The sequence below is a fragment of the Pseudokineococcus sp. 5B2Z-1 genome (genome assembly GCF_037482305.1).
Lineage (GTDB): Bacteria > Actinomycetota > Actinomycetes > Actinomycetales > Quadrisphaeraceae > Pseudokineococcus.
Map to the genome: position 1 here is coordinate 344,376 of NZ_JBBHZG010000003.1, position 51,307 is coordinate 395,682.

Consider the following 51,307-nt stretch of genomic DNA (forward strand, 5'->3'; position numbering starts at 1 on the left):
TTGGCCGCGCTGCGCGCCTTGTGCGGCGTGCCCGGGGTCAGCAGGTCCGACGCCGGGAGGCTGTAGGTGACGTCCCCGCCGAGGAGCAGCTGCTCGACGCGCTGCGGCAGCTGGCCGACGGGCGGCGCCTCCAGCTCCTCCGGAGCCGCGGGCGCGGGCGCCGGGGCGGTGCGCCCGCCCGAACGGGCCGCGGGACGGGCGGCCGGCGGGGTCGCTGCCGGCGCATCGTCGTCGGGCGCCGGGGCGGGGCGCCGGCGCCGGGGACCGCCACCCGCCGGGTCGCCGTCCGCACCGGGCTCGGCGCCGGCCGCGGAGCCGCGCGACCAGCCCGGGGGCTCGGCCTCCGCGCCCGCCTCGCCGTCGGGAGCGGCGCCGCGGCTGCGGGCGCGCAGGCGCTCGGCCGCGCGCCGGGCGCGGCTGGCGCCCGCCGCCTCGTCGTCCTCCCCGGCGGCTCGGTCCGCGCCCTCGCCGGCGACCTCGCCGGAGCCGTCGTCGGCGGCGGGGCGGCGCCCGCGGCGCCGTCCGGCGGCGGGCACGTCCTCGTCGTCGCGCGCGCGGTCGGCCGGCTCCTCGTCCTCCGCCGCCCCCCGGCGGCGCCCGGGCAGGCGGTCGAGGAGGTCGCGGAGGCGGTCGGGGACCGCGTGCACCGGGGTCGCGGTGAGCACGAGGACGCCGAAGACGCCGAGCAGGACCAGCAGGGGGACGGCGACGACGGGCGACGCGCCCGCCGCGAGCGGCACCGCGGCCGCGTAGCCGAGCGCCCCTCCCCCGGCCTGCAGCGACTCCGCCGTGGCGGGGGCCTGCGCCCCGACGGCGGCGAGGTGCACGAGGCCGCAGGCGGCGAGGAGCAGCGCGAGGGCGCCGATCCACGACCGGCCGCGGGCGGCGGGGCTGTCGGGGTGGCGCATGAGGCGCACGGCGGAGGCGAGCAGGAGCACGGGCACGAGGAGGCCGACCAGGCCGAAGAGCCCGGCGACGACGACGTGCACCCCCGTGCCGAGGGTGCCGGTGATGCCCCACCACTCCCGGGCGGCGACGAGGATGCCGAGCCCGAGGAGGGCGAACGCCAGGCCGTCGCGGCGGTGCGCCGGGTCGAGGTCGCGGGCGCCGTCGCCGACGCGCCGGACGGCGCCCCCGACGACGTGCGCGGTCCCCGTCCAGGCGCCGTGGGCGGCGCGGCCGGCGAGGGACGCCCCGGTCCGCGGCGCGGGCGAGGAGCCCCCGCGACCGCCGCGGCGGTCGGGTCCCGAGGACCGGGGGGAGCCGCCTCGGGTGCCGCTGCCGCTGCTGCGCGTGGAGCCCGAGCGGCGCGCCGTGGTGGTGCCGCGCGTCGCCATGGGCGCACCGTAGCCCGGCGGGCCGCCCGGGCGACCGAGCCCGGGCGGCGCGGCGCCTCCGTCGCCGGGGCGCGGGGCCCGCGCCTCAGGCGCTGACGACCACCGGCACGATCATCGGGCGGCGGCGCAGCCGCCCCGAGGCGAAGCGCCCGACGACGCGCCGCACGACCTGCTGCAGCTGGTGGGTGTCCGTGGTGCCGTTGGCGACGGCCTGCTCGAGCGCCTGCACCACCTGCTCGCGCACCTGGTCGAAGACGACCGACTCCTCGGCCACGCCGCGCGCGTGGATCTCCGGCCCGGCGACGACGGCCCCGGAGGAGGAGTCGACGGCGACGAAGACGGAGATGAAGCCCTCGTCGCCGAGGATGCGGCGGTCCTTGAGGTCCGCGTCTGTGATGGCGCCCACCGACGAGCCGTCGACGTAGACGTAGCCGCACGGCACGGCGCCGGCGACGCGGGCCACGCCGTCCAGGAGGTCGACGACCACGCCGTCCTCGGCGATGACCACGCGCTCGCGCGGCACGCCGGTGGCGACGGCGAGGTCGGCGTTGGCGTGCAGGTGCCGGTGCTCGCCGTGGATCGGCATGACGTTCTTCGGCCGCACGATGTTGTAGCAGTACAGGAGCTCGCCGGCGCTGGCGTGGCCGGAGACGTGCACCCGCGCGTTGCCCGAGTGGACGACCTTCGCGCCGAGGCGCGTGAGGCCGTTGATGACGCGGAACACCGCGTTCTCGTTGCCGGGGATGAGCGAGGAGGCGAGGACCACCGTGTCGCCGCGCCCGACCCGCACGGAGTGGTCGTTGTTGGCCATCCGCGACAGCGCCGCCATCGGCTCGCCCTGGCTGCCGGTGCACATGAGGACGGTGCGCGCGTCGGGGAGGGAGTCGACCTCCTTGACGTCGACGAGCACGCCGTCCGGCACCGTGAGGTAGCCGAGCTCCGCCGCGATCCCCATGTTACGGACCATCGAGCGGCCGACGAGGGCGACGCGGCGGCCGGAGCGGGCGGCGGCGTCGAGCACCATCTGCACGCGGTGCACGTGCGAGGCGAAGGACGCCACGATGATGCGGCGCTCGGCGGTGCGGAAGACGCGGTCGAGCGAGGGCTCGATCTCGCGCTCGGACATCGTGAAGCCCGGCACCTCGGCGTTGGTGGAGTCGACGCAGAAGAGGTCCACGCCCTCCTCCCCGAGCCGGGCGAAGGCGCGCAGGTCGGTGATGCGCCGGTCCAGCGGCAGCTGGTCCATCTTGAAGTCGCCCGTCATGAGCACCGAGCCCGCGGCCGTGCGGACCATGACCGCCAGGGCGTCGGGGATCGAGTGGTTGACGGCGACGTACTCGGTGGCGAAGGGGCCGAGCTGCTCGGTCTGCCCCTCGCGCACCGTGAGCGTGTACGGGCGGATCCGGTGCTCGCGCAGCTTGGCCTCGATGAGGGCCAGCGTCAGCGTCGAGCCCACGAGGGGGATGTCGGGCCGCAGGCGCAGCAGGTAGGGCACCGCGCCGATGTGGTCCTCGTGGCCGTGCGTGAGGACGACCGCCACGACGTCGTCGAGGCGGTCGGCGATGGAGGAGAAGTCCGGGAGGATGAGGTCGACGCCCGGCTGGTGGTCCTCGGGGAAGAGGACGCCGCAGTCGACGACGAGCAGCTTGCCGTCGATCTCGAGGACGGTCATGTTGCGCCCGACCTCGCCGAGGCCGCCGAGCGCGGTCAGGCGGAGCGCGCCGTCGGCGAGCGGGGGCGGCGGGGCGAGCTCGGGGTGGGGGTGGCTCACAGGAGTCCTGCTTCCGTCAGGGCCCCGCGCAGGTGCTCCAGCTGCTCGCCGGTGAGGGCGACCAGGGGCAGCCGCACGGTGCGGTGGGGGGTGGCACCGAGCAGCTGCGCGACGGCCGAGGCCGAGGCGGCGCCCTGGGTGCGCGTCATCATGGCGTCGACGACCGGCAGCAGCCGGACGTGCAGCGCTCGAGCGGTCGGGAGGTCCCCGGCGTCGACGGCGTCGACCATCTGCCGGTAGGCGCCCGCCGCCGCGTGGGCGACCACGCTGACGACGCCCGCGGCGCCCTGCGCGAGGTGCGCGAGGTTGAGGGCGTCCTCGCCGGAGTACCAGGCGAGGTCGGTGCTCGCCATGACCTGGGAGGCGGCGAGCAGGTCGTTCTTGGAGTCCTTCACGGCGACGACGCGGGGGTGCTCGGCGAGCGCCCGCAGCGTCGTCACCTCGACCGGCGTCGCCGTGCGGCCGGGGATGTCGTAGACCATCACCGGCAGGGCGGTCGCGTCCGCGACGGCGCGGAAGTGGGCCAGCAGGCCCTCCTGCGGCGGCTTGGAGTAGTACGGCGTGACGACGAGGAGGCCGTGGGCACCGGCGGCCTCGGCGGCCCGGGCCGCCTCGACGCTGCCCGCCGTGTCGTTGGACCCGGCGCCCGTGAGGACGTGGGCGCGGTCGCCGACCGCCTCGAGGACGGCGCGCACCACGCGCGCCTTCTCCTCCGGGGACGTCGTGGGCGACTCCCCCGTCGTCCCGTTGAGGACGAGGCCGTCGCAGCCGGCGTCGACCAGCGAGGTGGCGAGGCGGGCGGCGCCGTCGAGGTCGAGGGCCCCGTCGGCGTCGAGGGGCGTGGCCATGGCGGTCAGCACGGCGCCGAAGGGTCGCGGGGGCGTCCTCGGGGCGTCGGGCGGGGTCGTCATCGGCACGGGGGCACGCTACCGACCGCGGGGGTCCCGGCGCCGCACCCTCCCGGCGCGCCGGTCGGGCGCCGCCGGGCTCTGGGTCGGCGAGGGCTCCGACGCCGGCGCGGCCGGGCCGTGGGCGGACGAGGCGTCAGCCGACGGGGCCTGCGGGGCCGGGGCGTCGGGTGCCAGGCCCCCCGGGGCCCCGGCGCCGGCCGGCAGGTCGACGTCGCGGCCGTGCTCGGCGGCCTCGCGGCGGCGCGCCATGGCGTCCTTGGTCACCTGGGCGTAGACGTCGACGTACTCCTGGCCGGACAGCGCCATGATCGCCCGCATCACGTCGTCGGTCGCCGCGCGCAGGACGAAGCGGTCGTCCGCCCCGCCGGCGTAGCGGGAGAGGTCGACCGGGGGGCCGAAGCGCAGCCCGACGCGCCGGACCGACGGCACGAGGCGCCCGACGGGCTGGACGACGTCGGTGCCGATCATCGCCACGGGCACGACCGGGACGCCGCTCTCGAGGGCCAGGCGCGCGGCGCCGGTGCGGCCGCGGTGCAGCCGTCCGTCGGGGCTGCGGGTCCCCTCGGGGTAGATGCCGAGGAGCTCGCCGCGCCGCAGGACGGCGAGGCCGGTCCGCAGCGACGCGAGCCCGGCGGCGCCGCCCGAGCGGTCGACCGGCAGCTGGCCGACGCCCCGGAAGAAGCCGGCGGTGAGCCGGCCCCGCACGCCCCGGCCGGTGAAGTAGTCGTCCTTCGCGAGGAAGGTGACGCGCCGGTCGAGCACGAGCGGCAGGAAGATGGAGTCGCTGAAGGACAGGTGGTTGCTGACGAGCAGCGCCCCACCGTGGTCGGGCACGTGGTGGCGCCCCTCGACCCACGGCCGGTACAGCGTGAGCAGCAGGGGCCCGAGCACCATCCGCTTGAGCAGCCAGTAGAGCACCGCGGCCTCCCTCGCCCGACGGCGCCGGTCGGCGCCCTCCCTGACTGGCGCCTGCCGGCACCCTCCCCTGCTGGCGCCTGCCGGCACCCCTCCCTGTCGGCGCCTGCCGGCACCCGAGGGCCCGCAGGACTCTAGGCGCTCCGCCGGCCGCCGCGGCGCGCGCGACCGGGTCCGCCGTCCCCCGGCCGGTCCCCGGCAGCGCACCCCGCCGGACCGACGCAGGGCGCTGCCAGGACCCGGGCCGCGTGCGACCATCACGGCGTGCCCCTGCGCGACCCCCGGACCGGACGACGCCGCGGCCGCCTGCCCGCCCCCTCCCCGCTCGTCGTCGCGGGTGCGCAGCCGTGGGAGGGCCCGCCCGCGGCGCACCGCCCCCGGGTCGGGGCGCTGCTCCTGCACGGCTTCACCGGGAGCCCGGCCTCCGTGCGGCCCTGGGGCGAGGCCCTCGCCGCCGCCGGGCTGCACGTGGCCGTGCCCCGCCTGCCGGGGCACGGCACGAGCGTCGCGGAGCTCGACCGGACGACGTGGCGCGACTGGTACGCCCTCGCCCGCGCCGACCTGCTGGGCCTGCGCGAGCGGTGCGACGTCGTCGTCGTGGGCGGCCTGTCCATGGGCGGCGCCCTCGCCCTGCGCCTCGCCGTCCACGAGGCCGCCTCCGTCGACGCGCTGGCGCTCGTCAACCCCGCCGTCCTGCTCGGGGACCCGCGCCTCGCCGCGCTGCCGCTGCTGCGCCTGCTGCGCCGCGACGTGCCGGGGGTCGCCGACGACATCGTCCTCGAGGGCCGCACCGAGGTGGGCTACGACCGCGTCCCCCTGCGCGCGCTGTCCTCCTTCGTCGGCCTCATGGCCGGCGTGCGCGAGGAGCTGCCCCGCGTCGAGCAGCCCCTGCTCGTCGCGTCCTCGGCGCACGACCGCGTCGTGCCCCCGCGCAGCGCCGCCCTCGTGCGCACCGCCACCTCCTCGCGCGACGTCCGCGACGTCCGCCTCCCGCGCAGCGGCCACGTGGCGACGCTCGACCACGACGCGCCCCTGGTCGTCGCCGAGACCCTGCGGCTGGCCCGCGACGTCGCCGGGTCCACCGGGGCCGCCTCCACCGGGGCGGTGGCGTGACCGGGCGCCCCGGGGACGACGCGGGCGGGCGCGGCGAGGACCCGGTCGACGTCGACGCCGCCTGGGCCGACATCGTCGCCCGCTGGGGCGAGCCGGCGGCCGAGCCCGCGGACCCGCGCGGAGGGCCGGAGGTCGACGGCGACGGCGGGGTCGACGACGGGGCCGGTGCCGCCCGGCTCGACCCGCCGCGCGGCGAGCCCCGCCCCGACCGGCCCCGCCCTGACCGGCCCGGCCCCGACCGGCCCGGCCCGGCCGGGCCCCGGCCCGAGACCGGGGACGCGGCCGACGCCGGTCCCGGTCCGGCGCCCGCGGGGCCCCGGGCGTCCCCGGGCCCGGCGGCGCGCGGGTGGGACGACGTGCCCCTGCGCGGGCCGGGCGAGGACGACCCGTGGCGGTCGGCCCCGGCGGGCTCGGGCGACGGGGACGGCGAGGAGCACTTCACCCCGCCGGAGCCGGTGCCGGGGCCGCCGACCCCGCTCGTCACGCGCCTCGCGTGGGCGGGCGCGGTGGCCGGGCCCGCGGTGCTCCTGCTGTGCGCCCTGGTGTGGCGGGACGCCCCGGCCCTCGTCGTCGCGGCCGCCGTGGTCGCCTTCGTGGGCGGCTTCGGCGTCCTCGTGGCGCGCCTGCCGCGCTCCCACGACGACGACGACGGCGCGGTGGTCTGACCCCTCCCCCGGGCGCCCCCTCACCCGCCGGGCGCCGGGGTCCGCACCGCGTCAGGTGCCGGGCCCGTCAGGCGACGGGCACCTCCAGGTCGGCGAGGAGCGGCGCGTGGTCGCTCGCCCCCGCCGCGTCGAGCACCTGCGCCGAGCGCACGCGCGCGCCGCGCACGAGGAGGGCGTCGATGCGGGCCCGGGAGCCCGCCCGGCGGGCGGCGGGGAAGGTGCCGCCCGGCCCGGTGCCCGCGGCGGCGAAGGCGTCCCGGCCGCCGGGCAGCAGCGCCGACCAGGACGGCCCGCCGGGGTGCTCGTTGAGGTCGGCCCCCACCACCGCGGGGCCGGCGCCGCCCTCGGCGGCCAGCCGGGCCGCGTGGTCGGCGCGCTCGCCCTCGTCGAGGCCGAGGTGGGCCGCCCGGAGCAGCAGGCGCGGGCCCCCGGCGGCGCTGACCAGGGCGGAGGCGCTGCCGCGCACGGGGGTCGTCAGCCCGCGGACCGGGAGGGCGAGGACCGCGGCGGCGTGGACGTGCAGGCGGGCGGCGACGAGGACGAGGCTCCCGGCGGCGGGCCGGCCGGCCGCCGCCACGAGCAGGCCGCTGCGGCGCGCCAGGGCGGCCGACCGCGGCACCGCGCGCGGGCCGCGGGGCCCCTCCTGCAGGAGGACGGCGTCGCAGGCGGCGGCCCGTAGCACCTCGGCGACGGCGTCGGTCCCCGCGCGCAGCCCGTGGACGTTCCACGTCAGGACGCGCAGCACGCCCGGGGCGCCCGTCCTCGTCGTCCCCGGCCCCGCCGTCATCCCCAGCCCCGCGAGAGGTCGGCGGCGCCGACCAGCCCCGCGTCGGGGCCGAGACGGGCGCGCACGATGCGGGCCTCCGGGCGGTGGCCGCGGCCGGTGAGCGTGCGCCGGAACTCCTCGCGCGCCGGCCCGAGCAGCAGCTCGCCGGCGTCGCTCACGCCCCCGCCGATGACGAAGGTGCCCGGGTCCAGCGCGGCGGCGAGGTTGGCGATGCCCGTGCCGAGCCAGCGCCCCGTGTCCTCGACGACCTCGACCGCGGCCGGGTCGCCCGCCAGCGCCGCGGCGGTGACGACGGGCCCCCGGACGGCCTCCGGGTCGCCGCCCGCCCCGGCGAGGAGGGCGTGGGCGAAGGGGGAGCCGCCGCGCGCGAGCTCGCGGCCGTCGCGACCGATGGAGTTGCCGGACGCGTACTGCTCCCAGCACCCCCGGCCCCCGCACTCGCAGCGCCGCCCGCCCGGCACCAGCACCATGTGCCCGAACTCGCCGGCGATGCCGTGGCGACCGCGCTGGAGGCGCCCGTCGTTGACGACGGCGCCGCCGATGCCCGTCCCCAGCGTGATGACGACGAGCCGCGGCTCGCCGCGCCCCGCGCCGAAGCGGTACTCGGCCCACGCCGCGGCGTTGGCGTCGTTCTCGACGAGCGTCCGGCGTCCCACGCGGCGCCCGAGCCGGGCGCGGACGCGCATCTCGACGGCCTCGCGCAGGGGCTCGTCCCGCCACGCGAGGTGGGGGGAGAACACGACGGTCGACCGGGTGGCGTCCACGAAGCCCGCGGCGCCGATGCCGACCGACACGACGTCGTGGTGGGCCGACAGCTCGGCCACGAGCTCGGCGATGAGGTCCTCGACCGCCTGCGGGCTGCGCGTCGGGGTGTCCCGGCGCGCCCGCGCGACGACGCGGCCCTGGGCGTCCACGACGCCCGCCGCGACCTTCGTCCCGCCGATGTCGATGCCGATCGCCAGGCCGTCGCCGATCATGGCGCGCCGCGCCTGGCGCCGCAGGCGCTCGCCCGCCTGGAGCCGGCGCAGGCGGCGGACCTCGTCGACCTCGGCGCGCCCGCCGAAGAGCGGCTGGCGGGCCCGCGCCGCGCGCCGGCGCTCCGCCGGCGTCGGGACGGCCTCGCCCCGGCGCGGGCGCGGGCCGTCCCCGGCGCCGGTGCTCACGCGCGGTCGGCGAGGTGCGCGACGCCGACCATCCCCGCGTCGTTGCCGAGCTCGGCCCGGTCGATGCGGGGCAGGTCGCGGTGCTGGGAGGCCGTGAGGGCGCCCGCGAAGGCGCGGCGCATGGGGTCCAGCAGCAGCGCGCCGGCCGAGCTGACGCCGCCGCCGACGAGGATGGTCCCCGGGTCCAGCACGGCCGCGAGGCTGGCGGCGCCCTCGCCGAGCCAGCGGCCCAGGGTGGCCACGAGCTCGACGGAGGCCTCGTCGCCCTCCTCGGCCGCCGCGGTGACGTGCGGCCCGGTGACCTCGGCCGGGTCGCCGCCCGCGAGCTCCAGCAGCCGGCCCGCGCGGGCCGGGTCGGTGGCGGCCAGCGAGCGGGCCCACCGCACGAGCGCCTGCCCGGAGCCGTACTGCTCCCAGCAGCCCGTCCGCCCGCACCCGCACTGCTGGCCGTCGGGGACGACGCGCAGGTGCCCGACCTCGGCGGCCATGCCGCCGGTGCCGCGCACGAGCTCGCCGTCCAGGACGATGCCGCCGCCGAGGCCCGTGCCCACGGTCAGCAGCACCATGTCGCGGGCGCTGCGGCCCCCGCCGTGGACGAACTCGCCCCACGCGGCGGCGTTGGCGTCGTTCTCCACCACCACGGGCAGGTCGACGCGCTTCTCGACCTCCTCGCGCAGCGGCTCGTGCCGCCACGCCAGGTTGGGCGCGAAGACCACGGTCGAGCGCGACGCGTCGATGTAGCCGGCGGCCGCGACGCCGACGCCGGTGACGTCGTGCTCGGCGCGCAGCTCCGCGACGGCGTCCGCGACGGCGTCCTCGATGGCCTCCGGGTCCGTGGCCGGCGTCGTCCTGCGCGTCCTCGCGAGGACGGCGCCGCTCTCGTCCACGACGCCCGCGGCGATCTTCGTGCCGCCGATGTCCACGCCGATCGTGCTCATGGGTCTCCCGTCTGGCAGGTGAGCGGCCGGCCCCGGCTGCGGGGCGCACCGGTGCCCGGACGGGGTCGGTGCCGCCCGGGGAGGCTAGCGGCCCGCGGGCGGCGGCCCGGCCGGCGGCGGAGCACCCGGTCGGGCGAGGCCGCCACCCTCGCAGGGCCCTACGCTGGGAGCCACCGGCCCGCGGCGGCGCCGGGACCGGCGCCGCCGGGCCCGAGGCCCGGGCCCCGATCGTCGAGGAGCCGTCCGTGCGCGAGTCCAGCCGACCCCCGCTCGTCGATGTGGACCACGACCGGAGCCCGGCGCAGCTCGTCCTCTACGCCCCCCCCTACTCCCCCCCCCCCCCCCCCCCGGGCCCGAGGCCCGGGCCCCGATCGTCGAGGAGCCGTCCGTGCGCGAGTCCAGCCGACCCCCGCTCGTCGAGGTGGACCACGACCGGAGCCTGGCGCAGCTCGTCGTGGACGCCGCGCGCGAGGCCCCCGACGCCGTGTCCTTCCGCCGGCCCGACGGGTCGGGCGGCTGGACCGACGTCACCGCGGCCGCCTTCCGCGCCGACGTGGAGGGGGTGGCCCGCGGCCTCGTCGCCGCCGGCGTCGAGCCCGGCGACCGCGTCGGCCTGCTGTCGCGCACCCGCTACGAGTGGACCCTCGTCGACTTCGCGATCTGGACCGCGGGCGCCGTCACCGTGCCCGTCTACGAGACCTCCTCGCGCGACCAGGTGGCCTGGGTCCTCGAGGACTCCGGCGCGCGGTGCGTCGTCGTGGAGACGGCGGTGCACGCCGGCCTCGTCCAGCGCGCCCGGCCGGAGGGTGACGACGGGCCGACCTGGGCCGTCGAGGACGGCGGTCTCGACGATCTGCGGCGGCTGGGGCGCGACGTCGACGCCGCGGAGCTCGACCGCCGCCGCGCCGCCCTCACGTGCGACTCCCCCGCCACCCTCATCTACACGTCGGGGACGACCGGGCGCCCGCGCGGCTGCGTCCTGAGCCACGGCAACTTCCTCGTGCTCGCCGAGAACGGCGCCGCCCTGCTGCGCGACCTCGTGCGGCGCGAGGACGCCTCGACCCTGCTCTTCCTCCCCCTCGCGCACGTCCTGGCCCGCTACATCCAGGTCCTCGCCGTCGTGTCGCGCACGCCGCTCGGGCACACGTCCGACCCCAAGCACCTGGCCGACGACCTGGCGTCCTTCCGGCCGACCTTCGTGCTCTCGGTGCCGCGCGTGTTCGAGAAGATCTACAACGGGGCGGAGGCCAAGGCCGACGCCGCCGGGCGCGGCGACCTCTTCCGCCGGGCCGCCGGCGTCGCCGAGCGCTGGAGCCGCGCCCAGGACGCGGGCGGCCCGGGCCTGCGCCTGCGCCTGCAGCACGCCCTCTTCGACCGCCTCGTCTACGGGCGCGTCCGGGCGGCCATGGGCGGCCGGCTCGACTTCGCCGTGTCGGGGGGCGCGCCGCTCGGCGAGCGGCTCGGCCACTTCTTCCGCGGCGTCGGCGTCACGGTGCTCGAGGGCTACGGCCTCACGGAGTCCACCGCCCCCACCGCGGTCGGCGTGCCCGACGAGCTCCGCATCGGCACGGTCGGGCGCCCGCTGCCCGGGACGTCCGTGCGGGTCGGGGACGACGGCGAGGTCCAGCTCAAGGGCCCCCACATCACGAGGGGGTACTGGCGCGACGAGGAGGCCACGCGGGCGGCCTTCGTCGACGGCTGGTTCCGCACCGGGGACCTGGGCCACCTCGACGACGACGGCTACCTGCGCATCACCGGCCGGTCGAAGGAGATCATCGTCACCGCCGCGGGCAAGAACGTCGCGCCGGCCGTGCTCGAGGACCGGCTGCGCGCCGCGCCCCTCGTGGGTCAGTGCATGGTCGTCGGCGACGGGCGCCCCTTCGTCGGGGCCCTGCTCACCCTGGACCCGGACATGCTGCCGCTGTGGCTGCGCAACCACGGCCTGCCGGAGGGGACGACGCCGGCCGAGGCGGCCGCGATGCCGGAGGTGCGGGCCGAGCTGCAGCGCGCCGTCGACAGCGCGAACGAGGCCGTCTCCCGCGCGGAGTCCATCCGCCGCTTCGCGGTGCTGCCGGCCGACCTCACGGAGGAGAGCGGCCACCTCACGCCCTCGCTCAAGCTCAAGCGCGCGGCCGTGCTGCGCGACCACGCCGACCGCGTGGAGGAGATCTACGCGTCCTGACCCCGCGCCCGCCGGGCCCACCGGCGCGACCCGGTCCGCCGTCCCCGCCCGGCCGGGGGCAGGCGCAGCGCCGGGTCGGGCCCGTCCGGGACGGGGGCCGACGGGTCGAGCAGCGCGCGCAGCCGCTCCACCTGGCCCTCCCAGGACCAGGCGGCGGACACCCACCGCCGCCCCTCGGCCCCCCAGGTGCGGGCGCGCGCCGGGTCGCGCAGGAGCCCGACGAGGGCCTCCGCCACGGCCGCGCCGTCGCGCCCGTCCACGACGACGCCCGTGCGTCCGGGCAGGACGGCGTCGGGTGCGCCGCCGGAGTCCCCCACCACCACCGGCAGCCCGCTGGCCGCCGCCTCGAGGTAGCAGATGCCGAGGGCCTCCGGCTCGAGGCCGAGCAGGCGCGTGCGGGTGGGGACGGCGAAGACGTCGCCCGCGGCGTAGTGGTCGGCGGTCCGCGTCCACGGCACGCGGCCGGCGAGGACGACGGAGGAGCCCACGCCCAGCCGGCGCACGAGGCGCTCGACGCGGCGTCGTCCCGGCCCGTCGCCGACGAGCAGGAGGACGGCGTCCGGCTCCCGGGCGAGCACGGCGGGCAGGGCCCGGACGAGCACGTCCTGCCCCTTGCGCGCCACCATGCGCGACACGCAGACGACGACGGGCCGCCCCTCGAGCCCGAGCTCGCGGCGCACCCGACCGCCCCCGGCCCCGGGGTGGAAGACCTCGGCGTCGACGCCCGGCACCAGCCGCTGCAGGCGCGACCGCCCCCGGGCGGACAGGGGCCGCGCCACCCGGGCCGCGCACCACGGGCCCAGGGCCGTGAGCACGTCGACCCGGTCCCCGACGGCCCGCAGCGCGGTCCGGGCCACCGGCAGGCTGGCCCACCAGGTCTCGTGGCCGTGCGTCGTCGCCACGACGCGGCGCACCCCCGCGCGGCGCAGCGCCGGGGCCATGAGCGCCAGCGGCGCCGCCGCCCCGAACCACACGCGGTCGCAGCCGTGCTCCCGCGCCGTCAGGGCCACCCGGGCCACCACCGCCGGCGTCGGCACGAGCAGCCGCGCGGGGTCGCGGACGACGGGGAAGGCGAGGCCCGCGTCGTGCTCGCGGTCACCGGGCTGGCGCGCGGTGTGGACGACCACCTCGCCCGGGGGCAGCCGCGAGGCCACCGCGAGGACGAAGGACTCGATGCCGCCCGTGCGGGGCGGGAAGTCGTTCGTCACGACGAGGGTCCGGCCCGCCACCTCAGCCACCGTCCCCGGGCGCCGCCGCAGCGTCGGGCGCGCCGGCGCCGGCGAGGGCGGCCACGTCCTCGCGCCACTGGGCCGTGAGGACGTCGAGGTCGACGCCGAGGACCCGGGGGACGGCGTCGGCGAGGGGCAGAGGGGCGACCCGCAGCCCGTCGCCCTCCTCCGCGCCCGGGTCCTCCGCGCCCGCGGCGCGACCGCTCGCGGCGCGCACGAGCTCGAGCAGGGCCTCTCGCCCGTGGCGGAGGTCGACGGTGCGGACGGCCAGCCAGGCGGCGGAGTAGGCCGGCGCCACCGCACCGACCGCCGGGTCGAAGTCCGCGGCGGACGGCAGCGCCACCGGTCCACGACCGGCCCGCACCTCGGCGAGCAGGTCGGCGGCCGCCACGTCGGGCCCCAGGCCCGCGCCCTCGTAGGCCACGAGCTCGGCGAAGCCCTCGGAGAGCCACGGCGGCGGGTCGGCCGCGGCGCCGGCGCGGACGGCGACGTGGGTGGTCTCGTGCGTCAGCACCACCTCGCGGCCGAGCTCGCCCAGGACGTCGAGCGCCGCGGGGTTGACGAGCACCCGGTCCGCGGCGCCGGCCGCCCCCGGCGCCCCGGAGGAGCGGTCGGCGCCCGTCGTGAGCGCCGCCACCTGGTCGAGCCCGGCGGCGTCCTCGCGCCCGAGCAGGCGCACGAGCTGGTCGGCGTCGTCCGGCACGACGACGACGGTCGTGCGGGGCCACGCGGTGCCCCAGACGGCGTCGACGCGCTCCGCGGCGGCGTCCCCGAGGGCGGCCTGCTGCTCGAGGACCGGCCGCGGGGCCGTGCCGACCACGAGGGTGCGGCTCCCCCGCACGACGTCGACGGCGCCGAGGTCCCACACGTCGGGCCGTGACGGCCCGTCGGCGTCGTCGGCGAGGAGCCAGGCGCCTCCCCTCTCGACGACGGTGAAGGAGCGCTGCCGCTGCTGGTCGACGACGTCGACCCCCTCCACGCGGTAGCGCAGGCGGACGTCGGCCACCCAGGCGGACCCGCCGAGCTCGGCCCGGCGGTCCTCCGCCAGCCGTGGTCCCTCCCCGACGACCTCGTAGGACCAGGCCGCCAGCGGCACCCGGGCCAGACCGACGACGGTGCGCTCCTGCCGCTCGCGGAAGGCCGCGGCACCCGGGTCCACGAGGGCCAGGACCCCGTCGACGTCGTGGTCGAGGACCGCGGCCGCGCGGGCGTCGAGCAGGCGCTGCAGCGCGGTGCTGCGCTCGTCCGCCCGCGCCGCCCCCGCGGGCGCCCCCACGGACGACGCCGCGGACGACCCCGCACCGGCGACGGGCCGCTCGGCCGCCGGGCCGTGGCAGCCGGCGAGGAGCAGGGCGGCGGCGGCCGCGGCGGCACCGGCCTTCCCCGCCAGCGACCTCCCCGCCCGCGACCTCCCCGCCCGCGACCTCTCCGGCCCCGGACGGCGCCGGCCGTCCCGGTCGCGCCCCGTCGGGACGCGCCGGCCGGGGAGCACCGCCCGCGGGGCGAGGGCCTCAGCCGGCCCGGGTCGCTCCGCCACGGCGGGCATCGTAGGCGCGCCCCGGGGGCCCCACGGGCACCAGGCGCAGCGGCGGGACGAGCCCGGACGAGGCGAGGACGCCCAGCGCGGCGCGCTCGGCGTCGTCGAGCTCGCCCACCGGGCCCGGCGCGCCGGGGCCGCGCCCGGCGGGCGCGACCCCGTCGCGGACCCGCGGCACGCCGAGCAGCACGCCCACCACGCAGTCCGAGCAGGCCGGGCCGCGGGCGGCGCAGCCGTCGCAGTCGACGATCATCGGTGACCCCTCCCTCAGGCAGCGGCCGAGGAGCTCCCCGACCGGCGCGCCGGACGTTAGGGGCGCCCCCCGACAACGCCTCCGACGACGCTCTCGACGACGCCCTGGCACCACCCGGGCGACGGCCCCCTCGACCGCCCCGCACCACGCCCCCGGGCGCTCGCAGGGCTGCGCCGCGGGGGGCGGGGGGCGTGCTGCCGGGGGCGCTGTCGGGGGGCGCCCCTACCGTCCGCCGCATGCCCGCCGCACCACCCGTCGCACCGGCCGCCGCACCCCCGGGGCCCTCGGCGCCGCGCCCCCTGCGCTCCCCTGTGCAGACGTCGCTGGACGACCTCGGCACCCCGCTGCACGACGTCACCTTCGTCGTCGTCGACCTCGAGACGACCGGGGGCTCGGCGCGCACGTGCGCCATCACGGAGATCGGCGCGGTCAAGGTCCGCGGCGGCGAGGTCCTCGGCGAGCTGTCCACGCTCGTCGACCCGGGCGGTCCCGTGCCGCCGCTCATCACCGTCCTCACGGGCATCACCGACGCCATGGTCGCCGCGGCCCCGCCCGTGGACCAGGTGCTCGCCGCCTTCTGGGAGTTCGTGGGCGACGCCGTCCTCGTCGCCCACAACGCGCCCTTCGACACGGGCTTCCTCCGCGCGGCCGGGGCGCGCTCGGGCCGGCCGTGGCCCGGCAACGAGGTCGTCTGCACGGTGAACCTCTCGAGGGCCGTCCTGGGGCGGGACGAGGTGCGCGACCACAAGCTCGGCACGCTCGCGGCGCACCTCGGGTCGGCCACCACGCCCACCCACCGGGCGCTGGACGACGCCCGCGCCACGGTCGACGTCCTCCACGCCCTCCTCGGACGGCTCGGCGGCGTGGGCGTGCGCACCCTGGAGGACCTGCGCGACCAGCTGCGCGCGGGCGCCCGCCTGCAGCCGGCCCGCCGCTCGCGGCGCCACCTCGCGGAGGGGCTGCCCTCGGCGCCCGGGGTGTACCTGTTCCTCGACGGCCTCGGCGAGGTCCTCTACGTCGGCACCTCGCGCGACATCCGGCGCCGCGTGCGCTCCTACTTCACCGCCGGCGAGACGCGCGCCCGCATGGACCAGATGGTGGCCCGCGCCGCCCGCGTCGTCCCCGTCGTCTGCCCCACGCCGCTCGAGGCGGCGGTCCGCGAGCTGCGGCTCATCGCCGAGCACCGACCGGCCTACAACCGGCGGTCGACGCGGCCCGAGCGCGGCCGGTGGCTCAAGCTCACCGACGAGGCCTTCCCCCGGCTGTCGGTGGTGCGCCGGGTCGCCGACGACGGCGCCGCCTACCTCGGCCCCGTGCGCAGCGCCCGCACCGCCGAGCTCGCCGTCGAGGCGCTGCACGAGGCGCACCCGCTGCGTCGCTGCACCGCCCGCCTGCCCGCACGCCCGGCGCCCGGGGCCAGCGCCTGCGCGCTCGCGGACCTGGGCCGCTGCGGCGCCCCCTGCACGGGGGCGCAGGGGCGGGAGGACTACGCGCGCGTCGTCGCACGGGTCCGCGCCGCGATGGACGGCGACGCCCGCGCGGTCGCCGGCGCGGGCCTGCGCCGCGCCGCGGAGGCCGCGGCCGACGAGCGCTTCGAGGAGGCCACGACCCACCGCGACCGCCTGCTCGCCTACCTCGCGGCGTCCGGCGCCCGGGCGAGGATCGAGCCCCTCGCCGCGGCGCCCGAGCTCGTGGCCGCCCGTCGCCGCCCCGCCGACGCGGGCGGCGGCTGGGAGGTCGTGCTCGTCCGGCACGGGCGGCTCGCCGGCACGGCCGTCGCCCCCGCGGGCACCGACCCGATGCCGGTCGTGGCGTCCCTGCGGTCGGCCGGCGAGGTGGTCGAGCCGCCGGCCCTCCCCGCGCCCGCCGCCCTCGTCGCCGAGACCGAGCTCGTGGCCCGGTGGCTCGAGCAGGACGGCGTGCGCCTCGTGGAGCTCGAGGGCACCTGGGCCAGCCCGCTGCACGGGGCGGCCGGGCTCGTGCGCCGGCTGCGGCTGCCCGCGTCGACGGACGAGCTCGACCACCTCCTCGACGACGCCCCCGCCCCCACCACGTGGGGGGCGGTCGACGCCCGCGCGCTCGACGACCCTCGACCTCAGGTCGAGGTCGAGGTCGAGACCTGTCGAGCCTCGCGACCGACCTCGTGGCCTGCTGGCGGCGCCGTCGCGGCGCGCCGCTCCCCCGAGGAGGGGCAGGCTGGAGGACGACGCCCCGCCGCACCGCCCGCCGAGGTGCCGCCGGGCGCCACCTCGACCACCCGGGGCGGCCCGACCGCCCCAGCCCCGACCACCACCTGGAGAGCCCGTGATCACCGCCATCGTCCTCGTCGACACCGCCGCCGACCGCATCCCCGAGGCGGCGGCCGAGATCGCCGAGCTCCCCGACGTCACGGAGGTCTACTCCGTCACGGGCGACGTCGACCTCGTCGTCGTCGTGCGCGCGCGCCGTCACGAGGACCTCGCGGACGCCATCGCCGACCGCATCAGCAAGGTGCCCGGCGTCGTGCGGACGCGGACGAACATCGCCTTCCGCACCTACTCCCGCCACGACCTCGAGCAGGCCTTCGACCTCGGCCTCGACGGGTAGCGCCGCGCGCCGCCGTCAGGAGCGGGACGCGAGCACCCAGCGCTCGAGGAGGTCGGCCGCCGCGCCGGAGTCCACGGCCGCCGCCGCGCGCTCGAGCCCCGTGGCGAGCCGGGCCCGCAGGTCGCCGCCCCCGCCCTCGGCGGCCACGAGGGCCGCCGCCGCGTTGAGCAGGACGGCGTCGCGCACGGGACCGCGCCGGCCGGCCAGGAGGTCGCGCACGACGGCGGCGTTCTCGGCGGGCCCGCCCCCGCGGAGGTCCTCCGGCCGGGCCCGGTCCAGCCCGAGGTCGACGGCGTCCACCTGCTCGTGGGCGACCTCGTGGGCGCCCGCCGCGTCGTCGGCGCCCCGACGGGCCCACCACACCGAGGAGGGCGCCGTCGTCGTCAGCTCGTCCAGCCCGTCGCCGCCGCGCACGACGAGGGCGTCGCAGCCCCGGCCCGCGAGGACGCCGGCCACGAGCGGCGCCATCCGCGCGTCGGCGACGCCGACGGCGCCGGCGGCCGGGCGCGCGGGGTTGGTGAGCGGCCCGAGGAGGTTGAAGGCCGTCGGGACGCCCAGCTCGCGCCGGACCGGGGCCGCGTGGCGCATGGAGGGGTGGAAGACGGGGGCGAAGCAGAAGGTGATGCCGACCTCGACGGCGAGCTCGCCGACGCGCGCCGGCGGCACGTCGAGGGCGACGCCGAGCTCCTCCAGGACGTCCGCCGTCCCGCAGGCCGACGACGCGGCGCGGTTGCCGTGCTTGACGACGCGCTCACCGGCGCCCGCGGCGACGAGCGCCGCCATCGTGGAGAGGTTGACCGTGCTCGCGAGGTCGCCGCCGGTGCCCACGACGTCGAGGCAGCGCCCCGGCACGCTCAGGGGCACCGCGGCCGCCAGCATCGCGTCGGCCAGGCCCGTGAGCTCCGCGACCGACTCCCCCTTGGCGCGCAGGGCCACGAGGAAGCCCGCCAGCGGGACGCCGGGCGCGGAGCCGGCCATGACCTCGCCCATGGCCCAGGCGGTGTCCCGGGCGGACAGGTCCTCGCCGCCGAGCAGGCGGGCGGTCAGGTCGCGCCACGCGGGCGTACCGGTGTCGGGGTCCACGTCGTCCTCGCCGCCGTCCGGGCAGGTGGTCCGGCCTCCTGCAGCGAGGCCGGGGCGCGCCCTCAGGAGGGGCCGCACCGCGGTCCGAGCCTAGCCGCGGAGCACCGGCGCGCCGACACGCGCGCACCCCCCGCGTGCCGCGCACCGGCGTCGTCCATACTCACTCCCGTGAGCAGCGAGACCGCAGTCCCCACGGCCGTGGGCCACGCGACCGTCAACCGGCCGAACATGACCTCGGTCGGCACGATCGTGTGGCTGTCCAGCGAGCTGATGTTCTTCGCCGGGCTCTTCGCCATGTACTTCACGATCCGGGCCGCGGCCCCGGGCCTGTGGGCGGAGGACGCCCCCCTGCTGGACGGGCAGTTCGCCGCCATCAACACGGGGATCCTCGTGTCGAGCTCGGTCACCTGCCAGCTGGGCGTCTTCGCCGCCGAGCGCTTCCAGCCGCACCGCCTCGGCGGGCACCTCAACGTCGCCCGCTGGGGCATGGTCGAGTGGTACGTCGTGACCTTCGTCATGGGGTCGATGTTCATCGCCGGCCAGGTGTGGGAGTACGCGACCCTCGTCAGCGAGGGCATCACGATCTCGAGCTCGGCGTACGGCTCGGTCTTCTACCTGGCGACCGGCTTCCACGGGCTCCACGTGACGGGCGGGCTCATCGCCTTCTGCGTGATCATCGCCCGGGCCTTCGCCGCCCGTCGCTTCGGCCACCACGAGGCCACCGCCGCCATCGTGACGTCGTACTACTGGCACTTCGTCGACGTCGTCTGGGTCGGCCTCTTCTTCGTCATCTACATCATCCGGTGAGCGCCGTGGCACCGAAGACGCAGCAGAGGTCGACGCAGGCCAGGTCGACGACGCACCATCGGGCCACCGGCACGACGGCCCCGCACCGCACCCCGAGCGTGAGGAACCCCTAGACGTGAGAACCCTCGCCGCCCGCCGGCGCCACCCCGCCGCCACGGCGCTGCTGCTGCTCATGGCGCTGCTGGTGACGGGCGCCGCCTACACGGCCCTGGCTCCGGACCGCGCGGACGCCACCGCCGCCCCGACCGTCGAGGGCGCCACGGGCGACGTCGACCGCGGGCAGGAGCTGTTCCTCGCCAACTGCGCGACGTGCCACGGCCTGCAGGCCCAGGGGGGCACCGCCGGCCCCAGCCTCATCGGCGTGGGCGCCGCCGCCGTCGACTTCCAGGTGGCCACCGGGCGCATGCCGCTGGCCCAGCAGGCGCCCCAGGCGCCGCAGAAGCCGCGGGTGTTCGACGACCAGGACGTCGCCGACCTCGCCGCCTACGTCGCCTCCCTGGCGCCGGGCCCCGCCATCCCGGAGCCGTCGAGCGTGGTGGCGCTCGAGGACCCGGAGGACATCGCCACGGGCGGCGAGCTCTTCCGGATCAACTGCGCCATGTGCCACAACGTCGTCGGCGCCGGAGGCGCCCTGACGCAGGGCAAGTACGCCCCGAGCCTCGAGGGCGTCGAGAACCGGCACATCTACGAGGCGATGCAGACGGGTCCGCAGTCGATGCCGGTCTTCAACGACGACAACATCTCGCCCGAGGAGAAGCAGCAGATCATCAGCTACCTCGACAACGTCAACCGGACGGCCTCCCCCGGCGGCTGGTCGCTCGGGTCCATCGGCCCGGTCACCGAGGGCCTCTTCGTCTGGGTCGGCGCGATGGTCCTCCTCATCGGCTGCGCGGTCTGGCTGGGGGCGAAGTCCTCGTGAGCGACATCCAGCTCCCCAACTCGGGGAAGTCCCCGGCGGACGAGCCGGACGCCGGCCGCACCCCGGTCCGCTTCCGCAACCCGGGCCTCCCGGCGCACCGCCACCGCCAGGCGGACGTCGACCCCCGCGCCGCCAAGCGCGCCGAGCGCCAGGTCCTCGCGATGCTGGGCCTGTCGGCGGTGGGCTCGATCTTCTTCATCGTCGCCTACTTCGCCTTCCCGCTGGACGGCACCTTCGCGACGCTGCAGGTCAGCAACATCTCCCTCGGCCTGGGCCTCGGGGCGGGCATCTTCTTCATCGGCACGGCGGCGGTGCACCTCGCCAAGACGCTCATGCCCGACACCGAGATGTTCGACGAGCGCCACCCCCAGCGCGGCACCGAGGCCGAGCGCACCGACGCGGCCGCGATCATGGTGCAGGGCGGCCAGGAGTCCGGTCTCGGGCGCCGGCCGTTCATCCTCGGCGGCCTCGTCGGCGCCGCGGCCCTGGCTCCCCTCCCGGCCGTCGTCCTCCTCCGCGACCTCGGCCCGGCCCCCGGCGACGCGCTGGCGCACACGCTGTGGGACGAGGGCGTGCGGCTGTCGCTCGACCCCTCGGCGGAGCCGATCCTCGCCTCGGACGTGACGATCGGGTCGGTCTTCCACGTCATCCCGGAGAACCTCTACGAGAGCGAGCACTTCCTCGACGAGAAGGCGAAGGCCGCGGTCCTCCTCATGCGCGTGGACCCCGACGTCGTCGACTACCGGGAGGACCGCGCCGGCTGGGACGTCGACGGGATCTACGCCTACTCGAAGATCTGCACCCACGTGGGCTGCCCCGTCGCCCTGTACGAGCAGCAGACGCACCACCTCCTCTGCCCCTGCCACCAGTCCACGTTCGACCTGACGCAGCACTGCAAGGTCATCTTCGGACCGGCCAAGCGCGCCCTGCCCCAGCTCCCCATCTCGGTGGACGACGAGGGCTACCTCGTGGCGCAGAGCGACTTCCTCGAACCCCCCGGACCGAGCTACTGGGAGCGCGGATGAGCACCACCGGCACCAACGCGTACACGCCCACCAGCCGCACCGCCCGCCTGTCCGCCGGCGCAGCTGACTACCTCGACGAGCGCATCGGCGCCGCCCGTCTCGTCAAGGGCTTCGCCCGCAAGGTCTTCCCGGACCACTGGTCCTTCATGCTGGGCGAGGTCGCCCTCTACAGCTTCATCATCCTGCTCATCTCCGGCACGTTCCTCACGCTCTTCTACGTGCCGAGCATGACGCTGGTGGAGTACGAGGGCTCCTACGCGCCGATGTACGGCGTGACGATGTCGGAGGCGTACGCCTCCTCGCTCAACCTGTCCTTCGACATCCGCGGCGGCCTGCTCATGCGGCAGGTGCACCACTGGTCGGCCCTGATCTTCGTCGCCGCCATCGTCGTGCACATGCTCCGCGTCTTCTTCACGGGCGCCTTCCGCAAGCCCCGCGAGTTCAACTGGGTGCTCGGCGTCATCCTGGCCGTGCTGGCCCTGGCCGAGGGCTTCACGGGCTACTCGCTTCCCGACGACCTGCTCTCCGGCAACGGCCTGCGGATCATCGAGGGCGTCATCCTCGCCATCCCGGTGGTCGGGACGTACATCGTCTTCTTCCTGTTCGGCGGCGAGTTCCCGGGCGAGTCGATCATCCCGCGGCTCTACATCCTCCACGTCTTCGTCCTGCCGGGGCTGATCCTGGCGGTCATCGCGCTGCACCTGGCGCTGGTCGTGGCGCACAAGCACACGCAGTACCCGGGCCCGGGCCGCACGAACGACAACGTCGTGGGCTTCCCCCTGCTGCCGGTCTACGCGGCCAAGGCGGGCGGCTTCTTCTTCATCGTGTTCGGCGTCATCATCCTCATCTCGGGGCTGGTGTCGATCAACGCGATCTGGAACTACGGCCCGTACGACCCGTCACCCATCTCGGCGGGCACGCAGCCGGACTGGTACATCGGGTTCGTCGACGGGCTGCTGCGCCTCATGCCCGGGCAGCCGGAGTTCACGATCGCCGGCTTCACGCTGTCGCTGAACATCTTCCTGCCGTCCCTCGTCGTGCCGGGGCTCATGGTCGTGGCGCTCATCTCCTACCCCTTCCTCGAGCAGTGGGTGACGGGCGACAAGCGTGAGCACCACCTCCTCGACCGCCCCCGCAACGCCCCGGTCCGCACCGGCATCGGCGTCATGGCGATCGTGTCCTACTGCGTCATGTGGGCCGCGGCCGGCAACGACCTCATGGCCATCGCCTTCCGGATGTCGATCAACGACCTCACGTGGCTGCTGCGGTTCGCGTTCTTCGTCCTCCCCCCCGTGGCGTTCGTCGTGACGAAGCGCATCTGCCTCTCCCTGCAGCGCAAGGACCGCGAGCTGGCCCTGCACGGCCACGAGACCGGCCGTGTCGTCCGCACCGCGGACGGCGAGTACTTCGAGGTGCACGAGCCGCTCAGCGAGACCGAGCGCTGGGTCCTCGTGCAGCACGAGGCCTACCGCCCGCTCGCCATCCCGCCGAAGAAGCGCGAGGACGGCCGCAAGGTGCCCGCCCACGAGCGCCTGCGTGCCAACCTCTCGAACTTCTTCTTCGAGGACCGCGTCGAGCCGGTGACGCCGCGCGAGCTCGAGGCGGCCCGCCACCACGGCGAGCACGAGGCCATCGAGCAGCCGGAGGGCCGCGAGGCCGAGCGGCGCGAGCTGGGCTCCAGCGTCTGACCAGTTCGCGGGTCTGAGCGACACCGACCCATGACGACGAGAGCGCCCCTCCCCTGCGGGAGGGGCGCTCTCGTCGTCTCCGGCGGGGCTGGTGGGTCCCGGGGCGGGACGAGGGACCTCGCGCTTCGTCGCGGCCGCTCCGCGTCTCGACCCGGTGTCGGACGGGCTGGGCGTGACACGACGTCGACGCCCGACTCCCGCTCCGAGCTCGCGCCGAGCCCCTCGGTACCGCGACGTCGTGGGCAGGCCTTCGCCGGCCACCACGCGGCCGCGCTGCAGGCGGAGGAGGGAGGACCGGACGAGCCCGGGACGAGCGCGCGCACGGCCCCGGCCGCGGCCGCGGCCAGGACGGGGTCTCCGGCACGTGACCCCGGTCGGGCGCGCCGCTGCCCGCGGGTGGCCACGGCCGGGGACGGTGGGCGCTCGGCTCACCGGTCCACACGTCGGTCGACCGCTGCCGACCGGCGGAGAGGCCGGATCCGGCCCAGGTGCTCGCTGCTCCTCAGAAGGGTCGTGGCGTCCAGCACCCGTTCGCCCGGGCCGCGGCCCGGGCGCTGGGCCTGCGCCTGGGCTGGGCTGGGTGTCGACCAGGCGCTCGGCGCCTCCCAGGCGGCCTGCGGGCGACCGCCGCGGCGCTGGAGGCCTGGTGCCCCGCGGGGAAGCGTGGTCGCCGTCGGCCCCCTCTCGGCGCGCAGGGTGGCGCACCCGAGGGGGCGGAGCGGACGCAGGGGTGGCAGGGTCCCCGGGCGTCCTCCCGGGTCAGCGATGGCGCTGGCTCCCCCACCACGCCTCCCGAGACCACCGCACCCTCTGAGACCACCGCGCCTCCTGAGACCACCTGGGCCGCGCGGCGCCGGCCGGGACCGGCCTGCCGCCCACCGGTCGTCCGTGCGCGCCGCAGAGCGAGGCCGCGCCAGCTCCCGAACGAGGGCGACCGAGAGACCCGAGATCACCCGAGAGGGCCGGAGACGGTCCGAGCGGGCCGACGCGGGCACGAGCGGGCCGACGCGGGCACGAGCAGGCCTGCGCGGGCACGAGAGGCCAGCACGGTGCTGCCCGCGACCGGTCGCGGGTCCTGCCGATGACGCGGCTGCCCTCACGGCCCGCGACGTCGTCACCGCCGCCGGAGAGACCGTGAGCGCGCTCCGGCCCACAGGAGGTCCGCCGACGCGTGCCGACGGGCCCCGAGCGGGCGCCGAGCAGCTCCGGTAGGACCAGGACACCAGCAGCGAAGCGGAGGGCTCCCCGGCCCCTCCACGCCGCTCTGCGCTGCCGGTCGACCACGTCGCCGCAGTGGGGCCCGCGGCCTCCCGCGCCCGGCGACCAGGTCTCCCGTGCCTGATGACCAGACCTCCGGTGAGCGGGCGGCGGCTGCGCTCGCCACCGGCCGCGGGGCCGCTGCCCTCCGCTCACCGAGCCGTCGCGACGACGACGACGCCCCACCGCAGGTGCGGTGGGGCGTCGTCGTCGGTCCCGAGCGCTCTCGGGGAGGCCGTGCGGGTCAGTGGGCGAAGCGCCCGCGGTAGTGCTCGAAGGCGAAGCCGACGAGGGAGAGCGCGGCCATGGCCGCACCGATGTACGCCACCCACCAGGCCACGGCCACGCCGAAGAAGATGACGAACGCCGACAGGGCCAGCGGCAGGGGCCACCAGGACCACGGGCTGAAGAAGCCCTGGTCGCCGGCCGCCTCGCTGATGTGCGCCTGCGGGTCGTCCTCCGGACGGGGGTCGATGCGCCGGGCGGTCAGCCACAGGTAGCCGCCGACCATGGCGGCGAGGCCACCCGTGAGGAAGAGCCCCGTCGTGCCGACGGCCTCCCACCGCGACCACAGGCCGTAGATGATCCCGACGGGGACGAAGACGAAGACGCCGCTGAAGAAGAGCTTGGTCTCGATGCTCATGCGTTGTTCTTCCCCTTCGGCTCACCGGCGAGGTCGGCCTCGCCGTACAGGCGGTCGAGGGTGTTGCGGTCGGGCGTCGTCGCCGTGGCAGCGGCGACCTCCGGGTGGTGGAGGTCGAACGCCGGCGACTCCGAGCGGATCCTCGGGATGGCGACGAAGTTGTGCCGCGGCGGCGGGCACGAGGTCGCCCACTCGAGCGACCGGGCGTAGCCCCAGGGGTCGTCGACGACGACGCGGGGAGCGGTCCGCCACGTCTTGTAGACGTTGTAGGCGAACGGCAGCATCGAGGCGCCGAGGATGAACGAGAAGATCGTCGACACCTGGTTCATGCCGGTGAAGCCGTCGGTCGCCAGGTAGTCGGCGTAGCGGCGCGGCATCCCGATGACACCCAGCCAGTGCTGGATGAGGAAGGTGCCGTGGAAGCCGACGAAGAGCAGCCAGAAGTGGATCTTGCCGAGCTTCTCGTCGAGCATCGTCCCGGTGAACTTCGGCCACCAGAAGTAGAAGCCGGCGAACATCGCGAAGACGACGGTGCCGAAGACGACGTAGTGGAAGTGCGCCACCACGAAGTAGCTGTCGGACAGGTGGAAGGTCAGCGGCGGGCTCGAGAGGATGACGCCCGTCAGACCGCCGAAGAGGAAGGTCACGAGGAAGCCGATCGACCACAGCATCGGCGTCTCGAAGGTGATGGACCCGCGCCACATGGTGCCGATCCAGTTGAAGAACTTCACCCCGGTGGGCACCGCGATGAGCATCGTCATGAAGGCGAAGAAGGGCAGCAGCACCGCGCCGGTGACGTACATGTGGTGGGCCCACACCGTCACGGACAGGCCGGCGATGGAGATCGTCGCGAAGACGAGGCCCTTGTACCCGAAGATCGGCTTCCGGCTGAAGACCGGGAAGATCTCCGTGACGATGCCGAAGAACGGCAGCGCGATGATGTAGACCTCAGGGTGCCCGAAGAACCAGAACAGGTGCTGCCAGAGGATGGCGCCGCCGTTCTCGGCCTCGAAGACCTGCGCGCCCAGCCGGCGGTCGGCGCCCAGCGCCAGCAGTGCCGAGGCCAGGGGCGGGAACGCCATGATGACGAGCACCGACGTCAGCAGGATGTTCCAGGTGAACAGCGGCATCCGGAACATCGTCATGCCGGGGGCGCGCATGCAGATGATCGTCGTGATGAAGTTGACGCCACCGAGGATGGTGCCGAAGCCCTGCAGCGCGAGGCCGAAGACCCACAGGTCCCCGCCGACGCCGGGTGAGTAGACCTGGCTGCTCAGCGGTGCGTAGGCGAACCACCCGAAGGAGGCCGCGCCGCCCGGCACGAAGAAGCCGAGGAAGACCATGAACCCGCCGAAGGCGAACAGCCAGAACGAGAACATGTTGAGGCGCGGGAAGGCGACGTCGGGGGCACCGATCTGCAGCGGCGTGATGACGTTGCCGAAGCCGATGAAGAGCGGCGTCGCGAACATCAGCAGCATGATCGTGCCGTGCATCGTGAAGAGCTGGTTGTACTGCTCCTTGTTCTGCACGATCTGGATGCCCGGCTCGAAGAGCTCGGCGCGGATGACCAGTGCCATCACGCCCGCGACCAGGAACCAGAAGAACGAGGTCGCCAGGTACAGGTAGCCGATGGTCTTGTGGTCGGTGGAGGTGATCCAGGACACGACCGCGCGGCCGAGCGTGCGCTCGGAGACCCGGCCCAGCGACTGGCGGGTGCTGGTGGTCGTGGCCTCCCCCGCACCGGCCGCCTCGTAGTAGGTGGTCATCGCTCGCCCTCCGCGGCGTCGACGGGCTCGACCGAGCCGTCGGCAGTGGTCTTGTCCAGGTCGCTGCCGAGCTGGCCGGTCTGGCCCGCCGCCCGCAGCCGCTCCATCTGCGCGTCGAACTCGTCCTGCTCGACGACCGCGACGCGGAACAGCATCTCCGAGTGGTACTGCCCGCAGAGCTCGGCGCACTTGCCCTCGAACACCCCGGTCTGCTGCGGCGTCAGGGCGATGACGTTCTCCCGGCCCGGGATCATGTCCTTCTTGTAGAGGAAGCCCGGCACCCAGAACGAGTGGATGACGTCGCGCGAGGTGAGGGTGAACTCGACCGTCTGGTCGACGGGCAGGTACAGCGTCGGGATCTCGCTGATCGGGTTGCCCTGCTCGTCGAGGTCGACCTGCGTCGAGGTCTCGTAGACGTCCTCGTCGGCGTAGTTGAAGTCCCAGGCCCACTGCTTGCCGACGACGCCGATGTTGACGTCCGGGTTCTCCGGCAGCGCCTCGATCTCGGTCTGGTCCCGGTAGGTGTAGTAGAAGAGGACGCCCACCATCATGAGCGGGACGACCGTGTAGAGGATCTCCAGCGGCACGTTGTAGCGCAGCTGCGCCGGCAGGCCGACCTCGTCCTTGCGGCGGCGGTAGGCGACCACCACCCACAGCGTGAGGCCCCAGACGAGCACGCCGACGGCGAGCGCGGCGATCCAGGAGCCGTTCCACAGCGTGATGATGCGGCCGGTCTCGTCGGTGGTGTCCCGCGTGCTGGGGAGCCACCCGGTGGAGAGCTCCTGGGCGGAGCACCCCGCCGTGAGCAGGGCCGTCGCGGCGGTCCCGCCGAGCAGGGCGAGCGCCCTGCGGCGAGGGCTTTTCGTGGCGGTCGGGCGCACTGTCGGCCTTCCGGGTCCGTCGGCGCCGCGCCCTCGGGGCACGGCGTCGAGCAGCGGGGTGTTGACGGCTCGAAGGCTACCCCCCGCCCCCCCGACGGGTGAGGCGGGCTCGCGCCCGCGGCGCGCCCCCGCCCCGCGGGGCCGTCGACGCCCCGGCCCGGGCTCCGGCTCGAGCCCCGCCCGGGGGCAGGTCAGCCGCGGCTCAGGCCCCGCCCTCGGGACCGCTCGCCCCGCCGCCGTCGCCCGTGAGGCCGGGCGGGGGCGGCAGCTCCACGGCGCGCGCCAGCCGGGCCAGGTAGGCGGCGCGGGGGATCTCCACGACGCCGAGGGACGCGAGGTGGTCGGTGCGCCACTGGACGTCGAGCAGGCGGCCCTCGCCGCCGGCGCCGTCGTCGCGCAGGAGCTCGACGAGCGCCGCGAGCGCGGCCTTCGAGGCGTCGGTCGCCCGCGAGAACATCGACTCCCCGGCGAAGAGCCCGCCGACGACGACGCCGTAGAGGCCTCCCACCAGCGCGCCGGAGGGGTCGCGGACCTCGACGCTGCGGGCGTGGCCCAGCCGGTGCAGGCGCAGGTACGCCTCGCGCACCTCGGCCGTGATCCAGCGGCCGGGGCGCGAGGGGTCGGCGCACCCGTCCACGACGTCGGCGAAGGCCCCGTCGACCGACGTGGTGAACGAGCGCCGCGACCGGCGCAGGGAGCGGGTCTCGCGGAAACCGTCGAGCGGGAGGACGCCGCGGGGGTCGGGCGACCACCAGCCGATCGGGCGGCGACCGCCGCCGCCGAGCCCCATGGGGAACAGGCCCAGGGCGTAGGCGTCGAGCAGGGTGGCGGGCTCGAGGTCGGCCCCCGTCGCCACGAGGTCCTCCCCCGGCTCCGCGCCGGCGAGGGCCGCCGCCAGGGAGGGCCCCCAGCCCGAGCGCAGCCGCGGACCGCCCGTGCCCGGGGCCGGACCTCTCGTTGCTGGCCCGCCCGCTGCCGGCCCGGGCGCCGCGGGACCCGTGCCCGCCCGGGGGCGTCCCGGCCGGGGCGTCCCGGCCGGTCGGGGGCTCACGTCCGGCCCCGGGCGCGACGAGGGCCGCCGCCCCGGGGAGGGACGGCGGCCCTGGTCGCACCGCCGGCGCCGGCGGGTGCCCTCACGTGCGCGACGGCGCCGGGACGCGGGGGCGCCGCGTCAGCTGAAGGAGTCGCCGCAGGCGCAGGAGCTGCCGGCGTTGGGGTTGTCGATCGTGAACCCCTGCTTCTCGATCGTGTCGGCGAAGTCGATCGTCGCGCCGTCGAGGTAGGGCACGCTCATGCGGTCCACGACGACCTCGACGCCGTCGTAGTCGCGGACGGCGTCGCCGTCGAGGGTGCGCTCGTCGAAGTAGAGCTGGTAGATGAGACCGGAGCAGCCGCCCGGCTGCACGGCCACGCGCAGGCGCAGGTCGTCGCGGCCCTCCTGGTCGAGGAGGCTGCGCACCTTCTCGACGGCGGGCGTGCTCAGCTCGACGCCGTGGGTCTTCGCGGGCGCCGTGGCGGGCTCGGTCGGCGTCGTGGTCTCCGAGGTCTGCGTGCTCATGTGTGCCTCCGCACTGCGGGCGCCGCGGCGCCGGGGTGTCGAGCTCTCGGGAGAGCGGGTACGTGGGCGCCAACGGCGCCGGTCGCCGGTCTGTTCCGACGACCCGAGGGTAGACGCCGCCGCGCGGCGCCGGGAGGAGCGGCGCCCGACGCCGTGGGCGGGGTGCCGCTACGCCTGGCCGGCGAGGCGGGCGAGCAGGAGGGCCTCGGCCGTGCAGGCGCCCTCGAGCACGCGCAGCGACAGCGACTCGTCGACGCCGTGGGCCCGCGTGTCCGGGTCCTCCACGCCCGTCACGAGGACCGTGGCGCCGGGCAGGACGTCGAGCAGCTCCGCGACCACCGGGATCGAGCCCCCCATCCCCTGGTGGGCCACCGTCGCGCCGTCCCAGGCCGTCGTGAGGGCCCAGTCCGCCGCCGCGAGGACGGCGGCGTCGCCGGCGCTCGCGCCGTCGAAGGGGCGGCCGGAGCCGAGCCGCCGCACCTCGAGGTGCGCGCCGAAGGGCGTGGTGGCCTCCAGGTGGGCGGTGACGAGCCGCTCGGCCTCGTCGACGTCCTGGCCGGGCGCCAGGCGGACCGACAGCTTGGCCCGCGCCGACGCGGCCAGCGTGTTGCTCGCGTCCGCCATCGACGTGGCGTCCGTCGCCACGACCGTGGCGGACGGCCGCGACCACGTCCGCGACAGCAGGCTCCCGCGGCCGACCAGCGCGACGCCCTCGAGCACCCCGGCGTCGGCGCGCAGCTCCTCCTCCGTCCGGGGCAGGTCGGCCGCCTCGCCGCGCACGAGCCCCTCGACGGCGAGGTCGCCCTCGTCGTCCCAGAGCCGGGCCAGCAGCACCGTCAGCGCCGTCGTCGCGTCCGGCACCAGGCCGCCGTAGAGGCCCGAGTGCAGCGGGTGGTCGAGCGTCCGCACGCCCACCTCGAGCTCGAGCAGGCCCCGCAGGCTCGTCGTCAGCGAGGGCCGGTCGACCGACCAGTTGTCGGAGTCGGCCACCACGACGACGTCGGCGGCGAGCCGGTCCCCGTGGGTCGCGAGCAGGTCGGGCAGCGAGGGCGACCCCGACTCCTCCTCCCCCTCGACGAGCACGACGACGCCGAGCCCCTCCTGCGGCCCCCAGCCCGGCAGCAGGGCGCGCAGCGCCGTCACGTGCGCCATGACGCCGGCCTTGTCGTCGGCGGTGCCGCGGCCGTAGAGCCGGCCGTCCCGCTCGACCGGCTCGAAGGCCGGCGACGTCCAGGCCGCGGCGGGCCCGGGCGGCTGGACGTCGTGGTGGGCGTAGAGGAGGACCGTGGGCGCCCCGGCGGGGGCGGGGCGGCGGGCCAGGACGGCCGGTGCGCCCGGTGAGCCGTCGGCGCACCGCGCCCGCAGCACCTCCACCTCCGGCATCCCGGCGCCCCGCAGGAGGTCGGCGACGGCGGCGGCGCTCTCGTCCAGCGCCGCGGCGGCGTCCGGCCAGGAGGACACGCCGGGGACGCGCACGAGCGCCTCGAGGTCCGCCCGCGCCGCGGGCAGCAGCCCCCGCACGCGCTCGCGCAGCGCCGGCACCCGCGGGTCGGCCTCCGGCGCGCGCCCGTCGTCGCTCCCCCCGGTCGGGCGGGTCGGGTCGACCGGGCTGGTCGGCGGCGTCGGGCGGGTCTCGTGCGCGCGGGGGTCGGCCATGCGGCGACGCTACCGAGGAGGTCCGACGCCGCCCCCCGGGCTCGGGGCCCGCCCCGGGCAGCGGTGCCGGGGGCCACCACGGCGAGCACCTATCCTCGGCCCGTGCTCGGACGCCGGAAGACCTCGCCGCCCCCCGTGGAGGAGACCGCCCCGCCCGCGGTCGGCAAGGGGCGCCCGACGCCGCGGCGCCACGAGGCCGAGGCGGCGCGCCGCCGCCCCCTCGTCGTCACCGACCGCAGGGCCGCCGCGAAGGCCTCCCGCGAGCGCCTGCGCAGCGAGCGCCTGCGCACGCGCTCGGCGATGGAGACGGGCGACGAGCGCTACCTGCCCGCCCGCGACAAGGGCCCGGCCCGCCGCTACACCCGCGACCTCGTCGACGCCCGCCGCAACGTCGGGGAGTACCTCCTCTTCGCGGCCCTGGGCCTCGTCGTCCTGCAGTTCGCGCTGCAGTCGGTCAACACGCTGTGGGGGCTGTACTCGACGCTCGCCCTGTGGTTCGTCGTCCTCGCGGTGGTCGTCGACTCCTTCCTCCTCAACCGGCACCTCAAGAAGCGCCTCGCGGCGCGCTTCGGCGACGACCTCCCGGCGGGCACGGTGCGCTACGGCGTCCTGCGCGCGCTGCAGATCCGCCGCAGCCGGCTGCCCAAGCCGCAGGTCCGCCACGGCGAGCAGCCGCGCTGAGGGCGGCGCCGTGAGCCGCTCCCCCGGCCGGCGTCCCGGGCCCTCCCCCGTCCGGCGTCCCGGACGGCGGGTGGCCCGCACCGGCGCCGGCGCGGCCGCGGCGCTCTACGCCGCCAACTGCGCCCTCGGGACGGCCGTGGGGCTGCGCCTGGTCGACACCTCACGGGTGCACTGGGTCCACCACGCCCTCTACGGGGTCGTGGTGGCCGGTGCGGCGGGAGCCGTCGCGCTCGGAGCGGCGGCCGGCAGCCGCACCGCCCCCCTGCTCGCCCCGGCGCTCGTGCCCCTCGCCGTCCTCCCCCGGGTGCGGGCGCCCTCGCGCGGGCACGTCCTGCTGGCGGCCTCGGCCGCGCCCGCCTACCTGCTCGCCCTGCGCGCGGCCGCCTCCGAGCGCGCCGCGGACCGGACCCCGACCACCCCCCGGAGGCGCTGACCGTGGAGTTCCTCGACGTCGTCCGCAACCGCCGCACGACCAACGGCCACTTCCTGCCCGACCCCGTCTCGGAGGAGCACCAGCGGCTGCTCGTGACGGTCGCGGGCACCGCGCCGTCGCACTTCAACAGCCAGCCCTGGCGCTTCGTCCTCGTCGAGGAGCGCGAGGTCATCGAGCGCGTCGCCGACATCAGCGCGAGCTCGATGGCGCGGATGCTCTCGAACGGCACCTTCTTCGAGCGGTACAAGCCCTACTTCCGCTTCTCCGAGGAGGAGATGGAGCGGCGGCGCGACGGGATGCTCATCGACCAGCTGCCGGCGGTCCTGCGCCCCTTCACGCGCTCGGTCTTCACCGGCGCGGGCCAGGCGATGATGAACCGGCTCCGCGTCCCGCGGACCCTTGCCGAGCAGAACCGCCAGCTCGTCGCCGGGTCCCCGCTGCTGCTCGCCGTGCTGCTCGACAAGGAGGAGTACCGCCCGGGCGAGCTCTCCGGCTTCTACTCGGTCTTCGGCATGGGCGCCGCGGTGGAGAACATCTGGCTGACGACGGTGCAGCTCGGCATGGGCATCCAGTTCGTCTCCTTCCCCATGGAGGTGCCCGAGGCCTGGGCCGAGATCCAGCAGATGCTGGCGGTGCCGGACGACCTCGAGCTCATGGCCGTGTACCGCCTCGGCTACGTGCCCGAGGAGGCGCGCCGCCCGCGCATCGACTGGTCGAGCCGCCAGCGCAAGCGGCTCTCGCAGTACGTCTACCGCGGCACCTGCCGGACGCCCCTCAGCGACGAGCCGGGGGACTGATCGCCCGGGGGGCCTACCGCTCCCCGCTGCCTCCGGCTCCGTCCCCCGGCCGGGCCCGGGGGCGCAGCACGGCCGTGGAGCGGACGGCGCGATTCTCCAGCCCCCCGACGACGGGCACGTCGTGGCGCGCCACCTCGTCGAAGGCCGCGCGGGGCAGGTGGGCGCGGCCGGGGTCGCCGACGAGGACGTCGGCGCCGCCCTCGCGCAGGCGCCGCAGCACCGGCAGCAGCCGCAGCGCCGTCGAGCGCTCGTAGAAGAGGTCGCCGACGAGGACCACCTCCGCCCCGCCCAGCGGACCGGTCGGGCCGGCGTCCGCCAGGGCGTCGGCGAGCAGCACCTCGACGTGGACTCCGTTCAGCGCGGCGGACCACCGGGCGGCGGCCACCGCCGCCGGGTCGACGTCGAGCGCCCGCACGTCGCCGGCGCCGGCGAGGGCCGCCGCCACGGCCACGAGGCCCGACCCGCAGGCGACGTCGACGACCCGCCGCCCGGCCACGAGGCCGGGCCGGTCCAGCACCGTGCGCGCCAGGGCCTGGCCGCCCGCCCACGGGCTGGCCCAGAAGGGCGGTGGCTGCGGGGCGCCGGCGCGGTCCTCCGCGCGCTGCCACACCGCCATGACGTCGGCGGCGACGGGCAGCACGACCTCCGGCACGAGCGGCACGGGCGCCGGGGCGGCCTCCGCGCGCACGACCTCCTCCGGCGTCACCCGGTCATCCTCGCCCGCCTCGGCCGGACCGGTCGCCGAGCGCCCACGGATGACCGGGAGCCACGAGAGGGCACAGGGCGCACGGGCCGGGGCGGGGGCGGCACGAGAGGTCGCCCGGAGGTGCCAGGCTGCACCGCGTGAGCAGCGCCACGCACGTGCCCGAGACGTCCCGGCACGAGGAGGAGCTCGAGGCCGACGACGCGTGGCACACGCTGCGGCGCTGCGGCCCGGCCCTCGCCGTGGAGTCCTTCCGCCGCTTCCGGTACGCCGACGGCTTCTCCCACTCGCGCGCCCTCGGGCTGCAGATCTGCCTCGCCGCCCTGCCGCTCGTCGTGGCGCTCGTCGGGCTGGCCGGGTCCGTCAGCGGCGAGGTGGCGCAGGTCCTGCGCGCCGTCGTCATCGCCCTCACGCCCGGCGTCTCGCAGGAGCTCGTGACCGCGACGCTGGACGAGCAGCCCTCCTCGGGCGGCGCGCGGCTGGCGCTGTGGATCGGCCTCGTCTCCGCCCTCGCCGTGCTGACGACGGCGATGGCCCAGGTCGAGCGCGGCGCCAACCGCATCTACGGCGTCGAGCGCGACCGCCCCTTCGTGCGCCGGTACGCGCGCGCGGCGGTCATGGCCGTCGTCGCCGGGCTGCCGGCGCTCGCGGGCTTCGTCCTGCTCGTCGGCTCCGGGCCGGCCGGCGACGCCGTGCACGAGATCTACGGGCGCGACGACGACGTCGTGCAGGCGGTGGCCGTGCCGGTGGGCGCGCTGCTGCTCGTGGCCTCGGTGACGGCGATGTTCCGCCACGGGCCCCGCCGGGTGCAGCCCGGCTGGTCCTGGCTGGCGCTGGGGGGCCTCGTCGTCCTCGCCCTCTGGTCGGCGCTGACGGCGGGCGTCGTCGAGTACGTCGAGCTGTCGTCGAGCTTCACGACCGTGTACGGGCCGCTGGCCGTCGTCGTCGCGCTCCTGCTGTGGGGGCAGCTGACGTCCGTCGCGATCTACCTCGGCCTCGCGGTCGCGGCCCAGCTCGAGGCGGTGCGCGCCGGGGTCGAGCGGGGGGCTCGCCAGGACGTGGCCTGACGGCGCCTACCGTGGCCGAGGGCCTCACTCGACGAGGAGCCCGTCGACGAGGAGCCCACCGACGAGGAGCCCACCGACGAGGAGCGCTGAGGACACTGGCACGACGCACCACCGCAGGAGCCGCCGCCGTCGCCGCCCTGCTCGCCGTCGCGCCCGCGGCGTCGGCCACGGCACCGGCACCGGCACCGGCACCGGCACCGGAGGCCGTCGCCTACTGGGGCTCCTTCCTCGTCGAGGACGGCGCCTGGGCCTTCGCCCCCGTGGGCCCCAGCGCCCGGACCGCCGAGGACGGCGCCGTCGAGGGCTGGCGCTTCGCGACCGCGCCGGCCGACGCCCGGCCGCGGCCGCCGCGCGGCCGACCGACCTTCGCCGAGCTCTGCCAGGACGTCGCGCCCGTCGAGGGGCAGGTGCGCGTGGGCGTCGTCGTCGACTACGGCCGGCCCGTCGACGCGCCGCCGGGGGCGGAGGAGGAGCCCCCCGCCGCGCGCGGCGCCTGCGCCCAGGTGCCGGAGGGCTCCTCCGGCGAGGTCGTCCTCGACGACGTCGCCGCCCTGCGCGCCGAGTCGGGCGTGCTGTGCGCCCTCGACTCCTACCCCGCCGACGTCTGCCAGCCCGCGGTCCCGCTGCCCGACGCGGCGCGCGCGGCCGACGGACCGGTCGACGTGGCCCTCGGCGCCCCCGCCCCGCAGGCCGCCGGAGGGGCCGACGGGGCCACCGCGGACGCCCCGGCGCCGGACTCCCTCCTCGCCGGACCGGCCGGCCTCGCCGGAGCCGTCGCGGTGGCGCTGGCGCTCTCCGCCGGCCTGTCCGCGGGTGCGGCTCGAGCGCTGCGGCGACGGCGGCGCCGCGCTCGCTGACGGGACCGCCGGCGCACCCGCGCCGGGCGCGGCGGGGCAGCGCAGCCTCACCTCGGCTGCGCGGCGACCGGTCCGGGCGCAGCATCTCCCCCGTGGACGCAGCGGCGGAGCGAGCGGTGGACGAGGTCGACGAGCGGGCGCCGGGCGAGGGGGCCGTCCCCGCCGGGGACCGGGCGCCGGCGACCCACGAGGGCGAGCCGCACGGACGGGGCCCCGGGCGTCTGGGCTGGCTGCGCGCCGGGGTCCTGGGCGCGAACGACGGCATCGTCTCGACCGCCGGCCTCGTCGTGGGCGTCGCCGGGGCCACGGTCGACCGCGGCCCGCTGCTCACCGCCGGACTCGCCGGTCTCGTCGCCGGCGCGGTGTCGATGGCCCTCGGCGAGTACGTCAGCGTGAGCACGCAGCGCGACAGCGAGGCCGCGCTCATCGCGAAGGAGCGGCACGAGCTGGCCACCCAGCCCGAGGAGGAGCTGGCGGAGCTGGCGTCGCTGTACGAGGCGAAGGGCCTGACGGCGGCGACGGCGCGGCAGGTCGCCGAGGAGCTGACGGCGCACGACGCCGTCGCGGCCCACGTGGACGTCGAGCTGGGCCTCGACGAGGAGGAGCTCAGCCGGCCGTGGCAGGCGGCCGGCGCCTCCGCCGTCGCGTTCACGACCGGCGCCCTGCTGCCGCTCCTCGCCGTGCTGCTGCCCCCGCCCGAGCTGCGGGTGCCGGTCACCGTCCTCGCCGTCCTCGCGGCGCTGGCCCTCACCGGCGCCGTCAGCGCCCGCCTGGGCGCCTCGCCGGTGCGGCCCGCCGTCGTGCGCCTGCTCGTGGGCGGCGCCCTCGCGATGGCGGCGACCTTCGCCGTCGGCAGCCTCGTCGGCGGGGCCGCGGGGCTCTGACCCGGGGCCCCACCGGGGCCGGGCGTGCGGGGGCTGGGGCGGCCTCGTCAGGCGCGGGTGCGGTCGGGCACGAAGGGCGGGCGCACGACGCGGCAGGCGAGGGCGCGGCCCCGCACGTCCACGGCCACGAGGTCGTCCCGCTCGACGGCGGCGTCGAGCAGCGCCAGGGCGACGCCCGCCCCCAGGGTCGGGGAGAAGGTGCCCGACGTCGTGGTGCCGACGCGGCGGCCGTCCGGGTCCTCGACCGCGAGCCCGGCGCGGAGCACGCCGCGGCCCTGCGCGAGGAGCCCCCACGAGCGGCGGGCGGGGCCGGCCTCCCGCTCGGCGAGGAGGGCCTCGCGCCCCCAGAAGGCGGGCTTGCCCCACCCGACCGCCCAGCCGACGCGCGCCTGCACGGGCGTGATGTCGCGCGTCAGCTCGTGGCCGTGGAGCGCGTACCCCATCTCGGTGCGCAGCGTGTCGCGGGCGCCGAGGCCGCAGGCCCGCCCGTCGCGGGCGCGGACCTGCTCGAGGGCGGCGTCCCACAGCTCGCCCGCGTCCTCCCACCGCGGCAGCAGCTCGTAGCCGCGCTCCCCCGTGTAGCCGGTCCGGCAGACGACGACGGGCCGGCCGCGCCACGAGGCGTCGACCCAGCCCATGTAGTCGGCGCCCACGGGCAGGCCCAGGGCGTGCAGGACGCCGTCGGCCTCCGGGCCCTGGACGGCGAGGACGGCGTGGTCGCGGTGCTCGTCGAGGACCTCGACGCCCTCCGGGGCGGCCTCCCGAAGGCGCTGCGCCACCTCGCCGGCGTTGGCCGCGTTCGGCACGGTGAAGACCTCGTCGTCGCCGCGCAGGTAGGCGATGAGGTCGTCGACCACCCCGCCGTCCTCGTCGCAGCAGAGGCTGTACTGCGCGCGGCCGGGGGCGATGCGCCCCAGGTCGTTGGTGAGGCAGGAGTCCACGAAGGCCGCCGCGCCGCGCCCGCGCACCCTCACCTTGCCGAGGTGGCTGACGTCGAAGAGACCCACGGCCTCGCGGACGGCCCGGTGCTCGGCGACGACACCGCCGCCGGCGTGCTCCAGGGGCATGGACCAGCCGCCGAAGTCGGCCATCTTCGCCCCCGCGGCGACGTGGCGGTCGTGCAGCGGGCCCCGCAGGGCCCCGCCCGGGGCGAGGTCGTCGGCGGCCTCCTCGCGCACCGCCGGGGCCTCGGCCTCCGCGGCGGCGGCCGCCTGCGGCGTCCCCGCCCGGCCGGCGTCGCGGGGGTCGTCGTGCGTGGGCCCTGCTCCCGTGGTCACCCGGGCGACCCTAGCCAGGGGGACCGGTGGCGGCGGTCCCCGCCGCCCGTGGTCCGCGCCGGTCGCGGGTCCGGGACGCGTGGGTAGCCTGCCCAGATGACTTCCGTGAACCTCGTGAACAAGGACGTGGCGTCGGCGCCGGCCGACGCCGTCGTCCTCGCCGTCGCCGCCACCGACGACGGCCCCCGCCTCCTCGCCGACCTGCCGCGCGCCCTGCGGTGGCTCCCCGGGGCCCTGGGCTCCCTCGGCGTCACGGGCGCGGCGGACGAGGTCGTCAAGGTGCCCTCGGCCGGGGGCGCCACCGCCGGCGTGCTGGTCCTCGCCGGCGTCGGCCGCACCACGGGCGACCGCCCGGGCCGCGAGGCGCTGCGCCGCGCCGCCGGCGCCGCCGCCCGCGCGTGCGCGGGCCTGCAGGTGCTCGCGCTCGGGCTGCCCGCGGGCGACGTCGAGGACGCCGTCGCGGCCGTCGAGGGCGCCCTCCTCGGCGCCTACGCCTACGCGCCGTACAAGGAGCGCACCGCGGCCGCGCAGAAGGCCCCCGTCGCCGAGGTCGCGCTGCTGACGACGTCGCCGCGCGACAAGGAGCTCAAGGCCGGCGTCGAGCGCGCGCGCGTGCTCGCCGACGCCGTGGCCGCCGCCCGCGACCTCGTCAACGCCCCGCCGGTCGACCTCTACCCCGAGTCCTTCGCGGACGTGGCCGTCGCCGCCGGCAAGGAGCACGGCCTCAAGGTCAAGGTGCTCGACGACGTCGCCCTGGCCAAGGGCGGCTACGGCGGCCTCACGGGCGTCGGCAAGGGCTCGACGCGCGGGCCGCGGCTCGTCAGCGTCACCTGGTCGCCGCGGGGCGCCGCCGCGAAGGTCGCGCTCGTCGGCAAGGGCATCACCTTCGACTCGGGCGGCCTGTCCATCAAGCCCGCCGCGTCGATGGAGACGATGAAGTGCGACATGGGCGGCGCCGCCGCCGTGCTGCAGGCCGTCGTCGCCGCCGCGCGCCTCAAGCTCCCCGTCGAGGTCACCGCCTGGCTCTGCCTCGCCGAGAACATGCCCGGCGGGGGCGCCATGCGTCCCTCCGACGTCATCACGACGTACGGCGGCCGCACCGTCGAGGTGCTCAACACCGACGCCGAGGGCCGCCTCGTGCTGGCCGACGGCCTCGTCTCCGCGAGCGAGCAGCAGCCCGACCTCATCCTCGACGTCGCCACCCTCACCGGCGCCCAGATGGTGGCCCTCGGCAGCCGGGTCTCCGCCGTCATGGCCGACGACCCGCAGGTGGGCCAGCGCGTCGTCGCCGCCGCCGAGCGCTCGGGCGAGCAGTTCTGGCCCATGCCGCTGCCGGAGGAGCTGCGCGCGAGCCTGGACTCGCCGGTGGCCGACATCGCCAACATGGGCGAGCGCTACGGCGGCATGCTCGTCGCCGGCCTCTTCCTGCGGGAGTTCGTGGGCCGCACGGGCGGCGAGGGCAGCCCCCGCATCCCGTGGGCGCACCTCGACATCGCCGGGCCCGCCTTCAACGAGGGCAAGCCGTGGGGCTACACCGGCAAGGGCGGCACCGGCGTGGCCGTGCGCACGCTCGTGCAGGTGCTCGAGGACGCCGGCAAGCGCTGACTCCCGTCCCGGCGCCGCCACCGCGTGGCGCCGGGTGCGCCCACCGCGCGGACGACGGGCCGCAGGACCACCGCTGAGGACGGACCTGCGGCCCGTCGTGCTCCCCGCGCCCGGGTGCTCGTGGGGCTCGACTCGCGGCGCTGACGCCGTGCGACCGCGTCCGCCGCGTCAGGGGACCCGTGCGTGAGGGCCAGTACCTGATGGGCCCGTGCCCGGTGGCCCGCGGCGCCCGAGGCCCGTCAGATGCAGGACCCGTCGGTCCGAGGACCCGTCAGGTCGAGAGGACCGCGGCGGCGTGAGGCGGTGCTTCAGCGGGGACCGAGGGCGGCGCGGACGAGCGCCAGCGCGCGGTCGCCGTCGAGCCCGAGGCGCCGGACCCGCTCGGCGTACTCGGTCGCGGCCGCGACGGCCTGCGCCTCGGTGTCCGTCCCCGCGGCGACGACGGTCCCGCCCCGTCCCCGGGTCTCGACGACGTCGTCGGCCTCCAGCTCCTTGTACGCCCGAGCGACGGTGCCCGGCGCGACGCCCAGGTCCTCGGCCAGACGCCGCACGGCGGGCAGCCTCTCCCCCGGCGCGAGGTCGCCCGCGCCGACGGCCTCCACGACCTGAGCCCGCAGCTGCTCGTAGGGCGGCACGCCCGAGCCCTCGTCGACGCGGAAGGCGATCACGGTCGCACCCGGTGAGCGGGACCCACGACTGGTCGCCCACCGCTCGCGCAGTCGGACGTCGCGGGCAGGAGCTCCATCACCGTCGGCGCCGGGCCTTCTCCTCCGCCCGCTGGCGCGCGTTGTAGTCGCGCATGCGCTGCGGGTAGCCGGTGAAGTTGACGTCGTAGAAGGGCATGGCCAGGTCCTGGGCGAACTGCCGGGCCGTCCTCGCGTCGGGCACCCGACGCCGCGTCCACTCGCCGTCGGTGGCGATGAGCAGCAGCGTCAGCCCCGTGTCGTTGGTCGCCGGCTCGAGGTAGGCCTCGACGCCCACGCGGGTGCGCGCGAACTCGGCCATGTGCGCCGAGGACTCGCCGCGCTCCGCGCGCGGTGACGACGCGCTCGCCGCCGACCCCGGCGTCGCCGCACCGCCCCGGCCGAGGAGCCGCGACCACCACGCCATGCCGTCCTCCTCCGTGCGCCGTGCGAGGCAGGCCCCCGCCGAGCTCACCACGGTAGCCGTGCCACCTGGGCGCCCGGTGCGGGTCGCCCTCCCGACCACGGACGGCGACGCCGTGCCGATCGCCGCGCGCGCAAGACCGTCCGTCACGGGACGCCGGCCCGAGGAACCAGTCGCCGGGAGCGGGCTCCGGGGACACCGGGCTCCATGGACAACCGGGCTCCATGGACAACCGGGCTCCGAGGCGCAGACCCGCCCCGCCGAGTCAGGCACCACGCACGCGGGGATCAGGGGTCGTCGCCGTCGTCACCGCTCGATGACCCGTCGTCCACGAGGCCGCCATCACGGCCGGGTCGGCGGCCAGGACCGGCACCCCCGGGCTCGACGCAGCGACGGGGTCCACGAGCACGACCGGGCTCGACGGCGGAGCCGGGCTCGACGACAGGGCCGGGCTCGACGACAGGGCCGGGCTCGACGACAGGGCCGGGCTCGACGGGCCGGCCGGGGTCGTCGGGGCCATCGGTGTCGTGGAGCTCGTGGGCGAGGTCTTCCAGGCGTGCCCGCCACGGTGGTGGCGCGGTGGCCGGTGGTGGGTCGCCGGCGCGGGTGATGACGGGGCGGCCGTCGACGACGTGGGCGACCAGGGCGCCGGTGTGGACCCGGCGGTGGTCGTGCCCGCACACCAGCGCCAGGTTCGACAGGGCGGTGGGGCCGCCGTCGGCCCAGTGCACGACGTGGGGCGCCTGGGTCCTGCTCACGGGGGCGTCGCAGTCCGGGCCGATGCACCCCCGGTCCCGGATCGCCAGCGCGCGGCGCTGCGCGGGCGTGACGGTGTACGCGGCCCGGCCGACGTCCAGCGGCTCCGACCGCGAGCCCAGGACCGCGGGGACGACCTCGGCGTCGCACGCCAACCGGCGCACCGCACCCGCCGACAGCGGGGCGTCGTCGGGCAGTAGACCAGCGCCCCGCACGGCCCCGGTGAGGGTGGCGAGGTCCATCGTCACGACCACCCGCGCCCGGGCCCCACCCTCGCTGGGCAGGCCGGCCTCGGAGGCGGGTGGAGCCGACAGGGCCTTGCCGGCCAGGGCGACGAGGGCGTCGGCGCGCCGCTGCGCGGCCGAGCGCAGGTCCGGGCCGCCCTCCCCGGACGGCTCCGGCGCGGCCAGCGCTTCGATCGCGGTCATCAGGGTCGCGCCGGCCTCCGGGGCCAGGCGCCCGCGCACGTGCCAGGTCCCGGTCAGATCCGGCGAGCAGTACAGCTCCCGCCGCCGGTGCGCCCGCTCCTCCCGCCGCCCCAGCAGGTCGCTCCCCTCCAACGCCGCCTGGCCGTCGGCCAGGGCGTCCTCGCCCGCCTCGGACAGCTCCGCGCGGGCCAGCAACCCCGCCGCGTGATGGCGCAACACCGTCAACGACACCTCCGGGGCGTGCTCCAGCAGCACCCGCTCCACCGCCGCCCGACCCACCGGCCCGTAGTGCTCAGGCAGGTCCAGCACCGCACCCGCGACCACGTCCGCCGCCTCCACGCTCACGAGCCCCGCAGCCAACGCCGCCCCGGTCGCAGCGCCCTCACCCAGCCCCGCCCCCCGCCCGCCCGTGCGGGCGACCCGCTGCGCGGCAGGCCCGCGCCGGTCACGAACGCGACCGTCGCCTGCCGGCGCGCCGCCGTCGCCGGATGCACCCCCAGCACCCCCGCGAGCTCACCCCGACCGTCCCCCGCCCGCGACCGCGCCAGCACCGCCCGCTCCCCCGGCGTCAGACCGCCCGGCACGAGGGCCTCACCCCGGGAGGCGACCTCCCCCAGCACCACCACCTGCGCCGCCTGCGCCACCCGCACCAGACCCTCCAGCTCACGCACGACCCGCCGCAGGTCACCCGTGGCCACCGACCACAGCCCCAGACCCGCCACCGCCGCCCGCCCCACCTCCGGGGCCGACCGCGCCGCCGCGATCGCGGGCGCCGCGCCGGCACCGCAGGCCGAGGCCGCCGCCGCGTCCGGCACGGAGTCGGGCACCCCCGCACCCGACCCCGCCACCGCCTCGTCCTCCACACCCACGACCGTAGGGGCGACCACCGACAACGGATCGAACACGTGTTCGACACACCGAGGGGCGATCGGCCCGCACGGCGGTCGCCACGGTCCCGCCGCCGCCCCGAGGGCCCCGGCCGCGTCCGGTTGCCGCGCTCGCCCGGGGTAGTGCCAGGATGGGCGGCGCCCCGGCGCCGCGGACGACCTCCGCGGGCGGGGGCGGACAGACGTCCCGCGACCCAGCGACACCCCAGGAGCCCCGCGTGCCCGAGTCCCCCGCAGACACCGTCTACGACGTCGTCGTGCTCGGGGGTGGCAGCGGCGGGTACTCCGCGGCCTTCCGGGCCGCCGAGCTGGGCCTGTCGGTCTGCCTCGTCGAGAAGGCCGAGCTGGGCGGCACCTGCCTGCACCGCGGCTGCATCCCGACGAAGGCCCTCCTCCACGCTGCCGAGGTGGCCGACTCCGCCCGCCACGCCGAGGGCTTCGGCGTCAAGGCCGAGCTCCAGGGCATCGACATGGCCGGGGTCAACAAGTACAAGGACGGCATCGTCAGCCGCCTCTACAAGGGCCTCCAGGGTCTCGTGAAGGCGCACAAGGTGACGATGGTCGAGGGCGAGGGCCGCCTCGTCGCCAGCGACGCCGTCGAGGTCGACGGCACCCGCTACCGCGGCAAGAACGTCGTCCTCGCCACCGGGTCCTACTCCAAGAGCCTCCCCGGCCTGGAGATCGGCGGCCGCGTCATCACGAGCGAGCAGGCCATCCGGCTCGACCACGTGCCCGAGCGGGCCATCGTCCTCGGCGGCGGCGTCATCGGCTGCGAGTTCGCCAGCGTGTGGAAGTCCTTCGGCGTCGACGTGACGATCGTCGAGGCGCTCCCCCGCCTCGTCGCGGCGGAGGACGAGGCGGCCTCCAAGGCCCTCGAGCGCGCCTTCCGCAAGCGCAAGATCGGCTTCTCCACCGGCGTGCGGTTCAAGGGCGTCACGCAGGACGACAGCGGCGTCCACGTCGAGCTCGAGGACGGCAAGACCTTCGACGCCGACCTCATGCTCGTCGCCGTGGGCCGCGGGCCCTCGACGCAGGGCCTCGGCTACGAGGACGCAGGCGTCACCCTCGACCGCGGCTTCGTCATCACCGACGAGCGGCTCCGCACCGGCGTCGAGACGGGCGCGGGCGGCCACGTCTACGCCGTCGGCGACATCGTCCCGGGCCTGCAGCTCGCGCACCGAGGCTTCGCGCAGGGCATCTTCGTCGCCGAGGAGATCGCCGGTCAGCAGCCGGCACCGGTCGTCGACGCGATGATCCCGCGGGTCACCTACTCGACGCCGGAGATCGCCTCCGTCGGCCTCACCGAGCGCCAGGCGCGCGAGCTCCACGGCGAGGACGGCGTCGAGGTGCTCGAGTACAACCTCGGCGGCAACGGGAAGAGCCAGATCCTCGGCACCCAGGGCTTCGTCAAGCTCGTCCGGCAGAAGGACGGCCCCGTCGTCGGCTTCGTCGCCGTCGGCGACCGCATGGGCGAGCAGGTCGGCGAGGCCCAGCTCATCGTCAACTGGGAGGCCTTCCCCGAGGAGGTCGCCGCGCTGGTGCACGCGCACCCGACCCAGAACGAGTCCCTCGGCGAGGCCCACCTGGCCCTCGCCGGGAAGCCGCTGCACAGCCACAGCTGAGGGCCGGGCGCCCCGCTCGACGCGCGGGACGCCAGCACCCGCACCGAGCCGTCCGACCCCAGAGGAACAGGAGACCCCATGTCCCAGTCCGTGCAGATGCCCGCCCTCGGCGAGAGCGTCACGGAGGGCACCGTCACGCGCTGGCTCAAGCAGGTCGGCGACGCCGTCGAGGTCGACGAGCCCCTGCTCGAGGTGTCGACCGACAAGGTCGACACCGAGGTCCCCTCGCCCTTCGCCGGGACGCTGCAGCAGATCCTCGTCGAGGAGGACGAGACGGTCGAGGTCGGCGCCGACCTGGCCGTCATCGGCGACGGCGAGGCCGGGGGCGGCGAGGACGCGGACCAGGGCTCGCAGGACGCCGCCCAGGACGAGCAGCCCGCCCCCACGCAGGACCAGCAGGCGCAGGACGAGCAGCCCCAGCAGCAGGAGGAGCCCTCCTCCGCGGGGCCGCAGGCGGCCTCGCCCCAGCAGGGCGGCGGCAGCGGCTCCGGGACGACGGTCGCGATGCCGGCGCTCGGCGAGAGCGTCACCGAGGGCACGGTCACCCGCTGGCTCAAGAGCGAGGGCGACACGGTCGAGGTCGACGAGCCCCTGCTCGAGGTCTCTACCGACAAGGTCGACACCGAGGTCCCCTCCCCCGTCGCGGGCACCATCACCAAGATCCTCGTGGGCGAGGACGAGACCGTCGAGGTCGGCGCGGACCTCGTCGTCGTGGGCGGCGACCCCTCCGGCGGCGACTCCTCCGGCGGCGGCGCGCAGGACCAGGGCGCCGGCGAGGCGCAGGAGGCCCCCGCCCCGGCCCCCGGCGAGTCCGACGACGCCGAGGACCTCGGCGACGAGGCGGCCTCCCGCGAGCAGGCCGAGGAGGACGCGGAGCGCAAGACGTCCTCGCGCGGCTCGGGCGCGGACGACTCCGGCGACACGGAGGCACCGCCCGCCGGGCAGTCCGAGCCCGAGCAGGACACGCAGTCCTACACGTCGCCCGAGCCGCAGGTCCCGACGGGCACCGCCCAGCCGCAGGCCTCGGAGCCCGCGAGCGGCGGCAGCACCACGTCGCCGTCGTCGACGGGCAGCGGCTACGTCACGCCGCTCGTGCGCAAGCTCGCGCAGCAGCACGGCGTCGACCTCTCGACCCTCACCGGGACGGGCGTGGGTGGCCGCCTGCGCAAGCAGGACGTCCTCGCCGCGGCCGAGAAGGCCCAGCAGCCCGCCGAGCAGGAGCAGACCGCGGCCGCCGCGGCCCCGGCCCAGCAGGCCCCGTCCGGCTCGGCGGAGTCCTCCGCCGGCGCCCGCGCCGACGGCCCTTCCGTCAAGGGCCGCACCGAGGAGGCGGCGCGCGCCGTCGCCTCCAAGCGGGGCACGACCGAGAAGATGTCGCGCCTGCGCAAGGTCATCGCCCAGCGCATGGTGGAGTCGCTGCAGGTCTCGGCCCAGCTGACGAGCGTCGTCGAGGTGGACGTGACGCGGATCGCCCGGCTGCGGGCCCGCGCCAAGTCCTCCTTCGAGCAGCGCGAGGGCGGGCGGCTGTCCTTCATGCCGTTCTTCGCGCTCGCCGTCTGCGAGGCCCTCAAGGCCTACCCGCAGGTCAACGCCAGCGTCGACGGCGACTCGGTCGTCTACCACGCGCAGGAGAACCTCGGCATCGCGGTCGACACCGAGCGCGGCCTGCTCGTGCCGGTCATCAAGGAGGCGGGCGACCTCAACCTCGCGGGCCTCAACCGCCGGATCGCCGACCTGGCCGAGCGCACGCGGACGAACAAGGTCACGCCCGACGACCTCGCCGGCGGCACGTTCACGATCACGAACACCGGCAGTCGCGGGGCGCTCTTCGACACCCCGATCATCAACCAGCCGCAGGTGGCCATCCTGGGCACCGGTGCGATCGTCAAGCGCCCGGTCGTCGTCACGGACGGCGACGGCGGGGAGTCCATCGCGGTGCGCTCGATGATGTACCTGGCCCTGTCCTACGACCACCGCATCGTCGACGGCGCGGACGCAGCCCGCTTCCTGTCCACGCTCAAGGCGCGGCTCGAGGAGGGCGACTTCGCCTCCGAGGTCGGCCTGTAGGGGCGTCCCCGCGAGAGCACGGCGTCGGCGCCGCCGCGCCGGGGTCGACCGCCGCCGCGCCTCCCCGGGCGCGGCGGCGGTCGACCCGCACCACCCCCCGCACCACCACGACGGCCCGCCTCCCGGGCCCTCCCGGCCCCGGAGGTCGCGCGCATGAAGGTCGTCGCCTGCGGTGCCTCCGGCCTCATCGGCACCGCCCTGCGCGAGCGCCTCGCCGAGCGGGGCCACCAGGTGGTCCAGCTCGTCCGGCGCGAGCCCTCCGGTCCCGACCAGGTGCGCTGGGACCCGGCCCGACGTCGTCTCGACGTGAGCGCCCTCGAGGGCGTGGAGGCCGCCGTCAACCTCTCGGGGGCGGGCGTCGGGGACCAGCGCTGGACCCCGGCCTACCAGCGCGAGGTCCTCGCCTCGCGCACCGAGCCCACCCGCACGCTCGCCGAGGCCCTCGCCCGGCTCGAGCCGCGTCCGAGGGTCCTCGTGCAGGGGTCCGCGATCGGCGTCTACGGCCACCGGGGCGAGGAGGTCCTCACGGAGTCCTCCGCGCCGGGCTCGACCTTCCTGGCGGACGTCGTCCTGGACTGGGAGGCGGCAGCGCGCCCCGCGCAGGACGCCGGGATCCGCACCGCCTTCGCCCGCACGGGGCTCGTCATGGCCCCGGGCGCCGGCGCCTTCGGCAGGCTGCTGCCGCTGCTGCGCCTCGGCCTGGGCGGCCCCCTCGGCGACGGTCGGCAGTGGTGGAGCTGGATCACCCTCGAGGACGAGGTCTCCGCCCTGGTCCACCTCCTGGAGACCGACGTGGAGGGGCCCGTCGACCTCACGGGGCCGGCGCCGGTGCGCAACGCGGAGCTGACGCGAGCCCTGGGACGCGCCTTCGGCCGTCCCACCCTCCTCCCGGTCCCGCGGCTCGCCCTGCGGGCGGTCGTGGGCGGTTTCGCCGACGAGATCCTCGCCAGCCAGCGCGTGCTGCCGACGGTGCTCCAGCGCAGCGGCTTCCGCTTCGCCCACGAGGACGTGGACGCCGCCGCCCGCTGGCTCGCCGACGCCGCCTGACAGCCGTCGCGGCGCCGTGCCGGCGTCGTCTCGACGCCCCGTCCTCCCCTCCCTTCGCAGGGCGGCACCCTCCGGATTGGTCCGCGCGCCGATGACGACCCGAAGCGGTGGACTTCGGCGTCCAACACGCGTCCTCGCTGGTCAGGGGCCTGTTCCCGTGGTCTCGTAGGTCGCGGCGGAGCTCGCTCCGCCGGATCCGACGACGGCGCCGACGCCGTTCCCGACGACCGGAGGACATCCCCGTGATCAAGAAGACCCTCGCCCTCTCCGCGGCCCTGGCCATCACGACGCTCCCCCTCGCGGCCCCCGCGATGGCGGCGAGCAGCGGCACCACGGAGCTCACCGGCAGCCTCACCCAGCTCAACGACAGCGGCGCCAGCGCCGAGGTCACCGGTTCCATCACCGGCGACGAGCTGACGATCAACATCACGCCCCAGGGCCTGCTCGAGGGTGCGCCCCACGCGCAGCACATCCACATCGGCGGCACGAACTCCTGCCCGTCGAACGACATGGAGGGCTCCGGCGCGGACGGCGCCCTGCAGGTCACCGACGCCGCCGGCAGCTACGGCGCCATCGCCGTCTCGCTGACCACCGAGGGCGACACCTCCCCCGACAGCGGCCTCGCGGTCGACCGCTTCCCGGTCGGCAACCCCACCTACTCGCGGACCCTCCAGGTCTCGCCCGAGGTGGCCCAGCAGATCGCGAACGGTGACGGCGTCGTCGTCCTGCACGGCGTCGACCTCAACGGCTCGGGCTCCTACGACGGCGACGTCATGTCCGACCTCGACCCCTCGCTGCCCGAGGAGGCCACCGACCCGGCCGCCTGCGGCACGCTCGACGTCGCCTCGATGTCGATGCCGGGCGGCGGCGCCGACACCGGCGCCGGTGGCGCGGTGGGCACGCAGACCCTCACACTCGCCGTCGGCGGCGCGGCCGTGGCGGCGGCGGGTGCCGCGGGCCTCGCCTACTCGCGTCGTCGCGCCGGCCAGCGCGGCTGACCCAGCGGCTCTCCCCGGCCCCGGCGCCGGCCGTGCTCACGGCCGGCGCCGGGGCCGACCGCTCTCCCCGTGCGCCCGTCGTGCGGGCCCCGCAGGTCCGGCCGACGGAGGCAGGCATGACCCCCGCACGACGACCCGTGGTGCGCCGGTGGCAGCGCGCCGTCCAGGCGACCACGGCCTCGACCGCCGCCGCACTCCTGGTCGGGCTGGCGGTGGGCGCCACCGCCCACGACGACGTCGGCCCCGACGGCGCACCGGCCGTCGTCGCCGGCCACCACGGCAGCACCGTCCTCGCCGCCGGACCCGCTCCCGGAGGAGCGGCGGCACCGGCCGCGGACGCCGCCGGAGGACGCGACCCGCACGACCACGGGGACCTCGAGGTGACCGTGATGCTGGGTGCCGGAGGGACGACCCGCGTCCAGGGCCCGGTGGAGCCCGGTGACTGGTACTCGCTGGTGAACCACACCGAGGCGGACCAGCGCCTCACGACCGCCGACGGCGCCCTCGAGGTCGACGTCCCGCTCCAGCGGCTCATCACCCTCCAGGCGCCTGACGCGCCCGGCACCTACCGGCTGGTCTCGACCACGGACGCGACCGTCGTCGCCGAGCTCGTCGTCGCCGGACCGTCGGCCTGAGGCTCAGGACGGCGCCAGCACCTCCTGCACCTCCCAGCCCTCCTCCTGCCGGACCAGCCGGAGCCGCGCGGGGACGTCCAGCCCCTGCGCCACCACCGCGAGCACGCCGCCGTCGTCCGCGACGAGCCGGTGCGCCGAGCTGCGCGTCACGACGTCGACGAGGACGTCGTCCGGGTTCGCCCCGGCCCCGTCCGGCACGGGCGCCCGCTCCGCGCGGAGCACCACGGTCTCCAGCCCTGCGAGCCGTGCGCCGCGGCGCGTCAGCGCCTCCAGCTCGGCCATGTCCGCCGCCAGCGCGGGGGAGCCGGCCGCCGACGCCCGCTCGAGCGGGGCGGCGTCCCTCGTCGCGAAGCCGCGGTCGCGCAGCGCCGCGAGCGCGGTCACGGCCGCCACGGGGTCGTCCGTCGCCGGGTCCGCCACGACGTCCTCCCCTCCCGGCTCCGCCACGGCGTCGCCCGCACCCGACGCGGCCGTCGGATCCGCCACCGGTCCCCCCACCGGACCGGCCGGCGGCTCCGCGGTGGCGCCGCCCGCCGAGGTCGCCGCCGGGGCCGCGGCTCGACCCTCCGGCGTCTCCGCCGGCCCCGCCGCGGACGAGGGCGCACCCGGCGCTCCCGCGGCCGACGCGCCGTCGTCCGGGAGGACGAGCGGCGCCACGAGCGCCACGAGCGCGACGACCGCGGCCGCGCCCGCCGCCGCCAGGACGGCCGTCGGCGCCGAGGGGCGCCGACGCGCCCCGGGGGCCCCTCGCCGCGACCGTCGACGGCGCCGCCGGCTCGTCCCGTCCGACGGCGCCGCGTCGGGCGACGTCGCGCTGCGGCGCGCCGCAGCCCGGACGCGGTGCGTCACCACCTCGTCGGGCGGCGCACCGGGGTCGGTCGGCACGAGACGGACGGGCTCGGCCGCCGCGCATCCCCAGGCGCGGGACGCGAGGGCCCGCGCGTCGGGCCGCCGCTCCGGGTCCGCCTCCAGGCAGTCCTCCAGCAGGTCCACGAGCGGCCGCGGCAGGTCCGGGCGCAGCACGACGAGCGGCGGGCGCTGCGACACCGGCCCCGGCGCCAGGGCCGCGAGCGCGTGCCAGGCGCAGGCGGCGAGCGCGTGGACGTCCCCGGCCGGCGTCGCGGGGGCGCCCGCCAGGCGCTGCGGGTCCGCGTAGCCCGGCGTCAGCTCGACGAGCGGCGGCCCTCCGCCCGCGGCCGGTGCGGCCGCCACGAGCCCGGCGGTGCCGAGGTCGGCCAGCAGCGGCCGACCGTCCTCGGCGAAGAGGACGTTGCCCGGCGAGACGTCGCCGTGGACCACGCCGGAGGCGTGCAGGTCCGCCAGCGCCCCGGCCAGCGGGACGAGGAGGGTGACGACCTCGCCCGCGTCGAGGGCGCCGCGAGCGGCGACGAGCGCGCCGAGGCTGCCGCCGAGGGCGTGCTCGAGGACCAGGACGGGCCGCGGAGGCGACGCGACGGTGGCCGCCGTCTCGGTGACCCCCCGCAGCCGCACGAGGTGGGGCCCGCCGAGCGCGGCCGCCAGCGCCGCCTCGTCCCGCAGGCGCGCTCGAGCGGCCTCGTCCACCGGCACCGACGTGCGCAGCACCTTGAGCGCGGCGGCCTCGCCGGTGGCCTCCTCGACGGCGCGCCACACCTCCCCGGAGCCGCCCCGCCCCAGCAGCCGCTGCACCGTCCACCCGGGGACGACGGGAGCGACGGCGGGCCCGTCCGCCGGGCCGTCGCCGGAGTCGACGGGGAGGTCGAGGCCCGGGAGCGGATCCTCGGCCGGCACGACGCGCAGCGGCCAGGGCGCCGCCTCGGCTCCCCGGTCCTCGAGCCGCTCCCACCACGGCGGGCCGGAGCCCCCGCCGAGGTCGTCGTCCTCCCCCGCGCCGCCCTCGGGCCCGAGCGCCTCCCGTGACACCGGGTCCTGCCCGCCGTCGTCCGACCCCTCGGGCTCCCGCCCACCGCGCGCCGCGTGCCGTCCCACCACGCCGTCAGTGCAGCGCCTCGCGCCCGGGCCCGCAGGCGTCGTCCACAGGCGGCGCCCGCGGGGAGCCGCGCCGGCGGCGGAGCGCAGCGGGGGCGCGCCCCCGGGGCAGGATGGGCGTGTGCCCGCCGACGCCCCCACCGTCCTCGCGACCTCCGGGGGCCTGCGCCCCGGACGACGCACCCGCCTCGAGCTCTCCGGGCTCGTCCACCACGCCGTCGACCTGTCGGGCACGACCGGGCGGCCCCCGCGCGTCGTCCACGTCGGCACCGCGGGGGGCGACCAGCGCTGGTTCGCCGCCGAGCTCTCGGAGGCCGCCCGCGTGGCGGGGATGCACCTCGAGCACCTCGCGCTGATGCCCATGCCCTCCCACGACGACGTGCGCGGCCTGCTGCTGGGCGCCGACGTCGTCTGGGTCGGCGGCGGGAGCGTCGCGGGCCTGCTGGCGCTGTGGCGCCTCCACGACCTCGGCCCGGTCATGGCGGAGGCCTGGCGGGCGGGCGTCGTGCTCTCCGGCGTGAGCGCGGGGTCGCTGTGCTGGCACGTCGGCGGCCCCACCGACTCCTTCGGGCCCGACCTGCGGCTCGTGACCGACGGCCTCGGGCTGCTGCCCTACGGCAACGGCGTCCACTACGACTCCGAGGAGCAGCGGCGCCCGCTCGTCCACCGCGCGGTCGCCGCCGGCGACCTGCCCCTGACGTACTGCACGGACGACGGCGCCGGCCTCGTCTACCGGGGCACCGAGCTGGTCGAGGTCGTCACCGACCGCCGGGCCGCGGCCGGCTACCGCGTCGAGCGCGACACGAGCGGGGGGGGGA

Annotated in this window: 45 protein-coding genes and 1 pseudogene (1 of these 46 running past the window's edge); 22 read left to right on the top strand and 24 right to left on the bottom strand. The window is 77.2% G+C overall.

From position 1 onward, the window contains the following. The 4 genes from WDV85_RS10110 to WDV85_RS10125 all read right to left on the bottom strand — a co-directional run. Positions 1 to 1,337: the 5' end (the start) of a DNA translocase FtsK gene (locus WDV85_RS10110; protein WP_339570489.1), read on the bottom strand. 1,618 nt of this gene lie to the left of the window's left edge; only the first 1,337 of its 2,955 coding nucleotides appear in the window; the start codon lies at positions 1,335 to 1,337; the stop codon falls past the left edge of the window. 85 nt (positions 1,338 to 1,422) lie between these two features. Further along, on the bottom strand, positions 1,423 to 3,108 hold the full coding sequence (locus WDV85_RS10115) for a ribonuclease J (protein ID WP_339570490.1): 1,686 nt from the start codon (positions 3,106 to 3,108) through the stop codon (positions 1,423 to 1,425). After that, positions 3,105 to 4,019 carry a 4-hydroxy-tetrahydrodipicolinate synthase gene (gene dapA, locus WDV85_RS10120; RefSeq protein ID WP_339570621.1) on the bottom strand — a complete coding sequence of 305 codons (915 nt, stop codon included), beginning with the start codon at positions 4,017 to 4,019 and terminating at the stop codon, positions 3,105 to 3,107. Before dapA ends, WDV85_RS10115 begins: the two co-directional genes overlap by 4 nt. Before the next feature lie 15 nt (positions 4,020 to 4,034). Beyond that, entirely contained in the window at positions 4,035 to 4,937 is a 903-nt protein-coding gene (locus WDV85_RS10125) for a lysophospholipid acyltransferase family protein (RefSeq protein ID WP_339570491.1), read from the bottom strand. A 261-nt stretch (positions 4,938 to 5,198) separates the two neighbouring features. On the opposite strand from WDV85_RS10125, the gene WDV85_RS10130 reads away from it, so the two are divergent. Together WDV85_RS10130 and WDV85_RS10135 are read left to right on the top strand one after the other, a co-directional pair. Continuing rightward, complete coding sequence (locus WDV85_RS10130) at positions 5,199 to 6,047, top strand: alpha/beta hydrolase (protein WP_339570492.1); 849 nt, start codon at positions 5,199 to 5,201, stop codon at positions 6,045 to 6,047. Then, positions 6,044 to 6,712, top strand: a complete 669-nt coding sequence (locus WDV85_RS10135) for a hypothetical protein (RefSeq protein WP_339570493.1) — start codon at positions 6,044 to 6,046, stop codon at positions 6,710 to 6,712. The genes WDV85_RS10130 and WDV85_RS10135 overlap by 4 nt, the downstream gene beginning before the upstream one ends. A gap of 67 nt (positions 6,713 to 6,779) precedes the next feature. On the opposite strand, the gene WDV85_RS10140 is transcribed toward WDV85_RS10135, so the two are convergent. From WDV85_RS10140 to WDV85_RS10150, 3 genes are all read right to left on the bottom strand, one after another. Continuing rightward, entirely contained in the window at positions 6,780 to 7,499 is a 720-nt protein-coding gene (locus WDV85_RS10140) for an endonuclease/exonuclease/phosphatase family protein (protein WP_339570494.1), read from the bottom strand. Beyond that, positions 7,496 to 8,476 carry an ROK family glucokinase gene (locus WDV85_RS10145; protein WP_171203388.1) on the bottom strand — a complete coding sequence of 327 codons (981 nt, stop codon included), beginning with the start codon at positions 8,474 to 8,476 and terminating at the stop codon, positions 7,496 to 7,498. Before WDV85_RS10145 ends, WDV85_RS10140 begins: the two co-directional genes overlap by 4 nt. Before the next feature lie 182 nt (positions 8,477 to 8,658). Next, positions 8,659 to 9,600, bottom strand: coding sequence for an ROK family glucokinase (locus WDV85_RS10150; protein ID WP_339570496.1), 942 nt, complete (start codon positions 9,598 to 9,600; stop codon positions 8,659 to 8,661). Between the two features lie 388 nt (positions 9,601 to 9,988). Between WDV85_RS10150 and WDV85_RS10155 the strand changes: the two genes are divergently transcribed. Beyond that, positions 9,989 to 11,782: an AMP-dependent synthetase/ligase gene (locus WDV85_RS10155; RefSeq protein WP_339570497.1), complete on the top strand. Its 1,794-nt coding sequence runs from the start codon at positions 9,989 to 9,991 to the stop codon at positions 11,780 to 11,782. On the opposite strand, the gene WDV85_RS10160 is transcribed toward WDV85_RS10155, so the two are convergent. From WDV85_RS10160 to WDV85_RS10170, 3 genes are read right to left on the bottom strand one after another with little or no spacing between them, the layout of a single operon-like run. Then, entirely contained in the window at positions 11,770 to 13,011 is a 1,242-nt protein-coding gene (locus tag WDV85_RS10160; RefSeq protein ID WP_339570498.1) for a glycosyltransferase family 4 protein, read from the bottom strand. The two genes, WDV85_RS10155 and WDV85_RS10160, sit on opposite strands and share 13 nt — an antisense overlap. 1 nt (position 13,012) lies before the next feature. Continuing rightward, positions 13,013 to 14,548 carry a hypothetical protein gene (locus WDV85_RS10165; RefSeq protein WP_339570499.1) on the bottom strand — a complete coding sequence of 512 codons (1,536 nt, stop codon included), beginning with the start codon at positions 14,546 to 14,548 and terminating at the stop codon, positions 13,013 to 13,015. Beyond that, positions 14,523 to 14,801 (bottom strand): hypothetical protein, encoded by a 279-nt coding sequence (locus tag WDV85_RS10170; RefSeq protein ID WP_339570500.1) that lies wholly within the window; start codon positions 14,799 to 14,801, stop codon positions 14,523 to 14,525. Before WDV85_RS10170 ends, WDV85_RS10165 begins: the two co-directional genes overlap by 26 nt. A gap of 236 nt (positions 14,802 to 15,037) precedes the next feature. On the opposite strand from WDV85_RS10170, the pseudogene WDV85_RS10175 reads away from it, so the two are divergent. Further along, positions 15,038 to 16,855, top strand: a pseudogene (locus tag WDV85_RS10175) (DEDD exonuclease domain-containing protein); the annotation flags it as partial. Positions 16,856 to 17,105: 250 nt separating this feature from the next. Continuing rightward, complete coding sequence (locus WDV85_RS10180; RefSeq protein WP_171202780.1) at positions 17,106 to 17,387, top strand: Lrp/AsnC family transcriptional regulator; 282 nt, start codon at positions 17,106 to 17,108, stop codon at positions 17,385 to 17,387. Positions 17,388 to 17,402: 15 nt separating this feature from the next. Here WDV85_RS10180 and trpD read toward each other — a convergent pair whose 3' ends face one another. Further along, positions 17,403 to 18,470: an anthranilate phosphoribosyltransferase gene (gene trpD, locus WDV85_RS10185; protein WP_339570501.1), complete on the bottom strand. Its 1,068-nt coding sequence runs from the start codon at positions 18,468 to 18,470 to the stop codon at positions 17,403 to 17,405. 168 nt (positions 18,471 to 18,638) lie between these two features. Here trpD and ctaE point away from each other — a divergent pair, with 168 nt between their 5' ends. The 4 genes from ctaE (at position 18,639) to qcrB (ending at position 22,909) form a co-directional block, all read left to right on the top strand. Then, complete coding sequence (gene ctaE, locus WDV85_RS10190; protein WP_339570502.1) at positions 18,639 to 19,277, top strand: aa3-type cytochrome oxidase subunit III; 639 nt, start codon at positions 18,639 to 18,641, stop codon at positions 19,275 to 19,277. A gap of 115 nt (positions 19,278 to 19,392) precedes the next feature. Next, on the top strand, positions 19,393 to 20,196 hold the full coding sequence (gene qcrC / locus WDV85_RS10195) for a cytochrome bc1 complex diheme cytochrome c subunit (protein ID WP_339570503.1): 804 nt from the start codon (positions 19,393 to 19,395) through the stop codon (positions 20,194 to 20,196). Next, a complete protein-coding gene (qcrA, locus tag WDV85_RS10200) occupies positions 20,193 to 21,221 on the top strand; it encodes a cytochrome bc1 complex Rieske iron-sulfur subunit (protein ID WP_339570504.1) in 1,029 nt (342 codons plus the stop codon). The genes qcrC and qcrA overlap by 4 nt, the downstream gene beginning before the upstream one ends. Beyond that, positions 21,218 to 22,909 carry a cytochrome bc1 complex cytochrome b subunit gene (gene qcrB / locus WDV85_RS10205; RefSeq protein ID WP_339570505.1) on the top strand — a complete coding sequence of 564 codons (1,692 nt, stop codon included), beginning with the start codon at positions 21,218 to 21,220 and terminating at the stop codon, positions 22,907 to 22,909. The genes qcrA and qcrB overlap by 4 nt, the downstream gene beginning before the upstream one ends. 1,501 nt (positions 22,910 to 24,410) lie before the next feature. Here the strand turns inward: qcrB and WDV85_RS10210 are convergent. The 6 genes from WDV85_RS10210 to WDV85_RS10235 form a co-directional block, all read right to left on the bottom strand. Further along, on the bottom strand, positions 24,411 to 24,809 hold the full coding sequence (locus WDV85_RS10210) for a cytochrome c oxidase subunit 4 (protein WP_298803883.1): 399 nt from the start codon (positions 24,807 to 24,809) through the stop codon (positions 24,411 to 24,413). Continuing rightward, the gene (gene ctaD / locus WDV85_RS10215; protein WP_339570506.1) at positions 24,806 to 26,575 is read right to left on the bottom strand and encodes an aa3-type cytochrome oxidase subunit I; all 1,770 of its coding nucleotides are present in this window, start codon (positions 26,573 to 26,575) and stop codon (positions 24,806 to 24,808) included. The genes WDV85_RS10210 and ctaD overlap by 4 nt, the downstream gene beginning before the upstream one ends. Beyond that, complete coding sequence (ctaC, locus tag WDV85_RS10220) at positions 26,572 to 27,456, bottom strand: aa3-type cytochrome oxidase subunit II (protein ID WP_298803879.1); 885 nt, start codon at positions 27,454 to 27,456, stop codon at positions 26,572 to 26,574. The genes ctaD and ctaC overlap by 4 nt, the downstream gene beginning before the upstream one ends. 202 nt (positions 27,457 to 27,658) lie before the next feature. Further along, a complete protein-coding gene (gene aat / locus WDV85_RS10225) occupies positions 27,659 to 28,312 on the bottom strand; it encodes a leucyl/phenylalanyl-tRNA--protein transferase (RefSeq protein ID WP_339570507.1) in 654 nt (217 codons plus the stop codon). Positions 28,313 to 28,627: 315 nt separating this feature from the next. Continuing rightward, positions 28,628 to 29,014 carry a HesB/IscA family protein gene (locus WDV85_RS10230; RefSeq protein WP_171204364.1) on the bottom strand — a complete coding sequence of 129 codons (387 nt, stop codon included), beginning with the start codon at positions 29,012 to 29,014 and terminating at the stop codon, positions 28,628 to 28,630. A gap of 168 nt (positions 29,015 to 29,182) precedes the next feature. Beyond that, on the bottom strand, positions 29,183 to 30,670 hold the full coding sequence (locus tag WDV85_RS10235) for a M20/M25/M40 family metallo-hydrolase (protein ID WP_339570508.1): 1,488 nt from the start codon (positions 30,668 to 30,670) through the stop codon (positions 29,183 to 29,185). 102 nt (positions 30,671 to 30,772) lie between these two features. On the opposite strand from WDV85_RS10235, the gene WDV85_RS10240 reads away from it, so the two are divergent. The 3 genes from WDV85_RS10240 to WDV85_RS10250 are packed head-to-tail and all read left to right on the top strand — an operon-like array spanning position 30,773 to position 32,581. Continuing rightward, the gene (locus WDV85_RS10240; protein WP_298803873.1) at positions 30,773 to 31,351 is read left to right on the top strand and encodes a DUF3043 domain-containing protein; all 579 of its coding nucleotides are present in this window, start codon (positions 30,773 to 30,775) and stop codon (positions 31,349 to 31,351) included. Positions 31,352 to 31,361: 10 nt separating this feature from the next. After that, positions 31,362 to 31,784, top strand: coding sequence for a hypothetical protein (locus WDV85_RS10245; RefSeq protein WP_339570509.1), 423 nt, complete (start codon positions 31,362 to 31,364; stop codon positions 31,782 to 31,784). A 2-nt stretch (positions 31,785 to 31,786) separates the two neighbouring features. Continuing rightward, positions 31,787 to 32,581, top strand: a complete 795-nt coding sequence (locus tag WDV85_RS10250; RefSeq protein ID WP_339570510.1) for a nitroreductase family protein — start codon at positions 31,787 to 31,789, stop codon at positions 32,579 to 32,581. A 13-nt stretch (positions 32,582 to 32,594) separates the two neighbouring features. Here the strand turns inward: WDV85_RS10250 and WDV85_RS10255 are convergent, their stop codons facing one another. Beyond that, entirely contained in the window at positions 32,595 to 33,287 is a 693-nt protein-coding gene (locus tag WDV85_RS10255; protein ID WP_339570511.1) for a class I SAM-dependent methyltransferase, read from the bottom strand. A gap of 137 nt (positions 33,288 to 33,424) precedes the next feature. On the opposite strand from WDV85_RS10255, the gene WDV85_RS10260 reads away from it, so the two are divergent. The 3 genes from WDV85_RS10260 (at position 33,425) to WDV85_RS10270 (ending at position 36,092) form a co-directional block, all read left to right on the top strand. Continuing rightward, complete coding sequence (locus WDV85_RS10260) at positions 33,425 to 34,351, top strand: YihY/virulence factor BrkB family protein (RefSeq protein WP_339570512.1); 927 nt, start codon at positions 33,425 to 33,427, stop codon at positions 34,349 to 34,351. A gap of 11 nt (positions 34,352 to 34,362) precedes the next feature. Continuing rightward, positions 34,363 to 35,208 carry an SCO2322 family protein gene (locus WDV85_RS10265; protein ID WP_339570513.1) on the top strand — a complete coding sequence of 282 codons (846 nt, stop codon included), beginning with the start codon at positions 34,363 to 34,365 and terminating at the stop codon, positions 35,206 to 35,208. A gap of 116 nt (positions 35,209 to 35,324) precedes the next feature. Then, the gene (locus WDV85_RS10270; RefSeq protein WP_445263290.1) at positions 35,325 to 36,092 is read left to right on the top strand and encodes a VIT1/CCC1 transporter family protein; all 768 of its coding nucleotides are present in this window, start codon (positions 35,325 to 35,327) and stop codon (positions 36,090 to 36,092) included. 47 nt (positions 36,093 to 36,139) lie between these two features. On the opposite strand, the gene gcvT is transcribed toward WDV85_RS10270, so the two are convergent. After that, positions 36,140 to 37,270 (bottom strand): glycine cleavage system aminomethyltransferase GcvT, encoded by a 1,131-nt coding sequence (gcvT, locus tag WDV85_RS10275; protein ID WP_445263291.1) that lies wholly within the window; start codon positions 37,268 to 37,270, stop codon positions 36,140 to 36,142. 195 nt (positions 37,271 to 37,465) lie between these two features. Between gcvT and WDV85_RS10280 the strand changes: the two genes are divergently transcribed. Next, positions 37,466 to 38,974 carry a leucyl aminopeptidase gene (locus WDV85_RS10280; protein WP_339570516.1) on the top strand — a complete coding sequence of 503 codons (1,509 nt, stop codon included), beginning with the start codon at positions 37,466 to 37,468 and terminating at the stop codon, positions 38,972 to 38,974. Between the two features lie 308 nt (positions 38,975 to 39,282). Here the strand turns inward: WDV85_RS10280 and WDV85_RS10285 are convergent, their stop codons facing one another. The 4 genes from WDV85_RS10285 to WDV85_RS10300 all read right to left on the bottom strand — a co-directional run bounded on the left by WDV85_RS10285 (position 39,283) and on the right by WDV85_RS10300 (position 42,128). Next, entirely contained in the window at positions 39,283 to 39,639 is a 357-nt protein-coding gene (locus WDV85_RS10285) for a GntR family transcriptional regulator (RefSeq protein ID WP_445263292.1), read from the bottom strand. Positions 39,640 to 39,718: 79 nt separating this feature from the next. After that, positions 39,719 to 40,084 (bottom strand): hypothetical protein, encoded by a 366-nt coding sequence (locus WDV85_RS10290; RefSeq protein ID WP_339570518.1) that lies wholly within the window; start codon positions 40,082 to 40,084, stop codon positions 39,719 to 39,721. Between the two features lie 284 nt (positions 40,085 to 40,368). Then, positions 40,369 to 41,589, bottom strand: coding sequence for an HNH endonuclease signature motif containing protein (locus WDV85_RS10295; RefSeq protein ID WP_339570519.1), 1,221 nt, complete (start codon positions 41,587 to 41,589; stop codon positions 40,369 to 40,371). A 17-nt stretch (positions 41,590 to 41,606) separates the two neighbouring features. Continuing rightward, positions 41,607 to 42,128, bottom strand: coding sequence for a hypothetical protein (locus tag WDV85_RS10300; RefSeq protein WP_339570520.1), 522 nt, complete (start codon positions 42,126 to 42,128; stop codon positions 41,607 to 41,609). Between the two features lie 242 nt (positions 42,129 to 42,370). Here WDV85_RS10300 and lpdA point away from each other — a divergent pair, with 242 nt between their 5' ends. The 5 genes from lpdA to WDV85_RS10325 all read left to right on the top strand — a co-directional run bounded on the left by lpdA (position 42,371) and on the right by WDV85_RS10325 (position 48,521). Further along, a complete protein-coding gene (gene lpdA / locus WDV85_RS10305) occupies positions 42,371 to 43,774 on the top strand; it encodes a dihydrolipoyl dehydrogenase (RefSeq protein WP_298803846.1) in 1,404 nt (467 codons plus the stop codon). A 78-nt stretch (positions 43,775 to 43,852) separates the two neighbouring features. After that, positions 43,853 to 45,841 (top strand): 2-oxoglutarate dehydrogenase, E2 component, dihydrolipoamide succinyltransferase, encoded by a 1,989-nt coding sequence (gene sucB / locus WDV85_RS10310; protein ID WP_339570521.1) that lies wholly within the window; start codon positions 43,853 to 43,855, stop codon positions 45,839 to 45,841. A gap of 153 nt (positions 45,842 to 45,994) precedes the next feature. Continuing rightward, positions 45,995 to 46,888, top strand: coding sequence for a TIGR01777 family oxidoreductase (locus WDV85_RS10315; RefSeq protein ID WP_339570522.1), 894 nt, complete (start codon positions 45,995 to 45,997; stop codon positions 46,886 to 46,888). Between the two features lie 242 nt (positions 46,889 to 47,130). Further along, positions 47,131 to 47,886 carry a hypothetical protein gene (locus WDV85_RS10320; protein ID WP_339570523.1) on the top strand — a complete coding sequence of 252 codons (756 nt, stop codon included), beginning with the start codon at positions 47,131 to 47,133 and terminating at the stop codon, positions 47,884 to 47,886. A 116-nt stretch (positions 47,887 to 48,002) separates the two neighbouring features. After that, the gene (locus WDV85_RS10325) at positions 48,003 to 48,521 is read left to right on the top strand and encodes a hypothetical protein (protein ID WP_339570524.1); all 519 of its coding nucleotides are present in this window, start codon (positions 48,003 to 48,005) and stop codon (positions 48,519 to 48,521) included. Between the two features lie 3 nt (positions 48,522 to 48,524). Here the strand turns inward: WDV85_RS10325 and WDV85_RS10330 are convergent, their stop codons facing one another. Next, a complete protein-coding gene (locus WDV85_RS10330; protein WP_339570525.1) occupies positions 48,525 to 50,492 on the bottom strand; it encodes a serine/threonine-protein kinase in 1,968 nt (655 codons plus the stop codon). A gap of 118 nt (positions 50,493 to 50,610) precedes the next feature. Here WDV85_RS10330 and WDV85_RS10335 point away from each other — a divergent pair. Then, positions 50,611 to 51,307, top strand: a 697-nt coding sequence (locus tag WDV85_RS10335) for a Type 1 glutamine amidotransferase-like domain-containing protein (protein ID WP_339570526.1), incomplete at its 3' end; no start/stop codon positions are given.

Excerpts from the sequence above, each read along its gene's own strand:
- WDV85_RS10315 (WP_339570522.1), top strand. The coding sequence starts at position 45,995 with ATGAAGGTCGTCGCCTGCGGTGCCTCCGGCCTCATCGGCACCGCCCTG.
- sucB (WP_339570521.1), top strand. The coding sequence starts at position 43,853 with ATGTCCCAGTCCGTGCAGATGCCCGCCCTCGGCGAGAGCGTCACGGAG.
- qcrB (WP_339570505.1), top strand. The coding sequence starts at position 21,218 with ATGAGCACCACCGGCACCAACGCGTACACGCCCACCAGCCGCACCGCC.
- ctaD (WP_339570506.1), bottom strand. The coding sequence starts at position 26,575 with ATGACCACCTACTACGAGGCGGCCGGTGCGGGGGAGGCCACGACCACC.
- WDV85_RS10290 (WP_339570518.1), bottom strand. The coding sequence starts at position 40,084 with ATGGCGTGGTGGTCGCGGCTCCTCGGCCGGGGCGGTGCGGCGACGCCG.
- WDV85_RS10145 (WP_171203388.1), bottom strand. The coding sequence starts at position 8,476 with ATGATCGGCGACGGCCTGGCGATCGGCATCGACATCGGCGGGACGAAG.
- WDV85_RS10140 (WP_339570494.1), bottom strand. The coding sequence starts at position 7,499 with ATGACGGCGGGGCCGGGGACGACGAGGACGGGCGCCCCGGGCGTGCTG.
- WDV85_RS10230 (WP_171204364.1), bottom strand. The coding sequence starts at position 29,014 with ATGAGCACGCAGACCTCGGAGACCACGACGCCGACCGAGCCCGCCACG.
- WDV85_RS10210 (WP_298803883.1), bottom strand. The coding sequence starts at position 24,809 with ATGAGCATCGAGACCAAGCTCTTCTTCAGCGGCGTCTTCGTCTTCGTC.
- WDV85_RS10235 (WP_339570508.1), bottom strand. The coding sequence starts at position 30,670 with ATGGCCGACCCCCGCGCGCACGAGACCCGCCCGACGCCGCCGACCAGC.
- WDV85_RS10170 (WP_339570500.1), bottom strand. The coding sequence starts at position 14,801 with ATGATCGTCGACTGCGACGGCTGCGCCGCCCGCGGCCCGGCCTGCTCG.
- WDV85_RS10280 (WP_339570516.1), top strand. The coding sequence starts at position 37,466 with ATGACTTCCGTGAACCTCGTGAACAAGGACGTGGCGTCGGCGCCGGCC.
- WDV85_RS10150 (WP_339570496.1), bottom strand. The coding sequence starts at position 9,600 with ATGAGCACGATCGGCGTGGACATCGGCGGCACGAAGATCGCCGCGGGC.
- WDV85_RS10325 (WP_339570524.1), top strand. The coding sequence starts at position 48,003 with ATGACCCCCGCACGACGACCCGTGGTGCGCCGGTGGCAGCGCGCCGTC.
- dapA (WP_339570621.1), bottom strand. The coding sequence starts at position 4,019 with ATGACGACCCCGCCCGACGCCCCGAGGACGCCCCCGCGACCCTTCGGC.